At 72.7% G+C, this 57,671-nt stretch carries 46 protein-coding genes, 2 tRNA genes and 2 pseudogenes (2 of these 50 cut by a window edge); 18 read left to right on the top strand and 32 right to left on the bottom strand.

The window, feature by feature from the left end; all coding sequences use genetic code 11:
• The 3 genes in view from eccCa to FM125_RS02445 are tightly spaced (at most 3 nt apart) and all read left to right on the top strand, a layout consistent with a single transcriptional unit that may run on beyond the window.
• Positions 1–3,908, top strand: partial view of a type VII secretion protein EccCa gene (eccCa, locus tag FM125_RS02455; protein WP_087133538.1) — the 3' portion only. 145 nt of this gene lie to the left of the window's left edge; the window shows 3,908 of its 4,053 coding nt (coding positions 146–4,053); its start codon lies beyond the left edge, outside the window; its stop codon occupies positions 3,906–3,908.
• 3 nt (positions 3,909–3,911) lie between these two features.
• Positions 3,912–4,340 (top strand): hypothetical protein, encoded by a 429-nt coding sequence (locus tag FM125_RS02450; protein WP_087133537.1) that lies wholly within the window; start codon positions 3,912–3,914, stop codon positions 4,338–4,340.
• On the top strand, positions 4,337–5,368 hold the full coding sequence (locus FM125_RS02445; protein ID WP_087133536.1) for a DUF6177 family protein: 1,032 nt from the start codon (positions 4,337–4,339) through the stop codon (positions 5,366–5,368). Before FM125_RS02450 ends, FM125_RS02445 begins: the two co-directional genes overlap by 4 nt.
• Before the next feature lie 79 nt (positions 5,369–5,447).
• Here FM125_RS02445 and FM125_RS02440 read toward each other — a convergent pair whose 3' ends face one another.
• The 11 genes and pseudogenes from FM125_RS02440 to ilvD all read right to left on the bottom strand — a co-directional run bounded on the left by FM125_RS02440 (position 5,448) and on the right by ilvD (position 20,767).
• Positions 5,448–5,693: a YbdD/YjiX family protein gene (locus FM125_RS02440; protein ID WP_087133535.1), complete on the bottom strand. Its 246-nt coding sequence runs from the start codon at positions 5,691–5,693 to the stop codon at positions 5,448–5,450.
• Position 5,694: 1 nt separating this feature from the next.
• Positions 5,695–7,856, bottom strand: a pseudogene (locus tag FM125_RS02435) (carbon starvation CstA family protein); the annotation flags it as partial.
• Positions 7,857–7,983: 127 nt separating this feature from the next.
• Positions 7,984–9,075 carry a branched-chain amino acid aminotransferase gene (locus tag FM125_RS02430; RefSeq protein ID WP_087133534.1) on the bottom strand — a complete coding sequence of 364 codons (1,092 nt, stop codon included), beginning with the start codon at positions 9,073–9,075 and terminating at the stop codon, positions 7,984–7,986.
• Between the two features lie 218 nt (positions 9,076–9,293).
• Entirely contained in the window at positions 9,294–10,382 is a 1,089-nt protein-coding gene (locus FM125_RS02425; protein WP_087133533.1) for a 3-isopropylmalate dehydrogenase, read from the bottom strand.
• 67 nt (positions 10,383–10,449) lie between these two features.
• Positions 10,450–12,069 carry a methionine--tRNA ligase gene (gene metG, locus FM125_RS02420; RefSeq protein WP_425435773.1) on the bottom strand — a complete coding sequence of 540 codons (1,620 nt, stop codon included), beginning with the start codon at positions 12,067–12,069 and terminating at the stop codon, positions 10,450–10,452.
• Between the two features lie 113 nt (positions 12,070–12,182).
• Positions 12,183–13,784, bottom strand: coding sequence for a phosphoglycerate dehydrogenase (serA, locus tag FM125_RS02415; protein WP_180525303.1), 1,602 nt, complete (start codon positions 13,782–13,784; stop codon positions 12,183–12,185).
• Positions 13,785–13,951: 167 nt separating this feature from the next.
• Positions 13,952–14,983, bottom strand: a complete 1,032-nt coding sequence (gene ilvC, locus FM125_RS02410) for a ketol-acid reductoisomerase (RefSeq protein ID WP_067188789.1) — start codon at positions 14,981–14,983, stop codon at positions 13,952–13,954.
• Positions 14,984–15,120: 137 nt separating this feature from the next.
• Positions 15,121–15,651, bottom strand: coding sequence for an acetolactate synthase small subunit (gene ilvN, locus FM125_RS02405; protein ID WP_067188791.1), 531 nt, complete (start codon positions 15,649–15,651; stop codon positions 15,121–15,123).
• Between the two features lie 3 nt (positions 15,652–15,654).
• A complete protein-coding gene (locus tag FM125_RS02400) occupies positions 15,655–17,523 on the bottom strand; it encodes an acetolactate synthase large subunit (RefSeq protein ID WP_087133530.1) in 1,869 nt (622 codons plus the stop codon).
• A 184-nt stretch (positions 17,524–17,707) separates the two neighbouring features.
• Entirely contained in the window at positions 17,708–18,901 is a 1,194-nt protein-coding gene (locus FM125_RS02395; RefSeq protein ID WP_087133555.1) for an N-acetylglucosamine-6-phosphate deacetylase, read from the bottom strand.
• Positions 18,902–19,033: 132 nt separating this feature from the next.
• Complete coding sequence (ilvD, locus tag FM125_RS02390) at positions 19,034–20,767, bottom strand: dihydroxy-acid dehydratase (protein ID WP_087133529.1); 1,734 nt, start codon at positions 20,765–20,767, stop codon at positions 19,034–19,036.
• 118 nt (positions 20,768–20,885) lie between these two features.
• On the opposite strand from ilvD, the gene FM125_RS02385 reads away from it, so the two are divergent.
• The 5 genes from FM125_RS02385 to FM125_RS02365 all read left to right on the top strand — a co-directional run bounded on the left by FM125_RS02385 (position 20,886) and on the right by FM125_RS02365 (position 23,278).
• On the top strand, positions 20,886–21,350 hold the full coding sequence (locus FM125_RS02385; RefSeq protein WP_067188796.1) for a hypothetical protein: 465 nt from the start codon (positions 20,886–20,888) through the stop codon (positions 21,348–21,350).
• Between the two features lie 59 nt (positions 21,351–21,409).
• Positions 21,410–21,482 (top strand) — tRNA-Lys (locus tag FM125_RS02380).
• Positions 21,483–21,614: 132 nt separating this feature from the next.
• The gene (gene bcp, locus FM125_RS02375) at positions 21,615–22,094 is read left to right on the top strand and encodes a thioredoxin-dependent thiol peroxidase (RefSeq protein WP_067188798.1); all 480 of its coding nucleotides are present in this window, start codon (positions 21,615–21,617) and stop codon (positions 22,092–22,094) included.
• Positions 22,095–22,158: 64 nt separating this feature from the next.
• Positions 22,159–22,240, top strand: a tRNA-Leu gene (locus tag FM125_RS02370).
• Positions 22,241–22,579: 339 nt separating this feature from the next.
• A complete protein-coding gene (locus tag FM125_RS02365) occupies positions 22,580–23,278 on the top strand; it encodes an SGNH/GDSL hydrolase family protein (protein ID WP_143745192.1) in 699 nt (232 codons plus the stop codon).
• A gap of 263 nt (positions 23,279–23,541) precedes the next feature.
• Here the strand turns inward: FM125_RS02365 and FM125_RS12210 are convergent.
• Together FM125_RS12210 and FM125_RS12380 are read right to left on the bottom strand one after the other, a co-directional pair.
• Positions 23,542–23,827, bottom strand: a pseudogene (locus FM125_RS12210) (IS3 family transposase); the annotation flags it as partial.
• Positions 23,800–23,928, bottom strand: a complete 129-nt coding sequence (locus FM125_RS12380; protein WP_281251961.1) for a hypothetical protein — start codon at positions 23,926–23,928, stop codon at positions 23,800–23,802. The gene FM125_RS12380 and the pseudogene FM125_RS12210, both read right to left, overlap by 28 nt.
• 342 nt (positions 23,929–24,270) lie before the next feature.
• Between FM125_RS12380 and FM125_RS02355 the strand changes: the two genes are divergently transcribed.
• The 3 genes from FM125_RS02355 (at position 24,271) to FM125_RS02345 (ending at position 30,929) form a co-directional block, all read left to right on the top strand.
• On the top strand, positions 24,271–25,956 hold the full coding sequence (locus FM125_RS02355) for an ABC transporter substrate-binding protein (RefSeq protein ID WP_087133527.1): 1,686 nt from the start codon (positions 24,271–24,273) through the stop codon (positions 25,954–25,956).
• A gap of 211 nt (positions 25,957–26,167) precedes the next feature.
• The gene (locus FM125_RS02350; RefSeq protein ID WP_087133526.1) at positions 26,168–27,649 is read left to right on the top strand and encodes a malate:quinone oxidoreductase; all 1,482 of its coding nucleotides are present in this window, start codon (positions 26,168–26,170) and stop codon (positions 27,647–27,649) included.
• A 4-nt stretch (positions 27,650–27,653) separates the two neighbouring features.
• Positions 27,654–30,929, top strand: a complete 3,276-nt coding sequence (locus FM125_RS02345) for an efflux RND transporter permease subunit (RefSeq protein WP_087133525.1) — start codon at positions 27,654–27,656, stop codon at positions 30,927–30,929.
• Positions 30,930–31,039: 110 nt separating this feature from the next.
• Here the strand turns inward: FM125_RS02345 and FM125_RS12375 are convergent, their stop codons facing one another.
• Both FM125_RS12375 and FM125_RS02335 read right to left on the bottom strand, forming a co-directional pair.
• Positions 31,040–34,123, bottom strand: coding sequence for an AAA family ATPase (locus FM125_RS12375; protein ID WP_087133524.1), 3,084 nt, complete (start codon positions 34,121–34,123; stop codon positions 31,040–31,042).
• Positions 34,120–35,334, bottom strand: a complete 1,215-nt coding sequence (locus FM125_RS02335) for an exonuclease SbcCD subunit D (RefSeq protein WP_067188859.1) — start codon at positions 35,332–35,334, stop codon at positions 34,120–34,122. Before FM125_RS02335 ends, FM125_RS12375 begins: the two co-directional genes overlap by 4 nt.
• A gap of 75 nt (positions 35,335–35,409) precedes the next feature.
• Between FM125_RS02335 and FM125_RS02330 the strand changes: the two genes are divergently transcribed.
• On the top strand, positions 35,410–36,561 hold the full coding sequence (locus FM125_RS02330; RefSeq protein ID WP_067188811.1) for an ADP-ribosylglycohydrolase family protein: 1,152 nt from the start codon (positions 35,410–35,412) through the stop codon (positions 36,559–36,561).
• A gap of 90 nt (positions 36,562–36,651) precedes the next feature.
• Here the strand turns inward: FM125_RS02330 and FM125_RS02325 are convergent, their stop codons facing one another.
• Genes FM125_RS02325 through clpS form a run of 7 tightly spaced genes read right to left on the bottom strand, consistent with a single transcriptional unit; the run spans position 36,652 to position 42,172 of the window.
• A complete protein-coding gene (locus FM125_RS02325; RefSeq protein ID WP_067188813.1) occupies positions 36,652–37,788 on the bottom strand; it encodes a 3'-5' exonuclease in 1,137 nt (378 codons plus the stop codon).
• Positions 37,785–38,492, bottom strand: a complete 708-nt coding sequence (locus FM125_RS02320; protein ID WP_067188815.1) for a non-canonical purine NTP pyrophosphatase — start codon at positions 38,490–38,492, stop codon at positions 37,785–37,787. Before FM125_RS02320 ends, FM125_RS02325 begins: the two co-directional genes overlap by 4 nt.
• Entirely contained in the window at positions 38,489–39,244 is a 756-nt protein-coding gene (gene rph, locus FM125_RS02315; RefSeq protein WP_067188817.1) for a ribonuclease PH, read from the bottom strand. Before rph ends, FM125_RS02320 begins: the two co-directional genes overlap by 4 nt.
• 22 nt (positions 39,245–39,266) lie before the next feature.
• Positions 39,267–40,082: an MBL fold metallo-hydrolase gene (locus FM125_RS02310; protein WP_067188819.1), complete on the bottom strand. Its 816-nt coding sequence runs from the start codon at positions 40,080–40,082 to the stop codon at positions 39,267–39,269.
• Entirely contained in the window at positions 40,079–41,026 is a 948-nt protein-coding gene (gene murI, locus FM125_RS02305) for a glutamate racemase (RefSeq protein WP_067188821.1), read from the bottom strand. Before murI ends, FM125_RS02310 begins: the two co-directional genes overlap by 4 nt.
• Entirely contained in the window at positions 41,023–41,850 is an 828-nt protein-coding gene (locus FM125_RS02300) for a DUF2017 family protein (protein ID WP_067188823.1), read from the bottom strand. Before FM125_RS02300 ends, murI begins: the two co-directional genes overlap by 4 nt.
• Positions 41,851–41,854: 4 nt before the next feature.
• Positions 41,855–42,172: an ATP-dependent Clp protease adapter ClpS gene (clpS, locus tag FM125_RS02295; protein ID WP_067188861.1), complete on the bottom strand. Its 318-nt coding sequence runs from the start codon at positions 42,170–42,172 to the stop codon at positions 41,855–41,857.
• A 91-nt stretch (positions 42,173–42,263) separates the two neighbouring features.
• On the opposite strand from clpS, the gene FM125_RS02290 reads away from it, so the two are divergent.
• From FM125_RS02290 to FM125_RS02275, 4 genes are all read left to right on the top strand, one after another.
• Positions 42,264–43,616, top strand: a complete 1,353-nt coding sequence (locus FM125_RS02290; RefSeq protein ID WP_255217996.1) for a nicotinate phosphoribosyltransferase — start codon at positions 42,264–42,266, stop codon at positions 43,614–43,616.
• 11 nt (positions 43,617–43,627) lie between these two features.
• A complete protein-coding gene (locus tag FM125_RS02285) occupies positions 43,628–44,305 on the top strand; it encodes an isochorismatase family protein (RefSeq protein ID WP_067188825.1) in 678 nt (225 codons plus the stop codon).
• A 23-nt stretch (positions 44,306–44,328) separates the two neighbouring features.
• Entirely contained in the window at positions 44,329–45,018 is a 690-nt protein-coding gene (locus FM125_RS02280; RefSeq protein ID WP_082739527.1) for an AAA family ATPase, read from the top strand.
• 128 nt (positions 45,019–45,146) lie between these two features.
• Positions 45,147–45,623: a GNAT family N-acetyltransferase gene (locus tag FM125_RS02275; protein WP_067188829.1), complete on the top strand. Its 477-nt coding sequence runs from the start codon at positions 45,147–45,149 to the stop codon at positions 45,621–45,623.
• Here FM125_RS02275 and FM125_RS02270 read toward each other — a convergent pair.
• From FM125_RS02270 to FM125_RS02245, 6 genes are all read right to left on the bottom strand, one after another.
• Positions 45,505–47,634, bottom strand: a complete 2,130-nt coding sequence (locus FM125_RS02270) for a heavy metal translocating P-type ATPase (protein ID WP_245232032.1) — start codon at positions 47,632–47,634, stop codon at positions 45,505–45,507. The genes FM125_RS02275 and FM125_RS02270 overlap by 119 nt on opposite strands.
• 180 nt (positions 47,635–47,814) lie before the next feature.
• Positions 47,815–49,608 carry a DEAD/DEAH box helicase gene (locus tag FM125_RS02265; RefSeq protein WP_087133523.1) on the bottom strand — a complete coding sequence of 598 codons (1,794 nt, stop codon included), beginning with the start codon at positions 49,606–49,608 and terminating at the stop codon, positions 47,815–47,817.
• A 12-nt stretch (positions 49,609–49,620) separates the two neighbouring features.
• Positions 49,621–49,962 (bottom strand): DUF3039 domain-containing protein, encoded by a 342-nt coding sequence (locus tag FM125_RS02260; RefSeq protein WP_067188833.1) that lies wholly within the window; start codon positions 49,960–49,962, stop codon positions 49,621–49,623.
• Between the two features lie 89 nt (positions 49,963–50,051).
• Positions 50,052–51,797: a Tat (twin-arginine translocation) pathway signal sequence gene (locus tag FM125_RS02255; RefSeq protein WP_245829731.1), complete on the bottom strand. Its 1,746-nt coding sequence runs from the start codon at positions 51,795–51,797 to the stop codon at positions 50,052–50,054.
• On the bottom strand, positions 51,794–52,564 hold the full coding sequence (locus FM125_RS02250; protein ID WP_087133522.1) for an ABC transporter ATP-binding protein: 771 nt from the start codon (positions 52,562–52,564) through the stop codon (positions 51,794–51,796). Before FM125_RS02250 ends, FM125_RS02255 begins: the two co-directional genes overlap by 4 nt.
• A 178-nt stretch (positions 52,565–52,742) precedes the next feature.
• A complete protein-coding gene (locus FM125_RS02245; RefSeq protein WP_087133521.1) occupies positions 52,743–53,732 on the bottom strand; it encodes a co-chaperone YbbN in 990 nt (329 codons plus the stop codon).
• Positions 53,733–53,993: 261 nt separating this feature from the next.
• On the opposite strand from FM125_RS02245, the gene FM125_RS02240 reads away from it, so the two are divergent.
• On the top strand, positions 53,994–55,334 hold the full coding sequence (locus FM125_RS02240) for an AI-2E family transporter (RefSeq protein ID WP_245829729.1): 1,341 nt from the start codon (positions 53,994–53,996) through the stop codon (positions 55,332–55,334).
• A gap of 55 nt (positions 55,335–55,389) precedes the next feature.
• Here the strand turns inward: FM125_RS02240 and FM125_RS02235 are convergent, their stop codons facing one another.
• A complete protein-coding gene (locus FM125_RS02235; protein WP_067188840.1) occupies positions 55,390–55,737 on the bottom strand; it encodes a hypothetical protein in 348 nt (115 codons plus the stop codon).
• An 81-nt stretch (positions 55,738–55,818) separates the two neighbouring features.
• Here FM125_RS02235 and nucS point away from each other — a divergent pair, with 81 nt between their 5' ends.
• Positions 55,819–56,514 carry an endonuclease NucS gene (nucS, locus tag FM125_RS02230; RefSeq protein ID WP_087133553.1) on the top strand — a complete coding sequence of 232 codons (696 nt, stop codon included), beginning with the start codon at positions 55,819–55,821 and terminating at the stop codon, positions 56,512–56,514.
• 101 nt (positions 56,515–56,615) lie between these two features.
• Here nucS and FM125_RS02225 read toward each other — a convergent pair whose 3' ends face one another.
• The 3 genes in view from FM125_RS02225 to atpD are tightly spaced (at most 27 nt apart) and all read right to left on the bottom strand, a layout consistent with a single transcriptional unit that may run on beyond the window.
• Positions 56,616–57,032 (bottom strand): DUF2550 family protein, encoded by a 417-nt coding sequence (locus FM125_RS02225; protein WP_087133520.1) that lies wholly within the window; start codon positions 57,030–57,032, stop codon positions 56,616–56,618.
• Between the two features lie 27 nt (positions 57,033–57,059).
• Positions 57,060–57,335 carry a F0F1 ATP synthase subunit epsilon gene (locus FM125_RS02220; RefSeq protein WP_087133519.1) on the bottom strand — a complete coding sequence of 92 codons (276 nt, stop codon included), beginning with the start codon at positions 57,333–57,335 and terminating at the stop codon, positions 57,060–57,062.
• 5 nt (positions 57,336–57,340) lie between these two features.
• Positions 57,341–57,671, bottom strand: the end of a protein-coding gene (gene atpD / locus FM125_RS02215) for a F0F1 ATP synthase subunit beta (RefSeq protein WP_087133518.1). It continues 1,127 nt past the right edge of the window; the window shows 331 of its 1,458 coding nt (coding positions 1,128–1,458); its start codon lies beyond the right edge, outside the window; the stop codon is at positions 57,341–57,343.

The raw sequence follows: 57,671 nt of genomic DNA, 5'->3' as shown, positions 1-57,671 counted from the left end.
CCGCCTCCATGACGGTCATGATGCTCTTCCGCGGCTCCCCGCTGGCCGCCGTCGGCGCCCTCATGATGATCGTGACCGTCCTGGCCTCCGTGGTGCTGCTCTTCTCCCAGCGCGGCAAGAACCGCCGGGAGCGCCAGCTCAAGCGCGAGGCGTACCTGGACCACCTCGACGACCTGCGGCGGCGGTTCAAGGCCGAGGACTCACGGCTCCGCGCCGAGGCCCGCCGCATCGACCCCGACGTGGACCTGCTCGGCACCCTCGTGGAGAACCCCCACCGCCTCTGGGAGCGCCGCCGCGACGACCCCGACACCCTGCTCCTGCGGCTCGGCATCGGAGATCTGCCCGTCCGGGACATCACCGTGCAGACCGAGACCAGCGCCACCGACCCGCCGGACCACTTCCTCACGCAGGAGGCAGAGGCCGTCCGCGAGCGCTACTCGGTGTGCACCCGGCTGCCCGCCGCCTTCGCCCTCGACTCCCTCGGCGAGGTGTCCGTGCTCGGGCCCGCCGAGGCCCGCGCCGAGCTGGCCCGCGGGATCCTGGCCCGTGCCGCCGTCGCCCACTCCCCCGAGGACCTCTACCTCGCGCTCGTGGTGCCCGAGGGCGACGTCGCCGCCTGGGAGTGGGCCGTGCAGCTGCCGCACCTGGCGGACCAGACCCGGCCCACCGCCGTCGGCCCGCTGCGCCGCGTGTTCCACACCCGCGCCGAGCTCACCGCGGACCTGCGCGCCGAGCTGACCCGCCGCGCCCGGCTCGTGGCCGAGGCCCGCAAGAACGCGACGGGCGCCTCGCAGGACCCACGCATGCTCCTGCCGCGGCTGCTCGTGCTGGACCTGACCGACGCCGGCCCCGTGACGGCCGTCCCCTCCCCCGACGTCACGGCCTCCGTGGCCGACCTCGGGGTCACCGTCCTGCGCTTCCTCACGGACCAGGTGGAGGAGCCGGACCGGATCGCGCTGCGGCTCACCCTCCGCCCCGCCGAGCAGACCGGCGGCTGGCGGCTGGATGCCGAGCCGCAGACCCGCCGCGGCCAGGCCTGGCGCGTGCCCGTGGACGTGGACCCCGTCTCCGCGGCGCAGGCGGCCGCCGTCGCCCGCCGTCTCGCGCCCCTGCGGCTGTCCCCCGACTCCCTGGAGCACGAGGAGTCCGTGTCCACGAACCGCTACACGGACCTGCTGGGCCTGCACGAGCTCAGCCCCGCGGAGATCCGCGAGAACTGGCGGGACCGGGCGGACCAGGAGTTCCTCCGCGTGCCGCTCGGCGTGGACGACGACGGCGCACCGGTCCTCCTGGACCTCAAGGAGTCCGCCCAGCTGGGCATGGGGCCGCACGGGCTCTGCGTGGGCGCCACCGGCTCCGGCAAGTCCGAGCTGCTGCGCACCCTGGTGCTGGCGCTGCTCGTCACGCACCCGCCGGAGCGGCTGAACATGGTGCTGGTGGACTTCAAGGGCGGCGCCACGTTTGCGCCGTTCGAGGGGGTCCCGCACGTCTCCGGCATCATCACGAACCTGTCCGACGAGACGTCCCTGATCACGCGTGTGCACGAGTCCCTGGCCGGGGAGATCCGCCGCCGGCAGGAGGTCCTCCAGCGGGCCGGCAACATCTCCAACGTCACCGACTACGAGCTGCACCGGAGAGAGGCCGCGGCCCGCGGCGAGGACTGGGAGCCGCTGCCGCACCTGCTGGTCATCATCGACGAGTTCGGCGAGCTGCTCACCGCGCAGCCGGACTTCATCGACCTGTTCCTGTCCATCGGCCGCATCGGCCGGTCGATCGGCGTGCACCTGCTGCTCTCCTCCCAGCGCATCGAGGGCGGCAAGCTGCGCGGCCTGGACACCTACCTGTCCTACCGGCTCGGCCTGCGCACGCTCTCCGAGGCCGAGTCCCGGACCGTGCTGGACACCCCGGACGCCTTCCACCTGCCCGCCGTGCCCGGCTACGGCTACCTCAAGGTGGACACGTCCGTGTACGACCGCTTCAAGGCCGGCTACGTCTCCGGCCCGCTGTCCGCGCTGTTCGAGGACGAACTCGCGGCGCCGCTGGCGGAGCAGCGGTTCGACCCCGTGGTGCGGCCGTTCTCCCAGCAGGAGCAGCGGGAGCTCGTGGCGGCCCGCGCGGACGAGCGGCGCCGGCGCTCCGAGTCGGCCCCCGTCCCGGCGGTCCGGACCACCGGCACCACGGTGATGAGCCACCTGGTGGACGTGCTGCGCACCCACGAGCGCGCCACCGAGCCGATCTGGCTGCCCCCGCTGCCGGACGCGCTCCCCCTGGACGCCGTCACCGGTCCCCCGCAGATCACCACGGAGGGCCCCGTCCTCCCCCAAGGTGGCGGCCTGCGCATCCCCCTGGGCATGGTGGACGACCCGTCCCGCCAGTGGCAGGGCCCGTGGTCCCTGGACCTGGCAGCCGGCAGCGGCAACGCCGTCTTCGTGGGCGGACCGCAGACCGGGAAGTCGACCGCCTTGCGCACCCTGGCGCTCTCCGCCGCCCTGACCCACTCGCCCCGCGAGCTCGCCCTGTACGGGATCGACCTGCTCGGCTCCGGCCTCCGGCCCCTGCTGGAGCTGCCGCACGTGGGCGGCGTCGGCATCCGCACCGAGCGCGAGCGGGTGCGACGCACCGTGGAGGAGGTCCACGCGATGCTCGCCGAGCGGGAGGACGTGTTCGAGCGCCACGGCCTGGACTCGCTGCAGGCCATGCGCACGGCCCACGCGGCCGGCGACCTGCCGGAGCTGCCGGTGGCCGACGTCGTGCTGCTCGTGGACGGCTACGGCCAGCTCGCCGACGAGTTCGAGCCCCTGGCCGCCGACGTCCAGGACATCCTGGCGCGCGGCTCCGGCTACGGCGTGCACGTGGTGGCCACCGCCACCCGGTGGAACGAGGTCCGGATCTCGCAGCAGGCGTTCTTCAGCCATCGGATCGAGTTCCGGCTGGGCGAGCCCGCCGAGTCCTCCCACGGCAAGCGCAAGGGCGAGTCCCTGCCCGTCGGACGGCCCGGCCGTGCGCTCACCCCGGACGGCCTCGTGGGCCACCTGGCGTTGCCGCGCGTGGACGGCGCCGTCGACGCCGCGTCCGCCACCGCCGCGCTGACGGAGACCGTCCGCGCCGTGGCGGCCTCCGCCGACGGCTCCATGGTGCCGCCCGTGCGCGTCCTGCCCGGGCTGCTCCACCCCGGGGAGCTGGCGCCGGTGCACGAGCCCGGCCGGTTCGCCCTGGGCCGGACGGAGAAGGACTTCACGACGCGCACGGTGGACCTCTTCGGACGGGATCGGCACCTGCTGGTCCTGGGCGATCAGGCGTCCGGCCGCTCGTCGCTGCTGCGGCACGTCTGCCGGAGCCTGGTGGCGAACTCCACGCCGGAGGACCTGGTGATCGCCCTCTACGATCCGCGCCAGGAGTTCGACGGCGTGGTCCCGGACGACTTCCTGGGCGGCCACGCCCGCTCGAGCCTTCTCGGCCAGCGGCTGTCCGCGTCGATCGCGGAGGAGCTGAAGACCCGTGTTCCTCAGGACGCCACCGCGACGCCCGGTCCTCCCCCGTCACCGCAGATCGTCGTCGTCCTGGACGACTACGACGTGCTCACCGCGGGCGGCGGCAGCCCGTTGGCCCCGCTGACGCCCTACGTGCCCATGGCGAGCGAGATCGGCCTGCATGTGGTGATGGCTCGCCGTGTCACCGGTGCCGCGCGCGGCCTGCACGAGCCGTTCACGGCGGCCGTGCGGGAGTCCGGCGCCGGCGTGCTGCTCATGGACGGCCCCCGCAGCGAGGGCGCGCTGATCGACGGACGCCGGGCCCAGCGCCAGCCGCCGGGCCGGGGGCTGTACACCGCAGGCGGGCGCGGCTGGGAGACCGTCCAGACCCCCTTCTCCCCCCCGCCGTCCGAGACCCCGACTGATCCGAGGAGCTGACCCGTGTCCCACCGCTTCACGATCATCACCCTGCAGCCGCCGGAGCCCGCCGCCTGGGCCTGGGCTGCGGCCGACCTCGACCCGGAGCTGGTCCTCACCGTGGACGACGCCGCCGAGTGCTGGCGCGTCGCCGACCCGACCGGCCGGGAGGAGCTCTTCACCGTGGACGTCCCCCTGCGGGTGCGCGTCTCCGGTGAGGTGCGCCGCGTCTTCGGCCACGAGGCCGGGTTCGACTTCTCCGGTCTCCCGGCCGATCCCGAGACGTACTGGAACGAGGTGCACGTCATCCAGCCGTCGGCCCGCGCGGAGTCCCTCGCCGCCCGCTTCTGCCGGTCGGTGGCGCATCTGGGGCAGGGGACGTGCATCGACCACGACGGCCGCTTCACCCATCTGGGCGAGACCGGCCCCGAGCAGCGCAGGGAGTGGGCATGAACCTCGCCACCACGCACACCGTAGTCGTCGGGCAGCGCCTGGCCGTGTTCTCCGAGGCCCCCGTGGTGCGCCACGGGAACTGGTTCAGCAAGGTGATGCACCAGGCCGCCCGGGACGGCCTGGGCCTGCTGGTGATCACGCCGCCCACGAGCGCGCTCTCCCGCGGCCTTCTCCACGTCCTGGACCGCCTGGGCGGGCTGTGGCTCGTCGAAACCGACGACGGCACCCACTACCTGGGCCGTTCCGGCCACAGCGTCCACCTGGGCGACGACGGGTCCGCGGAGGTCCTCGACGACCCCCACCCCGGCTGGTTGCGCGAGGGCGCGGCGCAGGACCGGGGTGGGCTCCTGGTGCAGGCGGAGTCCCTGTACCCCCGCCGACCGCGGACGCAGGTCGGCGGGCTCACCGAAGCGCTGACGGCGGCGCTCACCGGCGACGTGCCGCTCGGCTGGGGCATGCAGGAGCCCGTCACCGAGCCGTGGGACGCGAAGTCGATCACCCGGCGGTTTTCGCGCGGGGAGCCCCACGACGTCCTGCTGCACGTGGCAGGGCCGCTCACCGGGAACCAGGGCGGCGATCGTCGCCTGGCCGCCATGCTCGAGATCCAGCGGCCCCGGAACGGCGTCGTGGAGCATGTCCGGGCCTGGGTGGAGAGGGACGCGACCCTGGACGGCGAACGGCCGGAGGCCGTGTCCCTGCAGCTGCACCGCCATGGGGTGCGCTGGGCCGCAGGGCAGCAGATCGCAGGAGGGGACCCCACGGTCGTCCACCCCTTCTGGCTGGGCTCCCCCGTGCCGGCCTGGCTCCAGTTCGGCCCCGAGGCCCTGCAGGGGCGGGACGTGACGGCGCTCGCCGCCTTCGCGCAGGAGCAGGGCGCGGAGTCCACCCGTCTGCTCGGCAGCGGTCCCGGCACGGGGCTGGCCGTGTTCTTCCCCCAGACGCCTGAGGGCGCCGAACGCGCCGGCGCCCATCCCCTCGCCGCACAGCAGGGGATCCTGGCCCACGTCCTCGGCGCGCGCACCGACTGAGCCGTCACCCTCGGGACGACGCCGGCCCGTCACCCACGCGTGTGGGTGACGGGCCGGCGTGCCGTCCAGGGATCAGCCCTCAGCAGCAGCGGCTGCCCGGATTCTCCTCCTGGCGGGCGTACTCGGCCCGCCAGAACTCCCGCTCGGTCATCGGCGCGCGCTCCGGGTGGTGCGCCCGGTGGTGGGCCACGTACGCGTCGTACTTCCCCTCGCCGGAGAGCTGGCGGACCCACCAGCGCGCCCGGGCCCACACCCCGGGCCGAGACGGGCCGGCCGGGCCCTCCGCGGTGGAGGGCCCGGCCGGCGTCACGCGCGGATCGGCCACGTCAGTGACTCCGCACCGGCTGCCGGTCCGCCGGCAGGGCGTCCCACTGCCGCTGCAGCTCCTTCTCCTCGGCCGTGGCGAACAGCCCGGCCGGGGCGAAGCGCTGCGAGGGCACGTACGGGTTTTGGTGGTCGATGACCTCGGTGCCGCGGAAGGCGCGCACCGTGGCGAGCATCGACGTCGTGATGACGATCAGCGCCAGCACCAGGAAGACGACGGAGAGCGTGCCCTGGATGGCCGTATTCCGGACCACGGCCTCCATGGCCGGCACGGACTTCGCGGCGCCGAAGCTCGTCTTCCCCGCCGCCAGGGCATCCTGGAACGCGCGATGCTGCGCCCAGTAGCCCACCGCCGGGATGGAGGAGAAGATCTTCTGGAACGACGCCACGGTGGTGACCACGGTGATGAACGCCAACGGCAGGGCGACGATCCACAGGCCGCGGAAGTGCCGCCGCTTGGCCACGATCGCCAGGACCACGGCGAGCGCGATCGAGGCCAGCAGCTGATTGGCGATGCCGAACAGCGGGAACAGCGTGTTGATGCCGCCCAGCGGATCGGTGACGCCCATGATCAGCACGGCGCCCCACGCGGCCACCATGATGGCCGTGCAGACCCACGCGCCCACGCGCCACGAGGTGTCCTTGAAGCGGGGGACCACGTTGCCCAGGGAGTCCTGGAGCATGAAGCGGGCCACGCGCGTGCCGGCGTCGACGGCGGTGAGGATGAACAGCGCCTCGAACATGATCGCGAAGTGGTACCAGAAGCCCATGAGCCCGTCGCCGCCCACGAGCTGGCACATGATGTGCGCCAGGCCGACCGCGAGGGTGGGGGCGCCGCCGGTGCGGGAGACCACGGTCTCCTCGCCCACGAGGTCGGCCAGGTGGGTCAGGTCCCCGGGGGCAAGGTTCACCCCGGCCTGGCCGAGGCCCATGACGAAGTCGACGGCGGTCTCCGGGGTGCCGCCGGTGAGGGCGGCCGGGGAGTTCATGGCGAAGTAGATGCCGCGGTCGAGTGCGACGGCGGCCACGAGCGCCATGATGGCCACGAAGGCCTCCGTGAGCATGCCGCCGTAGCCGATGAAGCGGGTCTGCCGTTCCTTCTCGACCATCTTGGGCGTCGTGCCCGAGGCGATCAGCGCGTGGAAGCCGGAGCGCGCACCGCACGCGATGGTGACGAACAGGAACGGGAACAGCGAACCGGGCCACACCGGGCCGGTCTGGCCCGAGGCGAACTCGGAGAACGCGGGGGCGCCGATGCGCGGCTGCACGACGACGATGGCCAGCGCGAGACCGGCGATCACGCCGATCTTCATGAAGGTGGACAGGTAGTCGCGCGGCGCGAGCAGCAGCCACACGGGCAGCACGGCGGCGACGAATCCGTAGATGATCACGGCCCAGGCGATCGTGGTGCGGTCCAGGGTGAACAGGGCCGCGCCCCACTCGGTCCCGGCGACCCAGCCGCCGCCGATGATGGCCGCCAGGAGCAGGACGAACCCGATCACGGAGATCTCGGTGATGCGGCCCGGGCGGATCCAGCGCAGGTAGGCGCCCATGAAGAGCGCGATCGGGATAGTCATGGCCACGGAGAACACGCCCCACGGGGACTCGCCCAGGGCGTTGACCACCACGAGCGCCAGGATGGCCGTGATGATCACCATGATCAGCAGGGTCGCGATGATCGCGGCGGTGCCCCCGACGCGGCCCAGCTCGTCCCGGGCCATCTGGTCCAGCGAGCGGCCGCCGCGGCGCATCGAGAAGAACAGGACGAGGTAGTCCTGGACCGCGCCGGCCAGGATCACGCCGACGATGATCCAGATATGGTGCCGGGCATATACCCCATCTGCGCGGCGAGCACGGGGCCCACGAGCGGGCCGGCGCCGGCGATGGCCGCGAAGTGGTGGCCGTAGAGCACGCGGCGGTCGGTGGCCACGTAGTCCCGGCCGTCGGCCCGGTACTCGGCCGGGGTGGCGCGGGTGTCGTCCGGGTGGACGATCATGCGCTCGACGTACTTCGAGTAGAAGCGGTAGCCGATCGCGAACGCGGCCACGGCCGCGAACACGAACCAGATCGCGTTGATCGTCTCGCCGCGGTGCAGGGCGAGCATGGTCCAGGCGACGCCGCCGAGCAGCGCGACGGCCACCCAGACGGCGATCTTCACGGGCGTCTAGCGGGGCCGGCCGGCGGCCTCGGTGGGCGGGAGGTCATCCGGCGCCGTGGCCGGGCGTGGGGCGCCCTCGGCGGGCGCGGAGGAGCGGTGCGAGCTCACGGGGGGCTCCGTTCGTGGGATGGGGTCAGACGAGGCGGTGCATCCAGCCGTGGGTGTCCTCAACCGTGCCGGTCTGGATGCCGAGCAGGGTCTCGCGGATCTTCAGGGTCACGTCGGTGCCCCCGGCGGACTCGATGACCTTGTCCCCGTCCAGCAGGCGGCCGATCGGGGTGACCACGGCGGCGGTGCCGCAGGCGAAGACCTCGGTGATCTCGCCTGAGGACACGCCCTGGTCCCACTCGTCCACGGTGATGCGGCGTTCCTGGACCGTCAGGCCCATATCCCGGCCGAGCTGCAGGATGGAGGAGCGGGTGACCCCCTCGAGGATGGTGCCGGTCAGCTCCGGGGTGACCAGGCGGCCGTCCTTGTAGACGAAGAACACGTTCATGCCGCCGAGCTCCTCGACGGAGTTGTCATGGGTGCGGTCCAGGAACAGCACCTGGTCGGCGCCGTGCTCCGCGGCCTCCTGCTGGGCGACCAGCGAGCCGGCGTAGTTGCCGCCGCACTTGGCCGAGCCGGTGCCGCCGGCGGCGGCGCGGGCGTAGGCGCGGGAGACCCAGATCGTCACCGGCTTGAGCTCGCCGCCGAAGTAGTTGCCGGCCGGGGAGGCGATCACCTTGTAGGACACCTCGTTGGCGGAGCGGACGCCCAGGAACGCCTCGGAGGCGTACATGAACGGGCGCAGGTAGAGCGCCTCGCCGTCGCCGCCGGGAACCCAGGCGGCGTCCGTGGAGACGAGCTGGCGGATGGACTCCAGGAACAGCTCCTCCGGCAGCTGGGGCAGGGCCAGGCGGGCGGCCGAGCGGTTCAGGCGAGCGGCGTTGGCCTGCGGGCGGAACGTCCAGATCGAGCCGTCCGCGTGCCTGTAGGCCTTCAAGCCCTCGAAAATCTCCTGGGCGTAGTGCAGCACCGCCGCGGCCGGGGACATCTGGATGGGGCCGTAGGGCTCCACGCGGGCGTCGTGCCAGGACCCGCCCTGGTCGTCGTTCGTCCAGTCGATGGAGACCATGTGGTCCGTGAAGTCCTGTCCGAAGCCGGGGGCGGCGAGGATCTGCTCGCGCTCGGCCTCGGTGCGCGGGGACGGATGCTCGATGCGGCGGAAGGTGGTCTCGGACACGGTGTGCTCACTCCTGACGTGCAGATTCTGCGGCGGCCTGCACGGCGCGCCTTCCCTACCACGGCGGAGGCGGCGGCGGGAGGCGGGCCAGGCCCTGCCCTTGATGATAGGCCCGTCGGTGGCGGTGCTCACATTCCGGACGCGCCGAGAGCGCGGGCGGACGGGCCGAGAGCACGGGCGGACGGGCCGTGTGCTCGTGCTCTGTGCGCCGGTGCGCGTCAGAGGCGGGCGGCGATGTCCCGGCCGACCGCCTCGGTCGAGACCTTCTCCCCCGCGGTGCGCTCGGCGAGGTGGGCCCAGACGGCGCGGTGGATCCGGTCGGCGGCGGCGCCGCGGCCGAGGTGCTCCAGGAGCATGGCGGCGGAGAGGGTCGCGGCGGTCGGGTCCGCGACGCCCTGGCCGGCGATGTCCGGGGCCGAGCCGTGGACCGGCTCGAACATGGACGGCGCTGTGCCGGAGACGTTGATGTTGCCGGAGGCGGCCAGGCCGATGCCCCCGCCGATCGCCGCGGCCAGGTCCGTGAGGATGTCGCCGAACAGGTTGTCCGTGACGATCACGTCGAAGCGGGCCGGGTCGGTGACCATGAGGATGGTGGCGGCGTCCACGTGCAGGTAGTCGTGCATGACCTCCGGGAAGTCGGCGGCGACCTGCTCGACGACGCGCTTCCAGAGGTGGCCGGCGTGGACGAGCACGTTGTGCTTGTGCACGAAGGTGAGCCTCTTCCGGTCCGAGGCCTGGGCGCGGGCGAAGGCGTCCCGGACCACGCGCTCCACGCCGTAGGCGGTGTTCACGGACACCTCGGTGGCGATCTCCTGGTCCGTGCCGCCGCGCAGTTGCCCGCCGTTGCCGGCGTAGGGGCCCTCGGTGCCCTCGCGGACCACGGTGAAGTCCACGTCGCCGGGGTCGGAGAGCGGGCTGACGGCGCCCGGGTAGAGCTTGGTGGGGCGCAGGTTCACGGCGTGGTCGAGCTCGAAGCGGAGCGTGAGCAGCACCTGGCGCTCGAGCAGGCCGGAGGGGACCTCGGTGTCGCCCGGGGCGACGCCCACGGCGCCGAAGAGGATCGCGTCGTGCTGCCGCAGGGCGTCCAGGGTCTCCGGGTCCAGGGCCTCCCCGGTGGCCTTCCAGTGCTCGGCACCGAGCGGGTACTCGGTGACCTTGGCCTCCGCCTCGCCCTCGGCGGCCAGCGCCGCCTGGAGGACGACGAGCGCCTGGGCGGTCACCTCGGGGCCGATGCCGTCACCGCCGATGACGGCGAGGTCGATGGAGCCCTCGGCGGGCACGTGCGGGGCGGAGGGAGTCTGGCTCATGGGCGCCACCCTAGGAGAGCCCCGGCCGGGATTCCATGATCCGAGCAGGGGCTCTCACATGTCGGACTCAGGCCTCGGCAGGCTCCTCATGTCGGGGGAAGACGCCGGTCGGCTTCGGCAGGGCGGTGCCGGGCGCGAGGTCCTCGGCGAAGGCGGCGAAGGAGCGCGGGCCCTCGTTGGAGGCGTTGGTCTTCCCGGCGTCACCGCTCGGCTCGACGCCGAGCAGGTCCAGCAGGCGGGTGGCCGAGTCCGGCATCACCGGCTGGACCAGCAGGGCGACGCGGCGCACGGCCTGCAGGGTGACGTAGAGGACGGTGCGCATGCGCTCCTCGTCGGTCTTGCGCAGCACCCACGGGGCCTGGTCCGCGAAGTACGCGTTGACCTCGCCGAGCACGCGCCAGGTCTCCTCGAGCGAACCATGGAAGTCCTGCACGGCGTAGGCGGCCCGGGCATGCTCGAGCAGGCCGTCCACCTGGGCGAGGATCGCGCGATCGGCGTCGGTGGGCTCGCCCGGAACGGGCACGGCGGCCTCACAGTTCTTGAACGCCATGGACAGCGAGCGCTGGGCGAGGTTTCCCAGGTTGTTGGCCAGGTCGGCGTTCTTGCGGCCCACCACGGCATCGTGGTTGTAGGAGCCGTCCGCGCCGAAGGAGAACTCGCGCAGCAGGAAGAAGCGCACGGCGTCCAGGCCGTAGCGGGCCGCCCACTCGGCCGGGGCGACGACGTTGCCCAGGGACTTGGACATCTTCTCGCCGTTGTTGTTGAGGAAGCCGTGGATCATCACGCGCCTGGGCAGCTCGATCCCGGCGGACATGAGGAACGCCGGCCAGAAGATGCAGTGGAAGCGGGAGATGTCCTTGCCGATCACGTGCACGTCGGCCGGCCAGAACCTGGCGAAGGACTCGGAGGACTCGTCCGGGAAGCCGACGCCGGTCAGATAGTTCGTCAGCGCGTCCACCCAGACGTACATGACGTGGTGGGCCGAGGGCGCCCCGCCTCCGGCCGGGGCGGGGACGGTGATGCCCCAGTCGAAGCTGGTCCGGGAGATGGAGAGGTCGTTCAGGCCCTGCTCCACGAAGCGGATGACCTCGTTGAAGCGGTAGCGGGGACCGGCGAAGTCCGGGTTCGCCTCATAGAAGGCGAGCAGCCTGTCCGTGTAGGCGGAGAGGCGGAAGAAGTAGGACTCCTCCTCGGTCCAGGTGACCTCGGTGCCGGTCTCCACGGCGTACCGCTGTCCGTCCTCGCGGACCTCGGTCTCGTCTTCGGTGAAGAAGCGCTCGTCGCGTACGGAGTACCAGCCGGCGTAGCGGTCCAGGTAGATGTCTCCGTTGGCCTCCATGCGGCGCCACAGCTCCTGGGACGCACGGTGGTGGTCCTCGTCGGTGGTCCGGATGAAGCGGTCGTAGGACACGTTCAGCACGTCGTCGTCCATCGCCTTGAAGGCGGCGGAGTTGCGGGTGGCCAGCTCCATGGGGGTCAGGCCCAGCTTCTCTGCGGCCTGGGCCATCTTCTGGCCGTGCTCGTCCGTGCCGGTGAGGAAGAAGACCTCGCGGCCGTCGAGGCGCATGAAGCGGGCGAGGGCGTCGGCGCCCACCATCTCGTAGGCGTGGCCGATGTGCGGCTCGCCGTTCGGGTAGTGGATGGCCGAAGTGACGTAGAAGGGATCGCGCTGGGTGCTCACCCGCACGATTCTAACGACGACGGCCCCGTCACCCTGATCGGGTGACGGGGCCGCTTCCGTCCCGGGGCCGTGGCCGTGGCGGCTGCGGTGTGCCGCGGCGGGTCTGCCCGCTGACCGGCTCAGCGCTCGGCGAGGTCCACCTCGGCGGCGCGTTCTGCCTCGATGGCCTGCTCGAGCTTGTCCAGGGTGCCCGGCTGCAGCGCCGAGTCGATCTGGAGCACGGCCAGGGCGGTGCCACCCTCGGCCTCGCGGGAGACGTCCATGCCGGCGATGTTCACGCCCTGCTCTCCCAGCGCCTGGCCGAGGATGCCGATGACGCCCGGCCGGTCCGTGTAGCGGAAGGCGAGAAGGTGGTCGGACAGCGGCACCTCGATCTCCGCGCGGTCCACGCCCACCAGCTTCTGCCGCTGGCGCGGGCCCACGAGGGTGCCGGAGACGGAGACCTGGTCTCCCTGTGCGGTGGCGCCGCGGACGGTGACCACGTTGCGGTAGGAGCTGGACTCGGCGGTGGTGGTCAGGCGGGTCTCCACACCACGCTGCTCGGCGAGCACCGGCGCGTTGACGTAGGAGACCTGGTCCGAGACGACGTCCGTGAAGACGCCCTTGAGGGCGGCCAGCTGCAGGGAGGAGACGTCCTGCGCGGCGATCTCTCCGGCGACCTCCACCTCCACGGCGGTGAGCGAGCGCTCGCCCAGCAGAGCCGTGAGCACGCGCCCGAGGTTCTCGGCCAGCGGCAGGCCCGGTCGCACGTCCTCGTGGATGACGCCGCCGGCGACGTTCACGGCGTCCGGCACCAGCTCTCCGGCCAGGGCCAGGCGCACGGAGCGGGCGACGGCGACGCCGGCCTTCTCCTGCGCCTCTGCGGTGGAGGCGCCCAGGTGCGGCGTGACGGTGGAGCGGTCGTGGGCGAAGAACGGCAGGTCCGTGGCAGGCTCGGAGGCGAACACATCGATGCCGGCGCCGGCGATCTTCCCGGCGGCCAGGGCGCGGTCGAGGGCCTCCTCGTCCACCAGTCCGCCGCGGGCGACGTTCACCACGAACGCGGAGTCCTTCATGCGCTCGAACTGGTCGTCCGAGAGCATGCCGACGGTCTCCGGGGTCTTGGGCATGTGGATGGTGACGAAGTCCGCGCGCTCGAGGAGCTCGTCGAGCTCGACCAGCTCGGCGCCGAGCTGCTGCGCCCGGGCCGCGGTGATGTAGGGGTCGTAGGCGAGGATGTCCATGCCGAAGGCCTTCATGCGCTCGGCCACGAGGGCGCCGATGCGGCCCAGGCCGATGATGCCGAGGGACTTGCCGAACAGCTCGACTCCGGAGTACTTGGAGCGCTTCCACTCCCCCTGCTTGAGGGCGGCGTTGGCCGGCGCGATGTTGCGGGCCGAGGCCAGGATGTGGCCGCAGGTCAGCTCGGCGGCGGAGAGGATGTTGGAGGTCGGGGCGTTGACCACCATGACGCCGGCGGCGGTGGCGGCGGGCACGTCCACGTTGTCCAAGCCGACGCCGGCGCGGGCGATGACCTTGAGGTTCGTGGCGGCGGCCATGGCCTCGGCGTCCATCTGGGTGGCCGAGCGGATGAGGACGGCGTCGGCACCGGGCAGGTCCGCCAGCAGGCGGGCACGGTCGGCACCGTCGGTGTGACGGATCTCGAAGTCGGGGCCGAGGGCCTCGACCGTGGCCGGGGACAGCTCCTCGGCGATCAGGACGACGGGCTGGGCAGCGCTCACGGTTCTTCCTTCACGGGGTGCGGATCGGATGCGGCGGGTCGTGGCCGAGCCTAGCCGCATTTCTATGCAAGGAATGGAATATGACGACGGCGCCGGCACCTCACGAGGTGACGGCGCCGTCGTCGGGGATCAGCCGGGGCGATCAGAGGGCGGGCGCACCGTCCGGGTCAGCGGGCGGCGGTGCCCTCGGTGTAGTCGTCGTCGGTGTCCTTGAGCCAGGCGAACATCTGGCGCAGCTCGCGGCCGGTCTCCTCGATCGGGTGCTGCTCGGCCTTGGCACGCAGCTGCCTGAACTCGGGGGCGCCGGCCTTCTGGTCGTCCATGAAACGCTGGGCGAAGGCGCCGGACTGGATGTCCGCGAGGACGGCCTTCATGTTCTCCTTGACGCGCTCGTCGATGACGCGCGGGCCGGAGACGTAGTCGCCGAACTCGGCGGTGTCGGAGATGGACCAGCGCTGCTTGGCCAGGCCGCCTTCGACCATGAGGTCCACGATCAGCTTGAGCTCGTGCAGCACCTCGAAGTAGGCGATCTCCGGCTGGTAGCCGGCCTCGGTGAGGGTCTCGAAGCCGTACTGGATCAGCTGGGAGGCGCCGCCGCAGAGCACGGCCTGCTCGCCGAACAGGTCGGACTCGGTCTCCTCGGTGAAGGTGGTCTCGATGACGCCGGCGCGGGTGCCGCCGATGCCCTTCGCGTAGGACAGGGCGAGGGCGTGGGCCTCGCCGGAGGCGTCCTGCTCCACGGCGATCAGGGCGGGGACGCCGCGGCCGGCCTCGAACTCGCGGCGCACCACGTGGCCCGGGCCCTTCGGGGCCACGAGGGCGACGTCCACGCCGGCCGGGGCCTGGATGTAGCCGAAGCGCACGTTGAAGCCGTGGGCGAAGAAGAGGGCGTCGCCGTCCTGGAGGTTCGGCGCGATGTGCTCGTTGTAGACGTCCGCCTGGACCTGGTCCGGGGTGAGGATCATGATCAGGTCGGCCTCGGCGGCGGCGGTGGCCACGTCGACCACGCGGAGGCCCTCGGCCTCGGCCTTGGCCCGGGACGTGGATCCCTCGGCCAGGCCGACGCGGACGTCCACGCCGGAGTCACGCAGGGACAGGGAGTGGGCGTGGCCCTGGGAGCCGTAGCCGATCACGGCCACGGTGCGGCCCTGGATGATCGAGAGGTCGGCGTCGGCGTCGTAGAACTTCTTCGCAGACATGGCGGTTCTCCTTCGGTTCGCAGGTCCCGACCGGTGCGGCGGCCGGGGCTCTGACGGATGGCGGGTTCGGTGTGCCGGTCCGCTCGGAGGCGGGCCGACGGGGCGGTGGGGTCCGGGGCCGGGCGGCGCCGGGGACGTCAGCGGGCCAGGGCCCGCTCGGTCATGGACCGGCCTCCTCGGGCGACGCCGAGGGTGCCGGAGCGGACGAGCTCGCGGACCCCGAACGGGGCGAGCAGCTCGAGCAGGGCGTTGAGCTTGTCCCTGGAGCCGGTGGCCTCGAGGGTCAGCGACTCCGGGGCGACGTCCACGACCTGCGCGCGGAACAGCTCCGCGGCCTGGACGACCTGGCCGCGGGTCGTGGCGTCGGCGCGGACCTTGACGAGCAGGTGGTCGCGCTGCACCGATGCCTCCGGGGCGAGCTCGATGACCTTGATGACGTTGATCAGCTTGTTGAGCTGCTTGGTCACCTGCTCGAGCAGGCGCGGGTCCGTGTCCACCACCACCGTGATGCGGGACAGGCCCTCGACCTCGGTGACGCCCACGGCGAGCGAGTGGATGTTGAACGCGCGCCGGGCGAACAGTCCTGCCACCCGGGTCAGCACGCCCGGCACGTCCTGGACCAGGACGGACAGGGTGTGGCGCTGGGTGGGCTCCGTCTCGTTGACCATGTCTCAGTCCTCCTGCGTGAAGTCCGGCGTCATGCCGCGGGCGACCTGGATGGCGTCGTTGCTGACACCGGCCGGAACCATCGGCCACACCATCGAGTCCCTGGAGACCACGAAGTCGATGACCACGGGGCGGTCGTCCACTTCCAGGGCCTTCCGAATGGTCTCGTCCAGGTCCTCCTCGCGCTCGCAGCGCAGGCCGACCGCGCCGTAGGCGTCGGCGAGCTTCACGAAGTCCGGGACGCGAACGGTGCCGTGCCCGGTGTTCAGGTCCGTGTTGGAATAGCGCGAGTCGTAGAACAGGGTCTGCCACTGACGGACCATGCCCAGGGACGAGTTGTTGATGACGGCCACCTTGATGGGGATCCGGTTGATCACGCAGGTGGCCAGCTCCTGGTTGGTCATCTGGAAGCAGCCGTCGCCGTCGATGGCCCAGACCACGCGGTCCGGATCGCCGACCTTGGCGCCCATCGCGGCGGGCACGGCGTAGCCCATGGTTCCCAGTCCGGCCGAGTTCAGCCACTGGCGCGGGCGCTCGTACTGCACGAACTGCGCGGCCCACATCTGATGCTGGCCGACGCCGGCGACGTAGGTCGCCTCGGACCCGGAGAGCTCGGACAGGCGCTGGATGACCTTCTGCGGTGCCAGCAGGCCGTCCTCCGGCTCGGTCCAGCCGAGCGGGTAGGTCTCGCGCAAGCGGTTCAGCACGCCCCACCAGCCGGTGAGGTCGGGCATGCCCACACCGTCGGGGTCGCGGCGCAGTTCCTCGGTGAGGTCCGGGACGATCTCCTTGAGGTCGCCGACGATCGGGATGTCCGCCTGACGGTTCTTGGAGATCTCGGCGGGGTCCACGTCCGCGTGGATGACCTTGGCCCCCGGGGCGAAGCTCGCGAGCAGTCCAGTGACGCGGTCGTCGAAGCGTGCACCGAGCGTGATGAGCAGGTCCGACTGCTGCAGGGCCGCCACGGCGGAGACGGAGCCGTGCATGCCGGGCATGCCGACATGCAGCTCATGGGAGTCCGGGAAGACGCCCCGCGCCGTCAGCGTGGTCACCACGGGGATGCCGGTCACTTCGGCGAGCTCGCGCAGCTCGGCCGAGGCGTCGGCGCGCGCGATGCCGCCGCCGACGTACAGCACCGGTCGGGCGCTCTGCCGGATCAGCCGCGCGGCGGCCCGGATCTGCCGCGGGTGGCCGCGGCGCACCGGCCGGTAGCCGGGCAGCTCGGGCTTCGGCGGCCAGGAGAACTCGAACTCGCCGACCTGGGCGTCCTTGGTGATGTCCACCAGCACCGGGCCCGGCCGGCCGGTGGCGGCGATGTGGAAGGCCTCGGCCAGTGCCTGCGGGATGTCCTCCGCCCGGGTGACGAGGCGGGAGTGCTTGGCGATCGGCATGGTGACGCCGACGATGTCCGCCTCCTGGAAGGCGTCCGTGCCGATCGCCGTGGAGTTCACCTGCCCGGTGATGAACACGACGGCCTGGGAGTCCATGTGGGCGTCGGCGATGGCAGTGACGAGATTGGTGGCTCCGGGCCCGGAGGTGGCCAGGGCGACGCCGGGACGGCCGGTGGCCAGGTAGTAGCCCTGGGCGGCGTGGCCTGCGCCCTGCTCGTGGCGCACCAGGATGTGACGGATGGACGAGGAGTCCATCAGCGGGTCGTAGGTCGGGAGGATCGCGCCGCCCGGAAGGCCGAAGACATCGGTCACACCGATCTCCTCGAGGCTGCGGACGATGCCGGCGGAGCCGGTCATGCGGGTCGGCTCGACCGTGCGGCACGGGCCGGGGACGCGCGGCTCGATGTTGTCGGAGCGGTGGGGACGGGGCGGGCGGGGCGTCGGCGGTGCCGTGGCCGTGCCCGCGCGCTGCGGCGTGCTCATGAATGCTCACCTCGGTGGACGGAGGGTGGTGGAACTCTGGGTCCATCCGCGGACCCGCCGACCTGGTGGGGCCGGGGGTCCTCCGCGGCCGGCCCTGTGGTGGGGGACGGACGCGACGGGTGGTCTCCTGGGTCACACTATCCGCGCAGCGCGGCGACTCCGGCCATGTGCCCTCGGGGACGTCTCACCATGCGGGATCCATGACCGGATCGTGAACAGCGCGGCCGACGAGGTTCGTGACGAGCACCTGTGCGGGGACACCCGGGCGCAGCCTGCCGAGATCGAGGCCGAGCGCGTCGGCGGGCACCGCGGTGACGGCACGCAGCGCCTGTTCCAAGCCGATCCCGGCGGCCACGGCGTGCTCGACGGAGCCTGCCAGGGTGACGGTCGAGCCGGCGATCGCCCCGGGCTCCCGACCCTCGCCGAGTACCCGGGCGACACCGCGGGCGACCGTCACCGCGAGGGGCCCGAGCCGGTAGTCGCCGTCCGCGCAGCAGGCGGCCGCCATCGCGTCGGAGACCATCGCCCACCGACGGCCCGCCTCGGCGGCGGTGCGGCGCAGCACGGCCGGATGCAGGTGCACGCCGTCGGCGATCGTCTCGATCGTCACCAGCCCGGCCCGGGCACCCTCCAGGAGCGCGAGGACGGGTCCGGGGTCCCGGTGGGTCGGTCGGCGGCAGCCGTTGTACAGGTGCGTCGCCACGGTGGCCCCCGCCTCGATGGCCTGCAGCGTGGTCCCGTAGTCGGCGGCGGTGTGTCCGACCCCGACGACGGCCCCCGCCTCCGCCAGCCGCCGCACCGCGTCGAGGCCGCCGGGCAGCTCGGGCGCCAGTGTCACCATCAGCGGCGCCCCGTCGGCGGCGGCGAGCAGCCGGTCCACGTCGGCCGGTGTCGGAGCGCAGAGCGCCGCGGGGTCGTGTGCGCCGCGGTGGTCCGGGGCGAGCCACGGCCCCTCGAGATGGAGCCCGGCCAGCACCCCCTCGGCCACGAGCGGGGCCAGGGCACGGACCTGGCGCTCCACCACGGGCACCGGCTCGCTCACGAGCGAGGCCACGACGTGCGCCGTGCCGTGGGCCCGCAGCGTCGACGCGGCGTGGCGGGCCGCCTCCGGCCCGTCGGAGAAGGACGCACCCCCGGCGCCGTGGCAGTGGATGTCCACCGGCGCCGGTGCGAGGACCACATCGCCGAGGTCGTGGACCGGCGCCCCCGCCAGGCGTGCGGCGAGCGCCCTGCCTGCGCTCGGCTCGCCCGCGGCCGCAGAGTCCTCCCCCGGGCCGTCGACGACGGTCGACGCGGAGCGTGCCGACGGCAGACCCGGACCGGACCACACGGCCAGGACGCGGCCGACGTCCAGGGCGAGGCGGCCGTCGTCGTGCATCACGTCCCCGTCATGGACGTGCGCGGCGCGCAGGATGCAGGGGCCCGCGCCCGGCACACGCCGACCGCCCCCGGCGTCAGGCACGGGGGCGGTCGGCGGCGTCGGCGTCATATGGCCTCGAGGACGTGGGCCTCAGCCCAGGTAGGCGCCCTCGGCGGCCGAGTGGACGAGCTTGGCGTACTTGCCGAGCACGCCGGTGGTGAACTTCGGCTGCACCGGCTCCCAGGACTCGCGGCGGGCGGCCAGCTCGGCCTCGTCCACGAGCAGGTCCATGGAGCGGCCGGCGATGTCCACGCGGATGCGGTCGCCGTCCTGCACCAGGCCGATCGGACCGCCTTCGGCGGCCTCCGGGGCGATGTGGCCGATGCACAGGCCCGTGGTGCCGCCGGAGAAGCGACCGTCGGTGATGAGCAGGACGTCCTTGCCCAGGCCGGCGCCCTTGATCGCGCCGGTGATCGCGAGCATCTCGCGCATGCCCGGGCCGCCCTTCGGCCCCTCGTAGCGGATGACCACGACGTCGCCGGCGGTGATGGTGCCGTCCTCGAGGGCGTCCATGGCGGCGCGCTCGCGGTCGAAGACGCGGGCGGTGCCCTCGAAGACGTCGGCGTCGAAGCCGGCGGACTTCACGACGGCGCCCTCGGGAGCGAGCGAGCCGTGGAGGATCGCGATGCCGCCGTTGGGGTGCATCGCGTCGTCCATGGTGCGGATGACCTTGCCGTCCACCGGGTCGGGGTCGAGCGCGGCCAGGTTCTCGGCGAGGGTCTTGCCGGTGACGGTGAGGGTGTCCCCGTGCAGCAGGCCCTCGTCCAGCAGGGCCTTCATGACGACCGGGACGCCGCCGATGCGGTCCACGTCCGTCATGACGTACTGGCCGAACGGCTTGAGGTCTGCGATGTGCGGGGTGCGGTCGGCGATGCGGTTGAAGTCGGACAGCTGCAGGTCCACGCCCGCCTCCCGGGCGATGGCGAGCAGGTGCAGCACGGCGTTGGTGGAGCCGCCGAACGCCATGGTCACGGCGATCGCGTTCTCGAACGCGGGCTTGGTCATGATGTCCCGGGCCGTGATGCCCTGGCGGAGCATGGTCACCACGGCCTCTCCGGAGCGGCGCGCGAAGGCGTCGCGGCGGCGGTCCGCGGACGGGGCGGCGGCGGAACCGGGCAGGGACATGCCGAGCGCCTCGCCGATGGAGGCCATGGTGTTGGCGGTGTACATGCCGCCGCAGGCGCCCTCGCCCGGAACGATGGACTTCTCGATGCGGAGCAGGTCCTCCTCGGACATGAGGCCGCGGGCGCAGGCGCCGACCGCCTCGAAGGCGTCGATGATGGTCACCTGCTTCTCGGTGCCGTCGGTCAGGCGGGCCACGCCCGGCGTGGTCGATCCGGCGTAGACGAACACCGAGGCCAGGTCCAGGCGGGCGGCGGCCATGAGCATGCCCGGCAACGACTTGTCGCAGCCGGCGAGCAGGACGGAGCCGTCCAGGCGCTCGGCCATCATCACGGTCTCCACCGAGTCGGCGATCACCTCACGGGAGACGAGGGAGAAGTGCATGCCCTCGTGGCCCATGGAGATGCCGTCCGAGACGGACACGGTGCCGAACTCCAGCGGGAAGCCGCCGGCGGCGTGGACGCCGTCCTTGGAGGCCTGGGCGAGGCGGTCCAGGGAGAGGTTGCACGGGGTGATCTCGTTCCAGGACGAGGCGATGCCGATCTGCGGCTTGTCGAAGTCCTCGTCCCCCATGCCGACCGCGCGGAGCATGCCGCGGGCGGCGGTGCGCTCCATGCCGTCGGTGACGTCGCGGGAGCGGGGCCTGGCGTCGACCTCCGCCGACCCTGCAGTGCTGTCCTGAGCCTTCGAGGTGGTGTCCATGCGCACATCATAGGGACGGCGTGCGGCAGTGAGACGGTCGCGTCCGCCAGATGACATGCAATCGGATCGTGACCTGTCACGGCACTGCCCCGCCGACGGCCTCACGTACGTTGGAGACATGGACTCGCTCACCCTCCAACGACGGCTGCGCGGCGTGTTCGACGCTCGGGTCTTCAACCACGGCGACTACAACCTCGTCTACGGCCAGACCTCCGGCACGGCCACGCCGTACGTGATCGGCTACCGGCGCGCCCCGCAGGAGCTCGTGCTGTGCCCGGTCGATCCGTCACGCCCGGTGGTGGAGGACGATGCGGACCCGAGCGAGGTCTCCACGGTCTCCCTGGGGAACGTGGCCACCGTCGCGGACACGGGCAGCGGCTATCAGCTGGAGACGGTGACGGGCTTCCGCACCTGGTTCGAGGTCTCCCCCCGCTGCCGCGTGCACGTGGGTGACCTCTCCGAGACCGGCGTGGCCGAGCTGGACCAGTCCGACGACGCCGCGGACTTCCACGAGTTCATGTCCGGATTCATGGACGAGCTCGACGGTCTCTACGCCGATGTGGACATTCGCAAGAAGGCCTGATAGAGTCTTCTCTCGTTGCAACGGAGCGAGTCCGAAAGGAACGGTCCGGAGCATGTTCTGCGCCTCTAGCTCAATTGGCAGAGCATCAGACTCTTAATCTGCAGGTTCCGGGTTCAAGTCCCGGGGGGCGCACACACCAGAAGGGCCCGTCACCGCGAGGTGACGGGCCCTTCGTCGTACCGGGCGCCCGCACCGCGATCGGTCGTGTGAGAAACGCCTCATCCTCCCGGGGCGGGCGCGGACCGCATGTGTCAGAGTGGAGCCATGACCACCGAGAACACCCGCCTTGCCGTCGGGGACACCGCACCCGACTTCACCCTCCAGGACCAGGACGGCCGCCCCGTCTCCCTGCACGACCATGCCGGCAAGAACGTCATCGTCTACTTCTATCCGGCCGCCTCCACTCCGGGCTGCACCAAGCAGGCCTGCGACTTCCGCGACTCCCTCGCCTCCCTCAAGGCCGCCGGCTACGTGGTGCTCGGCATCTCCCCGGACCCGATCGGCAAGATCATCCGCTTCGCCCAGAAGGAGGGCCTGACCTTCCCCCTGCTGTCCGACGAGGACCATGCGGTGGCCGAGGCCTACGGCGCCTGGGGCGAGAAGAAGAACTACGGCAGGACCTACGAGGGCCTGATCCGCTCCACGATCGTGGTGGACCCGGCCGGCAAGGTCAGCCTCGCGCAGTACAACGTGAAGGCCACCGGCCACGTGGAGCGCCTGCGCAGGGCCCTCGGGGTCGACTGATCCGCCCCGGTCCGGGCCGATACACTGGGCACCCTGACCGGGCCGTCCAGCGCGGCCCGTCTGCGCGGGCGTGGCGGAACTGGCAGACGCGCTGGATTTAGGTTCCAGTGTCCTACGACGTGGGGGTTCGAGTCCCCCCGCCCGCACTCATTCAGCCGCAGAATCATGCGGTTGCACGAGGCTCCTGTCCCCATTGGGCCGTCCTCGAAGCCGCCCAGCACGACACCGACCGCGCCACTCAGGCGCTCCTGTCCGCCGTGCCGTTGCCCCAGTCCGTTGCTCTCCTGACTCGAGTTCGCCGTGGCACTGGCACCGCTGATGACCTTCGGTGTGGTCGCACCCCGTCGTGCCACGAGCAGGGCTCCTTCTGTCTTGGTCGCCAGGTCTGTGATGAGGTCACGGATGACCGCGATTTCCCGGCCCGGGAGTGGGTGCGGGCCGCTGTGCTGGTGGGGACGGGGCGTGGCCGCGCCTACGATGGGCACATGAAGCGTCCGGTCTTGCTTGTCCTGCTCGTCCTCATTACCGTGGCGGCTGTCGTGGCTGTGTGGTGGTCCGGTCGTCAGCCGGCGCCGGAGGCCGCCGTCAACGACGTGAAACCGTTTCAGTACCAGGCGGACGCCCGGCCCACGGTCGAGGTCTACGGGGACTCCATCAGCCAGGGCGACTCCAGCAACTTCTCCTCTGGCGACACAGGCCCCACCTCATGGGTCAGCCACTTGGGCGGGCCTGACGGGCTGCGCTTCGTCGGCGGATTCGCACAGGGCGGTGCGGGTGCCGAAACGATCCGGAACTACATCGCCGGCCAGCACACGTCAGATGTTGTCATCTACGAGATCGCCACCAACGACCTCCGCCGTGGGGTCTCCTGGGACGAGTGGGCGGATCACACCCTGCGCTTCCACGAGGAGGCGGCCATCGGGGATGACCTTTTCGCCGTGGTCTTGATCGGGCCGATGGATGACCGCAGCGCGGAGGCGGTAGCGGAGTGGAATGACCGCACCCGCGAGTTCGCTGAAGATCAGGGGTGGGCTGTTCTGGACCCCTGGGATGGATTGCGTGATGACGACAACACCTGGGTTGCTGGCATGTCAGCCGATGCGGTGCACCCGAACAAGAGCGGCGCGCAGGTTCTAGCGGCCAATATGGCTAAGGAGGTGCGCTCCGCCCTGGCCGAGCGGTGAATCACGGCAGGATCGGACAGTACTGCTTACTGGCGGCGCGGATCGCCGCGATGTCAATCCACCGCATGGTGCCGCCCGCGCCGCAGCGGTTGCACCAGTTTTCCAGCGTTTCAGCTCCAGCGGCCAATTGCCGCGCGACAGCACGGATCGGCTCTGACCGTAGGCCAGCTTCGAGTGCCTGGCGGTCCCAGACCATATGCGCAGCACGCTCACGCAACTCAAGGCCTGACGGGCTGATGCACGCAGAGGTGCCCGGCAGGGCCTCAGCCCGCGAGGCTCACGGCCGGGTTCATGATGGTCTCGTACTCGAGGGGCGTCAGCCGAACCAGACGGAACTGCCGGCGCCCAGGGTGGTCCTTAGGCTCGATCCACGTGACGATCGCGATCCGCAGCTCCTGGCCGGCCTTCCACCTCTTGCGATCCAGAACGTTCTTCTGACAGCAGTGCGAAGAACCATTCCATGGCCTCGTTGACACCGGCAGCACCGGCCTCGCCCATCGAACCCGTCAGCTGGTGGCGATTCAGCGCATGCACAAAGGTCCTGGACCGAAGGTCTCACCGGCGATCTGGGCCAGGGTCACGCCGTCGTCGCCGGCGCGGGCGACGCACACGACAGCGTCGCGGAACTCTTGGGGGTACGGAGCGAGCACAGGACCATCCGTCCAGGCTGCCCTGCGGGCAAGCCAGATCAGATGTCACCTCACCGTGCATCAGCTGCGCCGGCACGGCTGACCCCAGAGGACACGCGGCGTCGTTGCGGCACCTTTCGCGTAGTCTGGTGTCGTGTCCGCCGCCCTCTGGTGGCGCTCACATTCGGCTTGCTGGTGCGCCTGACAGCGGATTCGCAGGCCCCACCACGGGGCGGCGTCGGGGTTCGAGTCCCCGCCCGCACTCGTCACGACGACGGCCGCGTCCGTCCGGAGGACACCGCACCAGGGTGCCCCCGCCGCAGGGACGGCGCCAAGACCGAACGACACCGAGGGAGGCCTGCCATGGAGCTGTCGCGCCGTGCCGCCCTGGGCCTGGGCCTGTCCGGGCTCGCCCTCGCCGCGGCAGGCTGCACCGAGGACCTGCGCCGCCCGGCTTCGCCGACTCCCTCGCCGAGCGCCTCCTCGAGCGCAGTCGCGGCGACCGGACCCCGCGGCCGGACCCTGGTGGTCGGCTCCCCCGGGCGTCTCACCTCCCGCGACCCTCACCTGCAGTGGGACTCGGAGACCTTCCGCGTCTCCCGCCAGGTGTTCGAGACCCTGCTGGGCGTGGACCCGGAGACCGGCAAGGCCGTGCCCGCCCTGGCCGAGAGTCACGAGGTGACCGCCGACGGTCGCATCCACCGCTTCCGCCTGCGCGAGGGGGTGGTGTTCTCCGATGACACCCCGTGTGATGCGGCTGCCGTGGCGGCCAACGTTGAGCGCTGGGCGGCGAAGGATGAGCGCGAGGACGTCACCGCCTCCCCCTTCGTTTCCGTCTTCGGCGCCCACCTGGGCGAGGAGGACTGCCGTCTGGACTCCGTCGAGGTCGAGGACGAGCTGACCCTGCGGCTGACGCTCAGCACGCCGCTGCGACATCTGGCGATGGCCTTGACGGCACCGCATTTCGCCATCTCCTCGCCCCAGTCCTGGGAACGCACTGCCCATACCCCCGAGGGCAGCGTCTCCTCCCCCGCCGGCACGGGGCCCTATCGCTGGGCCACGGCACAGGAGTCGCACGCGGCCCTCTCTGCCGCCTCGGCCGTGCGCCGGGGCGCCGTGCTGGTCGCCAGCTCCACCTACCGCGGCGAGCGCCCGCAGGCGTCCCCGGTGATCGTGGCCTCCTGGGGCCGGGTCGGCACCCGCCTGCGCGAGTTCCGCCGCGGCCATGCGGACGTCATCGACGTGGTCTCCCCGCCGCAGCTGCGCCCGCTCGTGGAGTCCGGCGCCCAGGTCCTGCAGCGCGACCCGCTGTCCGTGCTCTACCTGGGCATGAACATGGCGCACCCGGTGATGGGCTCGCTCTACGTCCGGCAGGCCGTGGCGCACGGCGTGGACCGGCCGGCCCTCGCCCGTTCCGGGCTCTTCCTGGACGGCACCTCGATGGCCCATGACGTGGTGCCGCCGACCCTGGGCGTGGCCAACGAGGACGCCGAGCGCTACGACATCAACCCCCGTGAGGCCCGCGACCTGCTCCACCTGGCCGGCTACGAGGGCGAGCCGCTCGAGTTCCTCTACCCGACCGGCACCGGCCGGCCGTCCCTGCCCACCCCGGAACTCGTCTACGCCCGGATCGCCGAGGACCTCGGGAAGATCGGGCTGAACATCGTGCCCGTGCCCGTGCCCGCGGACGAGGACTACCAGCGCACGGTCCGTGAGCGCGAGGGCCGAGCGCTGCACCTGATGAGCCGTGACGGCCTCTTCCGCGACCCCCACGCCTTCATCGAGCCGCTCTGCCGTTCGGACGCCGCGGAGACGAACTACGCGAACCCCCACGTGCAGCGGCTGCTGCAGCGCGCGGCCCTGGCCGAGGACGACGATCGCCGTCGCGAGGTGTTCGGGCAGATCCTCGCCTCCCTCGCCCTCGACCTCCCGGTGCTGCCGCTGGTCTATCCGATCTCCGCGGCCGCCGTGGGCGCCCGGGTCCAGGCCTACCCGACCTCCCCGCTGCTGGACGAGCACTACTCCTCCGTCCGGCTCTCCGCCGACTGAAGCGGCACCTGCCCGGAGTGCGTCCGGGGCCGCCAGACCCGGCCCGTCGGAGTGAGTCCCGTCATGCCGGTGACAGGACGTGGGCGCGGCGCCCGCGGTAGTAGACTCGGGCCCGAGCGGACGGACCCCGCAAACCTCCCGTCCACGGTGGTCGGGACCGGGTCCCACCCGCACCCGCATCCGCGTCCTTGACCTCGGAGAGTTGTTTTTCGTGACCACGCAGACCACCACCACCCACGACGTCGTCCTCATCGGCGGCGGCATCATGTCCGCCACGCTCGGCACCCTGCTGCAGAAGCTGGAGCCGACCTGGTCGATCGCCCTCTACGAGAACCTGGACCAGGCCGGCCTGGAGTCCTCGGATCCATGGAACAACGCCGGCACCGGCCACGCCGCCCTGTGCGAGCTGAACTACGCACCCCGCCAGGCCGACGGCACCGTGGACCCGACCAAGGCCCTCGGCATCAACGAGCAGTTCTGGGTGTCCCGGCAGTTCTGGTCCTCCCTCGTGCAGGACGGCACCCTGAAGGACCCGAAGTCCTTCATCAACCCGCTGCCGCACATGTCCTTCGTGTGGGGCGACGACCATGCCGACTACCTGCAGGCCCGCTACGAGGCGATGTCCGCGCAGCCGCTGTTCGAGACCATGGAGCACACCGAGGACCCGGAGAAGATCCGCGAGTGGACCCCGCTGCTCATCAACGGCCGCCACGACGGCAAGCGCCTGGCCGCCTCCCGCGTGGCCGGCGGCACCGACGTCGACTTCGGCGCCCTGACCCGCCAGCTCGTCACCCGCATGGCCGACTCCGGCGTGGACGTGCGCTTCGGCCACAAGGTGACCGGCCTCACCCGCGGCACCGACGGCCGCTGGGAGGTCGGCGTGAAGAACCGTGCCGCCGGCGAGTCCTTCACCGACCGCGCCCGCTTCGTGTTCATCGGCGCCGGCGGCGGCGCCCTGCACCTGCTGCAGGCCTCGGGCATCCCGGAGGCCAAGGGCTTCGGCGGCTTCCCGGTGTCCGGCCAGTTCCTGCGCTGCACCGACGAGTCGATCGTGTCCCAGCACATGGCCAAGGTCTACGGCCAGGCCCAGGTCGGCGCCCCGCCGATGTCCGTGCCGCACCTGGACACCCGCTTCGTCGACGGCAAGCGCTCCCTCCTGTTCGGCCCGTACGCCGGCTTCTCCACCAACTTCCTGAAGTCGGGCTCCTACCTGGACCTGCCGTTGTCGGTCCGTCCGCACAACCTGGTGCCGATGCTCGCCGTGGCCAAGGACAACATGGACCTGACCAAGTACCTGGTCACCGAGGTCCTGAAGTCCCAGGACAAGAAGGTCGAGACCCTCAAGGACTTCTTCCCGGAGGCCGACGGCTCGAAGTGGGAGCTGATCACCGCGGGCCAGCGCGTCCAGGTGATGAAGAAGGACAAGAAGAAGGGCGGCGTGCTGCAGTTCGGCACCGAGGTCGTCACCCACGGCGACGGTTCCCTGGGCGCCCTGCTCGGCGCCTCCCCGGGCGCCTCCACCGCCGCGCCGATCATGCTGTCCCTCCTGGAGCGCTGCTTCCCGGCCAAGATGGACGCCTGGAAGCCGCAGTTCGAGGCGCTGGTGCCGTCCTACGGCCGCAAGCTCAACGAGGACCGTGCCCTGCTGGACGAGGTGCGCTCGGCCACCGACTCCGCCCTGCAGCTGAACTGACCTCGTGAGGGCTCTCGCGCGGTTCTCCCTGGCACACCGCGCGCTGATCGCGCTGATCACGGTGTTCTGCACCGTGTTCGGCGTGATCGCGGCGGGTCAGCTCAAGCAGGAGCTGGTCCCGTCGCTGGAGCTGCCGGTGATCTCCGTCACCACGGTGTATCCGGGTGCCGGCCCCGAGGTCGTCGACGACGCCGTCGGCGAACCCCTCGAGCGTACCCTCCAGGCCGTCGAGGGGCTCGAGTCGACGCGGTCGACCTCGTCGAACGGCTTCAACGCCGTGCTCCTGCAGTTCGAGTACGGGACCGATCTGCACCGTGCCCGCGGTCAGGTCGACCGCGCCGTCTCCAACCTCGCCCCGCAGCTGCCGGACGAGGCGGAGACCACCTCCTTCGCCGGCTCGTTCTCCGACTTCCCGGTGATGTTCCTCGCGGTGTCCTCGGACTCGGACCTGAACCGCACCCGGCAGCGGGTGGAGGACGTGGCGGTGCCCCGACTGCAGCGTCTGGAGGGCGTGCGCGGCGCGGAGGTCACCGGCGGCACACAGGAGTACGTCTCGATCGTCCCGGACCAGGCGGGGCTCGCCGCCGCGGGGCTGTCCACGCAGGACATCGTCACCGCACTCGAGGAGAACGCCGGCCTGTTCCCCATCGGCCAGGTGACGGAGGGCTCGCTGACGCTCCCCGTCCAGGCCGGGTCTCCGGTCGAGGACATCGAGGATCTGAAGGACATCGTGCTGGTGCCCGCGGACGGCGAGTCCTCCTCCCCGGACCGCGCTCCCCCGGCCCTGGGCGATGTCGCGGAGGTCTCGATGGCCGAGGCCGAGCCCACATCGGTCTCCCGCACCAACGGCGTGGACACGCTGTCCCTGAGCATCACCGCCACCCCGGACGCTGATCTGGTGCGCGTCTCCGAGGCCGTGGAGGAGATCCTGCCGGAGCTGGAGGGCGTCGTCGGGGACAACGCCCGCTTCACGGTGGTCTTCGATCAGGCCCCGTTCATCCAGCAGTCCATCGACACGCTGTTCCTGGAGGGCGTCCTGGGCCTGGGCTTCGCGGTCCTGGTGATCGCCGTCTTCCTGCTCTCCCTGCGTTCCACCCTGGTCACGGCGGTCTCGATCCCGCTGTCGCTGCTGGCCACGCTGATCGGCGTCTGGCTGTCCGGCTACTCGCTGAACATGCTCACGCTGGGCGCGCTGACCATCGCGATCGGCCGTGTGGTGGACGACTCGATCGTGGTGGTGGAGAACATCCGCCGCCACCTCGGCCTCGGCGAGGATCGGCGCACGGCGATCGTGCGCGGCACCGGCGAAGTCGGTCTGGCGATCACCGCCTCCACCCTCACCTCGGTGGCCGTGTTCGTCCCGGTCGCGTTCGTCTCCGGCCTGGCCGGCGAGCTGTTCCGGCCGTTCGCCGTGACCATGTCCCTGGCCCTGCTGGTCTCTCTGCTGGTGGCGCTGACGATCGTGCCGGTGCTGTCCTTCTGGTTCCTCGGCGGCACGGCGTCGCGGCGGACAGCGGGACAGGCGGCCGCTGAAGGGCTTGTCGACGACGGCCCCTCGCCCTCCGCTCGTCCGGTCGCCCACGCCTCCTGGCTGTCCCGGGCGTACCGCCCGGTGCTCCGCGGCACCCAGGCTCATCCGAAGACCACGATCGCCGCCGCGCTAGCCGTGCTCGTCGGCACCGGGGTCCTCGTCCCTCTGCTGCCCACCAACCTGCTGGGCGATACGGGCCAGAACTCCTTCACCGTCACCGCGCGCCAGAGTCCGGGCTCCTCGCTGGAGGCCACGACCGCTGCGGCCGAGAAGGTCGACGAGGCCCTGCGCGGAACCGAGGGCGTGCAGGATGTGCAGTTCACGGTCGGCTCGGCCGGGATGATGGCGATGTTCGGCGGCGGCGCCACGGACGAGGCCAGCTTCACCGTGGTCACCGACCCGGCCGTGGACCAGCCTGCCCTGCAGGACGAGGTGCGCGACAGGTTGGCCCGTCTGCAGGACGTGGGCGAGGTGGAGGTCTCCCCCGCCGAGGGCTTCGGCGGCTCGGACATCGAGGTCACGGTCACCGCGCCGACCCCGGAGCAGCTCTCCGCCGCAGCGGAGCAGGTCGCGGACCGGATGCGCGGCCTGGAGGGTGTGCGCGAGGTGACCACGCCGGCCACAGACACCCGCCCCACCTTCCAGGTGGAGGTGGACCCGCAGGCCGCGGCCGCCGCCGGGCTCACCGAGGAGGCGGTCTCCGGCCAGGTGGCCGCCGCGATGGATGCGGTCCCCTCTGGCCAGGTGCGCTTCGGGTTCACCGACTACACCGTGCGCCTGGGCGATCCCGAGCCGGTCACCTCCCGCGCCGAGCTCGAGGCCGTCGAGGTCATGACACCGACGGGGCCGGTGGCCCTGTCCGAGCTGGCAGAGGTCCGCCAGGAGGACGTCCCGGCGAGCGTGACTTCCTCCGACGGCGAGCGGACCGCGGTGGTGTCCGTGACTCCCGGCTCCGACGACCTCGGCACGGCCGCCGCGGCTGTCCGTGAGGCCCTCGACGGCATGGAGTTCGCCGAAGGCGTCGCGGCGGAGATCGGGGGCGCCGCCTCCCAGCAGGAGAAGACGTTCCGGGATCTGGGCCTGGCCCTGCTGGCGGCGGTGGCGGCGGTGTACGTCGTCATGGTGGCGACGTTCCGCTCGCTGCTGCAGCCGTTCGTGCTGCTGGTCTCCATCCCGTTCGCAGCCACCGGCGCGTTCATCGCCCTGCTGGTGACGGGCACCTCCCTGGGGCTGCCGAGCCTGATCGGCATGCTCATGCTGGTGGGCGTGGTGGTGACGAACGCGATCGTGCTGATCGACCTGATCAACCAGTACCGCCGGGACCTGGGGCTCGGGCTGGACGAGGCGATCGAGCTGGGTGCGCTGAACCGCGTCCGCCCGGTGGTCATGACGGCCCTGGCGACCATCCTGGCGCTCATGCCGATGGCCCTGGGCGTGACCGGCCACGGCGGTTTCATCTCGCAGCCGCTGGCGGTGGCGGTGGTGGGCGGTCTGCTGTCCTCCACGGTGCTGACGCTGGTCGTGCTGCCGGTGCTCTACCGGTTCGCGGAGGCCCGTGGCGAGCGCCGCCGCCTGGCGGAGCAGTCCCGGATCGAGCAGGCACGAGCCGAGCAGGAACGACAGCTGCGCGAGGCCGAGGCGGCCGCACAGGCCGGTGCCGGGGACCCCGCCCCCACTCCGGGCTCTCGGCGCCGCGGCCTGCGCGAGCGCCTGAGGAAGCTCTCTCCGCGGCGACGCCGCACCGCCTGATCGCGACTGCCCGCGTCGGCAGCGCCTGAGCGCCGTTGCCGACGCCGCGCCACCGACTCACGCGACCAGAGCCTCCGACCGCACGCTCGAGGCCCTTCCCACACCCGGTCTCAGTCTCCGTCGTGGACGGCGAGCGAGGAGCCGCGGCGGTGCTTGGTGACGGCCAGGCGAGTGGGGATGTCGTTCTTCATGCGCTCGACGTGGCTGACGAGCCCGACGGTGCGGCCGCCGGTGCGCAGGGAGTCCACGACCCCCATCACCTCGTCCAGGGTCTCCGTGTCCAGGGACCCGAACCCCTCGTCCACGAAGAGCGTGTCCAGTTCGATGCCGCCGGAGGCCGCCTGCACGGTGTCCGCAAGTCCCAGGGCGAGGGACAGGGAGGCCATGAAGGTCTCGCCGCCGGACAGGGTGGAGGGGTGCCGGACCTCGTCCACATAGTGGTCGCGCACGACGATCTCGAGGCCCTTGTTGCCGCGCCCGCCGACCGCGTCCGAGTACTCGAGGCAATAGCGGTCGTCGGTCATCTTCCGCAGGCGTTCGGAGGCCGCGGCGGCAACCTCCTCGAGGCGCCCGGCCAGCACGTAGCTGGTGAGCGGCATCTTCAGGCGGTTCTCGCCGGAGCCGCGCACCAGGGCGAGCAGGCCGGTGACGCGCTCGTACTCGGCGATCAGGTCCGCCGCCCGGCCCAGGACCTCGCGCAGGACGGCGGACTGCCGGCGTACGGCGGACACCAGGGCGGCCCGCGAGCCGACGACGGCCCCCTGCTCCCGGGAGGCGGCCTCGGCCGCCTGCAGACGCTCGACGGCGGCCGCGGTCTGCGCCTCGTCCGGCGCCTGCGTCCCCTCCGCCCGGAGCCGGCGCCCCTCGGCCACCAGGGCGGTGGCGGCGAGTTCTGCCAGCGCGGACTCCTCGCGTGCGTAGGCCTGCACGGCGGCCTCCTTCACGGCGGCGTCCTCGGGCGAGAGGCGGGCGGCACGGGCCGCAGCCACATCCGCGAAGTCCTTCTCCGCCAGCGCCGAACGCAGTGCGTCCTCGGCCTGGGCGGCCAGAGCGCCGGCGGAGGCACGGCGGCCGAGGGCCTCGTCGAGGCTCTCCAGCAGCGACCGGGCGGCGACGACGGCGTCCCGGCGCGCCTCAAGGTCCCCGCCCTCGCCGGCGGCCGTAGCGACGGACTCCTCGAGATCGGCGATGCGCTCGGCACGCTGGGCGGACTGCTCCTCGAGCTTGCCGTCCTCGGTGGCCAGTTCGGCCAGGAGCGCGGCGACGGACTCCTGCTTCGTCTGAGCCGTGGTCAGACGGCGGCGTGTCGCCGCCAGTGCACGCTTGGCGGCGGCCAGCTCCTCCTTGGCGGCCTCAGCGGCCGAGACCGCCTCCGAGGCCTCGTCCACGCCCAGTCCGCCGGCGGCGGTCCGCGCCTCGTGGAGGCGGGCCTGGGCGGCGGTCACGTCGGCCGCGGCCGCGCCGGTGGCGGCGGACGCCTTCTCCAGGGCCTTCTCGGCCCGCTGGACGGCGGCCTCGGTGACGTCCTCGTCCACGGGGTCGGCCGGCCGGGGGTGCTCCACGGAGCCGCAGACCAGGCAGGGATGACCGTCCTCGAGCTGTGCGGCCAGCTCGGAGGCGGCCTGCTCGTAGCGGGACCGGAGCAGGTCGAGGCGCCGCTGGGCGGCCTTCTCCTCGGCCTGACGAGCCTGGGTGTGGGCGGCCTCGGCGGTCTCGAACTCGGCGGCGCGGGCAGCGGCCGTCTCGGCCGCCTTGAGACGGGCCCGCGCGGCGGCCAGCTCCGCGTCCACGGCGTCCTGGGCACCGAGCTTCGCGGCGCCGGCCTCGACCTCCTCCCGCAGCGCGGCGACCTCCTCAGCCCGGGCGTCGCGCTCGGTCTCCGCGGTCCGGCGCTCCCCCACGATGGCCTCACGACGCTGCGCGGCGGCGGCCTGCTGTTCCTGCAGCCGTCCGATGCGGATGCGGTCCTTCAGGGCCGCGGCGACCGCCTCGGCGGCGGAGGCGCCGGCCTGGACGGCGGAGCGCACGGCCTTCCGGGCACGTTCCTCCTGCACCGTCTCCCGGGCCTCTGCCTGCTCGCCCTGCTGCACCTCCCCCTGCTCCGCGCGGGCCGCGGCCAGCCATCCGGCGGCGGTGGCGTCGGCTTCGGCCCGCTCGCGGGCAGCCTCCTCCTGGGCGGCGGCGGACTCCGCGGCGCCCGCCGCCTTCTCGGCGCGGGCGGCGGCGGTGACCACGGCCTCGGCGCGGCGGTGGGCCTCGACGGCCGTCCGGTCCGCGGCGGTGGCCTCGGCCTTCGAGCGATGGTCCTCGTCCCGGACCGCCCAACCCGCGGCGGCCTCGAGCGCCTGGCCGGTGCGGCGCAGCTGCTCGAGCGCGGTGCGTGCGGCCTTCTCGGCGGCCTCGGCCTCGTCCTGGCGGGTCTTCGCCGCGGCGTGGGCGGCGTCGGCCCGCTCGGCAACCAGCGTCAGGAGGTCGTCGTCGTCCTCCGGATAGGGGGCGGGGTCGTGCCAGTCCTGGCCGAGCTCCTCGCGGGCGGCCTCACGCAGCTGCTCGCGCGCACTCTGCGCGATCTGCCTGTCCGCGGCCGCACGGCTGTCCAGGCGGTCGGCCTCGGCCTTGAGGTGCTCTTCCACGCCGTCGAACCGCTGGGTGCCGAACAGCCGGCGGAGCAGGTCCCGACGCTCGTCCGATGTGGCGGTGAGGAAGCGCGCGAACTGGCCCTGCGGGAGCATGACGACCTGCATGAACTGCTCGGCGTCCAGGTGCATCACGGAGGCGATCTGCTGGCCGACCTCGTCCGCGCGGGTCAGCGGCGCCGTCCAGGCGCCGTCCTTCAGCTCGCGCAGGGACACGGAGGCCGGAGTCATGGTGGTGCCCTTGCCCCGCTTCTTGGGACGCGCATGGCGGGGCGAGCGGAGCACCTCGAAGCGCCGTGTCTGGACGGTGAACTCGACGAGCACTTCCGGGGCCACAGTGCCGGCGGGGCGGAGCGTGGTGACCAGGGAATCGGGCGAGCGGCCGCCCGGCACGGAGCCGTAGAGGGCGTAGCAGAGCGCGGTGAGGATGGTGGACTTGCCCGCGCCGGTGGGACCGTCCAGCAGGAACAGCCCGGCGCTGTTGAGCGCCTCGAAGTCCACGTCCTGGGTCTCGGCGTACGGGCCGATCCCGGTGAGGCGGATGCTGTGGATCCTCATGCCTGGACCTCCTGCACACGGGCGGCGGAGAGGGCGGCGTCCAGCAGGGCCGTCTCCTCCTCGGTGGCAGCGCGCTCGCGCACGTGGTGCACGAAGCCGGTGGTCAGGGCCAGGTCGGACGGGGCGTCCCGCAGCGCCTGGGCGTAGGTCTTCTCCCGCTCCTTGCGCCCGCCGGCGGGCTCGTGGCGGAAGACGAGCACGTGCGGGTAGCGCGCGCGCAGGCGCTCCAGCGCCTTCTCCGGGCGTTCGTCGTCTGTGACCGTGACCTGCACCCAGCGGTCCTCGGCCCAGTCGAACTCGGCGGACTCGAGCAGTTCGGCGGTCGGTCCGGAGAGCACGGCGAGCTGCCGCCCTCCGGGCCAGTCCACCTTCTCCACCGCGGTCACGTCGCCGCCGCTGACGTGGACGAGCCAGCCGCCCTTGTCCTGCTGCCACTCGCCGAAGGAGTACGGCAGCGGGGAGCCCGAGTAGCGCACGTGCTCGGCCATGGTCTGACGGCCGTGCAGGTGGCCGAGGGCCACATAGTCGAGACCGTCGAACACGCTGACGGGCACCTGGCCGAGCGTGCCGACGAGCGCCTCGGGGTCCTCGGCGCCGCAGTCCAGGTGCTCGCCCTCGCCGATGTCCCGCTCCCCCTCGGACCCCTGGCCGCCGGCGGCGAAGAGGTGGGCGAGCACGATCGAGGCGAGCGGGCCGCCGTCGGGGTCCTGCCGACGCGCGGCGAGGTCCGCGCGGATGCGGCGCACGGCCTCCTGCATCACCGGCGTGTGGTGCGGGTCCACACCCCACTCCTGCCCGAGATGGCGGGGTTCCAGGTAGGGGATGCCGTACACGGCGGCCCGCTCCCCGTCCCGGCCCTCCAGGAGGATCGGCTCGGCCAGGCGCTCCGGGTCGGTGCGCAGGTGCACGCCGGAGGCCTCCATGAGGGCGCCGCCGAAGCCGAGGCGGACGGCGGAGTCGTGGTTGCCGCTGGTCATGACCACGGCGGCGCCGGCGGCGCGGATCGCGGCGAGGGTCTCGTCCAGCAGGCGCACGGCGTCCGCCGGAGGCAGGGCACGGTCGTAGACGTCCCCGGCCAGGAGCACGGCGTCCACGCCGCGCTCGCGCACGGTGGCCACCAGCTGGTCCAGCACGGCGCGCTGCGACTCGAGCAGTCCGGTGCCGTGGAAGGAGCGTCCGATGTGCCAGTCGGAGGTGTGGAGCAGGATCATGGTCGTCACTCTAGTGAGGCCTGCGGACAGGATAAGGGCGGGCTGTGCACAGCCGGCGCTCACTAGCATGGAGGCATGACCGCCGAGCCCCTCGCCGACCCGCGCCTGCCCGACTATCCCGCCCGCGTCCTGGCCACCCTCGCCGCCGGGGCGGCCGGAGACGCCTACGGCTACACCGTGGAGTTCGACCGCGCCGACGCGATCGTGTCCGCCTGGGGCCCGACGGGCCTCGGGACCCCGGCCGAGCTGCTCGAGCGCCTGGGCGTGGCGCACCTGCCGATCTCCGACGACACGCAGATGACCCTCTTCGTGTCCGACGGCCTGCGCGAGTGGATCGAATGGCAGAACCGCGGACAGATGGCCGACGCCGCCGCCTGCGTCTGGCTGGCCTGCCTGCGCTGGCACCGCACCCAGACCGGCGCCCTGCCACAGGGTGCTCCCCCGGCACAGGACACCTGGCTGGATGCCCGCCGCGAGCTCCACGAGCGCCGCACCCCCGGCAACGCCTGCCTGTCCGGCCTCGCCGAGCCCGGCATGGGCGTGCCCACGGACCCGAAGAACCCGGCCTCCAAGGGGTGCGGCACCATCATGCGCTCGGCGCCCTACGGCATGGTCCCCGGCCTGCCGGACACCCATGTGGCGTCCTTCGCCCGCCAGGGTGCCGTGCTCACCCATGGGCATCCGACCGCCTGGACCTCCGCGGCCGCCTTCGCCCTGATCGTGGACGCGCTCTTCGCCGGCCGCACCCTGGCCGAGGCCGTGGAGACCGGCCGTGCCTGGCTCGCCGCCCAGGGCGAGGACGCAGCCGAGTCCCTCACCGCCCTCGAGCTCGCCCGGCAGCTGGCCGTCACGGCGGAGGGGGACGACGACGGCACGCGCCTGGGTGCCCCGGGGCACCTCCCCGTGGGGCTGGGCGAGGGCTGGGTGGCCGAGGAGGCGCTGGCGATCGCCGTCTACGCCGCACTCGTGGCCGAGCGGACGACGGACACCCCGGCCGCCGCGCTGGCCCTGGCCCTGCGGATCGGCGCGAACCACGACGGCGACTCGGACTCCACCGCCTCCCTGGCCGGGCAGCTGCTCGGCGCCGCCCACGGCATGGCGGTGTTCGGCGTGGAGTCGGCCGACGGGGTCCCGGTGGCGGCGCTGGCCGACGCGGTGCCGGAGTGGATCGCCGAGCGTGACGTGGTGGTCGAGGCCGCCGAACGCTGGGTGGCCGCCACCAGCTGACGACGTCGGCTGTCTTCCGTCAGGAGGCTGCCCGCCTGGCGCCGGCCACCGGTGCCGATGGTCGTCGAGCCCGTGGCGGGCCCGCCGGCATCACCGGGCGGCCGGGGGCCAGTTCCCGCCGAGCATCTGGAGGAATTCGGGCTCGGAGACCAGGGCGATCTGCTGTCCGGCCGCGCGACGGCGCAACGCGTCGCGGGTCTTGCGGTGGGCCAGGGCCGTGGTGGTGACGCGGTCCGCGCCGCGGGCCGGGGCGCCGGAGCCGTCCGCCTCCCTGGCGGTGAGGACGAGATCCTCGGCGCAGAAGCCGTCCCCGATGACGAGCATGGTGGTGCGCGCGCTGACGCGGGAGGAGGGCTGCGCGCCGAGCGCAGCCGCCCGGTCCTTGGCCTCCTGCCGGGACATGCCGATGCCGCCGGTGAACACCACGACGTGCCCGAACAGGGGGTTCTGCGGGGACGCGTCCGGGTTGGCCGGCGTGTTCACGCCCTCCTCCGGCCAGCGCATGAAGTCCGGCATGGAGCGGTCGGAGCGCAGCGGCACCCGGGCGTCGAAGACGTCCTTCATGTCCCGCGCCTGACGGGTGGGGCGGGACTCGTGCCCCCGGCCGTGGGGGTGGCCGGCGAGACGGCCGACCTCGAGGCCGTGGGCGCCCAGGACGTGGGCGACCGGCACCGGGCCGGCGGCGTCCTGATGGGCACGGCGCCCGACGTCGATCAGGATCGCGGCGCAGGCCTCGGCATCCGCGAGCGCCTCATGGTGGCGGCCGGGCACGAAGCCGGCGGCGCGGCTGGCCGAGGGCAACGCGTAGCTGGGCAGGTCGTAGGCCTTGCGGGCCAGCATGAGCGTGCACGCGTACTCCAGCGGGGGCACGTCCGCATCCGACACCTCAAGGGCGGACTCGATGACGCCGACGTCGAAGCCCGCGTTGTGGGCCACGAGGACGTCCTGGCCGCAGAAGGCCCGCAGGTCCTCGAACACCTCGGCGAAGCGCGGCTGACGGGCGACCTGCTCCGCGGTGATGCCATGGATCCTCACGTTGCGGGGGTCGAAGCGGTCGAAGCCCAGCGGCGGCCGCATCATCCAGGAGGCGCGGTCCACCATCGCCCCGTCCCGCACGCGGACGACTCCCACGGAGCAGGGCGAGCCGCGGAAGCCGTTGGCGGTCTCGAAGTCGATCGCCGTGAAGTCCAGCCCGGGCACGGGCGCGGAGGACGACGGGGCGCTCATGTGGTGTGCTCCTCCTGGGCACGCAGGGCCTCGACGAGGGCCGGCAGCAGCGCGGTGAACGCCTCGCCGCGGTGGCTGATGGCGTTCTTCTCCTCCGCGGACAGCTGTGCGGTGGACACCTGCCGACCCTCGGGCTGGAGGATCGGGTCATAGCCGAAGCCGCCGTCGCCCACCGGCGCGGTGAGCAGGGTGCCGCGCAGGTGCCCCTCGGCGACGGTCTCGAAGACGATCTCACGGGCCCCGTCGGCGCCGGCCGGGCCCGGCACGGCGAGCGCGGCGCAGCAGACGAACCCCGCGCCGCGGTGCTCGGCCGGCACGTCCGCGAGCTGGTCCAGCAGCAGGCGGAGGTTCGCGGCGTCGTCCCCGTGGCGGCCTGCCCACCGGGCCGAGAAGATCCCCGGGGCGCCCCCGAGGACGTCGACGGACAGTCCGGAGTCGTCCGCCACGGCGATGAGGCCGGAGGCCGAGGCCACCGCGCGGGCCTTCTTCAGGGCGTTCGCGGAGAACGTCACGCCGTCCTCGACCACGTCCGGGGCGTCGACGGCCGCGGCGTCCACCACGGCGGCCTCCACATCCAGCTCCGGCATGGCGGCGGCGAGCATCTGGCGCAGCTCGCGGACCTTGCCGGCGTTGCGGGTGGCCAGGACCAGGCGGGCTCCCGAGGGGACGCCGTGCTCCGTCCCGGCGGGGGCGGTTCGGCTCATGCCCGCTCCCCGCGGAGGGTCTCGGCCTGGATCTGCGCCAGCTCAGCGGTGCCGGACAGGGCCAGGTCCAGGAGGGTGTCCAGCTCCTCACGGCGGAACGGGGCGCCTTCGGCGGTGCCCTGGACCTCCACGAAGTCGCCGGAGCCGGTGACCACCACGTTCATGTCCGTCTCCGCCTTGACGTCCTCGACGTAGGGCAGGTCCAGCACGGGCACGCCGTCCACGATGCCCACGGAGATCGCGGAGACCGAGTCCTTGAGGACCTTCGCCTCGCGCTTGACGTGGCCCTCGCGGCGGGCCCACTCGACGGCTTCGACGAGCGCGACGTAGGCGCCGGTGATGCTGGCGGTGCGGGTGCCGCCGTCTGCGTCCAGCACGTCACAGTCCAGGACGATCGTGTTCTCGCCGAGGGCGTCCATGTCGATCACGGCGCGCAGGGAGCGGCCGATGAGCCGCGAGATCTCGTGCGTGCGGCCGCCGATCTTGCCCTTGATGGACTCGCGGGTGCTGCGGGAGTCCGTGGCGCGCGGGAGCATCGCGTACTCCGCGGTGACCCAGCCGGTCCCCTCGCCCTTGAGCCAGCGGGGCACACCCTCGGTGAAGGAGGCGGTGCAGAGGACACGGGTGTTCCCGAACTCGATCAGGGCCGACCCCTCGGCCTGCCGGGACCAGCCCCGGGTGATGGTGATGGGGCGCAGCTCGTCGACGGCGCGTCCGTCCGGGCGGGTGTGGTTCTGGTCAGCAGCGGTCATGCCCACCAGTCTAGGACTCGCCTCAGACGCGGTAGCTCATGCCGGAGACGGCCACGGTGAGGGGTCCGTCATAGGCCTGCGCGGCCTCGGACACGGCCCGCTGGGGGTCGTTCCACACCGGAAGGTGCGTCAGCAGCAGACGCCTGGCGCGGGCACGGGCGGCCATACGCCCGGCGCGCAGGCCGGTGAGGTGCACGCCCTCGATCGCGTCGTCGCGGCCCTCGTGGAACGCGGCCTCGCAGAGGAACAGGTCGGCGTCGCGGGCGGCCTCGACGAGGCCGTCGCACTCGTCGGTGTCCCCCGAGTAGGTGAGCACGCGGGTGGTGGCGGAGCCGTCCGCGTCCGTCTCGTCCACCTCGATGCGCAGGGCGTAGGCCTCGTCGATGGGGTGGCGCACCGGGTGGGGCGTGATGCGGAACGGGCCAAGCCGGGCCGGCGTCAGCGGCTCCCACGTGGTGAAGTCGAAGTCCGGGTGCATGCCGGGCTCCGGGTCCATGCCGTAGGCCACGGCGATGCGCTCGGCGGTGCCGGTCGGGCCCAGCACCGGGACACGCCCGCGGTGCCAGCCGTCCGGGTTCCAGCGCACCGCCACGTGCAGGCCGCACAGGTCCATGAAGTGGTCCGGGTGCAGGTGGGACAGGCAGACACCGTCCAGGTCCTCCAGCATGATGTAGCGCTGCAGGGTGCCCAGGGAGCCGTTGCCCATGTCCAGCAGGATGCGCCACGTCTTCGGGGTGACGCCGTCCTCGGCCACGCCGTCCGCAGTGACGAGGTAGCAGGAGGCGGGCGACCCCGGGCCGGGGAACGACCCGCTGGCTCCGATGATGGTCAGCTTCATGCGGTGGGCTCCTCCCTCGTGACCGGCGGCCGGCGTCGGCTGCGCTCGATCATCTCGGGCGTGATCTGGGCGAGGACCCCGGTGGGGTACCGCTCACGGACGGTGTCGATGTGCTGGACGGCCCCGACCTCGGGGCCGAGGAAGCGGCGGGCCAGCGTCTGGAACTGCTCGGGGTCGCCGGTCGCCATGAAGCGGTGGTCCACGGCCTGGGCGGCGCCGGCCGCGGAGTGCGGGTGCCCGAGCCCGTGCTGGACGAGGGCACGGTACAGGTCCTTGGCCGTCTCCTCGGCCGAGGAGACCAGGGTGACGTCCTCCCCCATCACGAGGGACAGCACGCCGGTCAGCAGCGGGTAGTGGGTGCAGCCGAGCACCATCGTGTCCACGCCGGCGGCCTTGAGCGGGGCGACGTACTCCTCAGCGGTCTCGATGAGCTCGGGGCCGGCGGTGATGCCGGCCTCCACGAACTCCACGAAGCGCGGGCACGCCGAGGAGACGACCTCCAGGTGCGGCGCGGCGGAGAAGGAGTCCTCGTAGGCGCGGGAGCCCACGGTGGCCTGGGTCCCGATCACGCCGATGCGCCCGTTGCGGGTGGCCGCCACGGCGCGGCGCACGGCGGGCTGGATGACCTCCACCACGGGGATCCCGTAGCGGCCGGTGTAGCGTTCGCGGGCATCCCGGAGCACGGCCGCCGAGGCCGAGTTGCAGGCGATCACCAGCGCCTTCACCCCCGCCTCCACGAGCTCGTCCATGATGCCGAGCGCCAGCGCCCGGACCTGGGCGATCGGACGGGGACCGTACGGGGCGTGCTCGGTGTCGCCGACGTAGATCAGCGGCTCGTGGGGCAGCTGGTCCATGATCGCGCGGGCCACGGTCAGCCCGCCCACGCCGGAGTCGAAGATGCCGATCGGCGCGGCGGCGGTGGGCCCGGCGGAGGCGGCGTTCATCGGATGTCCTCTCCGGCGTCCGGATCCTCGGCGCCGGGCACGTCCTCGCGGCCGTCCTCGGGCAGGCCGCGCAGCATCTGGTCCATGAGGCTCTCGAGCAGCCACGAGGTGAAGTTGTACAGCAGCGCCATGGCGGACTGCTCGTCCGCGGCGTGCTTCCAGTCGTCCACGGAGTGCACGCGGGCGGCGGACTGCGCGTCCGTGATCCCGAGCCGGGCGGAGAGCACGAGCCTGACATCGTTGAGGGCGCGGCTGAAGGCCAGGGCCTCGGCGTCGTCCAGGCGCAGCTCGGTGGAGCGCAGCAGCTCGCGGGCACGCTCGGCGTCGGCGAGCTTCGCGTCGATCAGCAGGTCCTCGGCGTCCGCGCGGTGCTCGGCGTCCCGCTGGGCGTCTGCGGCGGCCTTCCCGGGGTCGTCCGCGCCGGTCCCGGACGGCGAGCCGAAGCTCGGCGGCAGCAGGCGCAGCAGCGCCGGATCGGCAGGGGCCTGGCGGGTGGCGGCGCCGAGACTGAGGCCGGAGACCAGCGACCAGAAGGCGCCGTCCGCACCGGAGCCGTCCGTCGGCTCGTCCCCGGTCTGCTCCGACGAGGAGGCGTCCTCCGAGGCGGAGTCGGCGGCCGTCGTCGTGCCCTCGTCCGGGCGGCCCGGCACAGGCGCCGTGGACGCGGCGTCCCGGGCGGGGGCGGCGGAGTCCTCGGCCGCGTCGTCGCGACGGCCGCTCAGCAGCGTCGCCACATCCTTGAACAGGCCGCGCAGCAGGCGCGCCTCGGCAGGCTCCAGACGCGCCCGATAGCCGCGCCGTGTCCAGCGGAATCCCTCGGCCACGGTCTCAGCCCTCCGCCTCTTCGAGGGTGGCCCACAGCCCGAAGCCATGCATGGCGCTGACGTGACGCTCGGCCGTCTCGCGGCCAGCGCGCGCCACCACGGCGCGGCCGTTCTCATGGACCTGCATCATCAGGGAGTGCGCCTTCGCTGCCGAGTAGCCGAAGTGGCTGCGGAAGACGAAGGCCACATAGCTCATCAGGTTCACGGGGTCGTCCCAGACGACCACGTTCCACGGACGGTCCGCGAGCGCGGCCGGATCCGGGCGCTCCAGCAGGGCGGTGTCGGCGGCGCCACGGGGGCCGGGGACACCGGATTCCGTCATCGACATGGGCTCCATCCTACTCGCCGTGTTCCCGGGGACGGGGGCGGAACGGACCGTGGAGCCTGCCACACCGTGGCATAGGGTGGCTCACGTGAACCACACCGACCTCCACCAGGACACCGCGCAGCGCGAGCCGTGGCACACCACCACGGCCCTGATGACGGACCACTACGAGCTGACCATGCTGCAGGCCGCCCTGAAGGCCGGCACCGCCCAGCGCAGGAGCCGGTTCGAGCTGTTCACCCGCCGCCTCGCCGACGGCCGCCGCTACGGCGTGGTGGCCGGCACCGGCCGCATCCTCGAGGGCCTGTCCCGCTTCCGCTTCGGCACCGCCGAACTGGACCATCTGGCGGACACGAAGGTGGTGGACGATGCGACCCTCCAATGGCTGGCCGACTTCCGGTTCTCCGGCACGATCATCGGCTACGCCGAGGGCGAGGCCTACTTCCCGCACTCGCCGATCCTGCAGGTCGAGTCCACGTTCGCTGAGGCCTGCATCCTCGAGACGTTCCTGCTCTCGGTGATGAACTACGACTCCGCCGTGGCCTCCGCCGCCTCCCGCATGACCGCGGTGGCCGGTGGCCGCCCGTGCATCGAGATGGGCTCGCGCCGCACCCACGAGGAGTCCGCCGTGGCCGCCGCCCGCGCCGCGGTGATCGCGGGCTTCGCCTCGACCTCCAACCTGGAGGCGGCCCGCCGCTACGGGCTCAGCACCGGCGGCACCGCCGCCCACTCCTTCACCCTGCTGCACGACTCCGAGCGCGCGGCCTTCGAGGCGCAGGTGGCCGCCCTCGGCGCGGACACCACCCTGCTCGTGGACACCTATGACGTGGAGCAGGGCGTCCGCACCGCCGTGGACGTGGCGGGCAGGGCTCTGAAGAACGTCCGGCTCGACTCCGGCGACCTCGTCTCCCAGACCCACTCCGTCCGCGAGCTGCTGGACGGGCTGGGCAACACGGAGACCGGCATCATGGTCACCTCGGACCTGGACGAGTATGCGATCGCCCACCTGCGCTCCGCCCCGGTGGACTCGTACGGCGTGGGCACCCGCCTGGTCACCGGCTCCGGGGCGCCGACCGCCGCGATGGTCTACAAGCTCGTGGCCCGCCAGAACGACGACGGCGCATGGGTGGACGTGGCCAAGGCTTCCAAGGGCAAGGCCTCCCTTGGCGGCCGCAAGGACGCCGCCCGCCGCCGGGACACCCGCGGCCGCGCCGTCGCCGAGCTGGTGGGCGTCAACCGCTCGCCGGAGGCCGACGCGGACGACCGCCCGCTGCTGCACGAGTTCGTGGTGGACGGCGAGCTGCAGGCGGGCTGGACCGGCACCGAGGCCGTCACCCGTGCCGCCGAACGCCACCGGGCCTCCCTCGCCGAGCTGCCCGCCTCGGTGGGACGCCTGCAGGCGGGCGAGCCCGCCATCCCCACCCTGTTCCAGGAATTCTGAGGAGGACCGCCATGACCGAGCTGACCCGCGCCCTGGTGATCGTGGACGTCCAGAACGACTTCTGTGAGGGCGGATCCCTTGCGACCGCCGACGGCGCCGACGTGGCCGCCGCGATCACCGAGCACCTGGCCGACCGCCGCGACGAGTACGACGTGGTGGTGGCCACCCGCGACTGGCACGTGGACCCGGCAGAGCACTTCGCCGCCGCCGGCGAAGAGCCGGACTTCTCCGTGTCCTGGCCCGTGCACTGCGTGGCCGGCACGGCCGGCGCCGAGCTGCACGCAGACCTGGACATGGAGGAGGTCCGCCCGGACGCCCAGTTCCTCAAGGGCCTGCACTCGGCCTCCTACTCCGGCTTCGACGGCCAGCTCGGCGAGCCGGACGAGGTCCGCTCCGGTGAGGGCGCCGCAGCCGGCGTGGGCCCCTACGGCGCCACCCGCGCCGCGGCGGACGCCGTGGAGCCGGGCGCCGAGACGCTCGACGAGTGGCTCCGCTCCCAGGACGTGGAGGCCCTCACCGTGGTGGGCATCGCCACGGACCACTGTGTGAAGGCGACGGTGCTGGACGGCATCGAGAACGGCTACGAGGTCACCGTGCTGACCGACCTGGTGGCCGGCGTGGCCGAGGACACCGCCGAGGCCGCGCTCGAGGAGATGAAGGACGCCGGGGCGATCCTGACGACCTCGTGACCCCGTTCGGCCCCGCCCTGCCCGTGCGGAGGGTGTCCGAGCACGCCCTCGGAGGGCGTCTGTACCGCTCGGCGTGGCCGGCGACCGTCCCCGCCGTCGCCCAGGTGCTGGACGAGGGACTGGACCTGTCCCCGGCGACCGTGCTGGTCGGCCCGAACGGTGCCGGCAAGTCCACACTGGTCGAGGCGATCGCCGCGGCCGCAGGGCTGAACCCGGAGGGCGGCACCCACCACGTCCGCCACTCCACCCGTGTCACCGAGTCCCCGCTGGCCGAGCACCTGCAGCTCACCCGCGGCGCCGGGGCCCCGCGCGGCGGCGTGTTCCTGCGTGCCGAGGCCATGCACGGGCTGTTCACGCACCTGGAGGGCGTCTCGCTCGGCTCCCGCCTGCACGAGATGAGCCACGGCGAGTCCTTCCTCGCCTTCTGCCGCGAGCGGGCCGGGGTGCGCGGGCTCTGGGTCCTGGACGAGCCCGAGTCCGCGCTGTCCTTCGAGAACTGCCTCGCGCTCACCGCCTTCCTCCTGGAGCGGGTGGAGCGGGGCTGCCAGGTGCTGCTGTCCACGCACTCCCCCGTGCTCGCCGCCCTGCCCGGCGCCCGGATCCTCGAGGCCGGGGAGCACGGCCTGCGCGAGACCCGCTGGGAGGAGTGGGAGACCGTGGACCACTGGCGGCGCTTCCTCGCCGGCCCCGAGCGGTACCTGCGCCACCTCTGACGGGCTCGGCCGCCGAGGCCACGATCCGGCGCACCGGTGACGGACGTCATACCGTGCGGCATGATGGAGCCACCGCACCCCGGCGAGGATGCCGGGGGCGGCGCCCGACGCAGACGAGAAGAGAAGCCATGACCGACTCCCCCAGCACCCAGTCCTCCGCCGCCGCGGACCAGGACGGCGTCCGCTACGTCTCCGGCGCCGTCCCGGCCGCCGACGACGTCCGCGCCCTCTACGACAGCGTGCAGTGGTCCGCCTACACGCAGGACATGGACACGCTCATGGGCGGTCTGCAGGGCTCGGCCGCCGTGGTCACCGCCTTCGACGGCGGTCGCCTGGTGGGTCTGGCCCGGGTGGTCTCGGACGGCCACACCATCGCCTATCTGCAGGACATCCTCGTCGCCCCGGGGCACCAGCGCCGCGGCATCGCCTCCGAGCTGCTGCGCCGTGTCTTCGCCCCGTTCGGCCAGGTCCGCCAGCATGTGCTGATCACGGACACCGAACAGCGGCAGCGCGCCTTCTACGAGTCCCACGGCTTCCGCGAGTCCCGGGACGTGGAGGGCGGCGAGCTGCGTGCCTTCGTGCGCGTGACGCCCCAGGGCGGCTGAGCCGCCGGCTGCTCCACGCCGCTGCACGACGACGGCCACGCACCCCAAGGTGCGTGGCCGTCGGTCTGTGTAGGGCAGGGGCCCGGCGGTCGGCCCAGGCCTCAACCGGATGCCGCCGACCCTGCGCGCCGGTCGCGGGGAGGTCACCGAGCCGTTCGGCCTCGTGCGGGCCGGGCTTCATGGCACGCAGGGCGTTGACGATGGCCACGACGTCCACCAGCTCCTGGAACAGTGCACCCACGAGGGCCGGGATGGCGCCCGTGGCGGCGATCAGCATCAGCCCCAGGGAGAGCACGATGCCCACCCAGATCGACTGCTTCGCCACCTGGAGGGTGCGCTGGCCGGTGGACACGGCGACGGCGACCTTGGAGACGTCGTCGGCGAGCAGCACCACGTCGGCGGACTCGGAGGCGGCGGTCGACCCGCGGGCGCCCATGGCGACGCCCACGTCCGCGGCGGCGAGCACGGGGACGTCGTTGACGCCGTCGCCGACCATCATCACCGGGCGCTCCGGGCGCTCGGAGAGCAGGCGGACCTTGTCCGCAGGCAGCAGGTCCGCGTGGACCTCGTCGATGCCGGCCTCGCCGGCGATGTGCCGTCCGGTGGCCTCGGCGTCACCGGTGAGCATGAGGACCTTGCCGGTGCCGAGGCGGTGCAGCGCCTGCACGGTGGCGGCGGACTCGGGGCGGATGCGGTCGGCCAGCAGCAGCACGCCCGCGAAGGCCCCGTCCACGGCCACGTAGACGGCGGACTGGCCGGCGGCGAGGTCCGCGGCGACGGTGTCCGGCGCGGCCTCGGTGACGTAGGCGCGCTTGCCGACGACGACCCGGCGTCCCTCGAGCACCGCCACGACGCCGTTCGTCGCCTCCTCCGTGGCGTCCTGCGACGACGTCAGGGACAGCCCGCGCTCCTCGGCCGCGGCCCGGATGGCGTCGGCGAGCACGTGGACCGAGTACTGCTCGGCCGAGGCGGCCAGGCGCAGCAGCTCGTCCTCGGCGAAGCCGGCGGCCGGGCGCACACCGACCAGCTCGGGGCGGCCGGCAGTGAGCGTGCCGGTCTTGTCGAACCCCACGGTCTGCACGGAGCCGAGGGCCTCGATGGTCCCGCCCGACTTCACGATCACACCGGACTTGGCGGCACGGGACATGCCACCGAGGAAGGCCACTGGGGCCGCGATCAGGAGCGGGCACGGGGTGGCCACCACGAGCACCTCGGCGAAGCGCACCGGGTCCTGGGACAGCCACCAGGCCAGGCCTGCGATGAGGTAGGCGACGGCGGTGAACGGCACGGCGTAGCGATCGGCCAGGCGCACCATCGGGGCGCGTGACTCGGCCGCCTGCTTCACGAGGGAGACGATGGCCGCGTACTGCGAGTCCGCGGCGGAGGCGGTCGCCTCGAGCACGAAGGCACGGGTGCCGTTGAGCGCGCCGGACATCACGGACGAGCCGGGGCGGTGTGTCACCGGCAGGGACTCGCCGGTCAGCGAGGACTCGTCCAGGTCCACGGCGATCTCGCCGCCGTCCTCGGCGGAGGCCACGGTGCCGTCCACGGGCAGGACCTCCGCGGGGCGGACCAACAGGCGGTCCCCGGGGCGCACCTGCTCCACGGGGACGTCCTCCACGGAGCCGTCCGGGCGGAGGCGGTGGGCGTGCTGCGGGGCGCGGTCCAGCAGGGCGGACAGGTCGCGCCGGGCCCGGCCGGCCGCGTAGTCCTCGAGGGCCTCTCCGCCGGTGAGCATCAGGCAGACCAGCACGGCGGCGAGGTACTCCCCCACCAGCACGGTGGCGACGATCGCGGTGACGGCGAGGATGTCCACGCCCCAGTGCCCGCGCATGAGGTCCTTGACCATGCCGACCGAGGTCCAGGCCGCCACCACGAGCGCATACGCCGAGGCGATCCAGCGGGCGGGGTCCTCCGCCCCGGCCAGGTGCAGGCCGAGGGTGAGGACGAAGACGATGACGGTGGCCACCACCCAGGGGTAGTGGCGGACGATGCCGGTGATGCGCTGCATGGCTGCGGGGCCTCCTTGCTCCTGTGGCCCCCATCGTCGCCCAGCAGGCGCCCCGGTGCCACGCAGGTGAGGCATGCCTGTCCCGCCTCCGTTCAGCGCCGACACGGGCCGGCCCCGACCGGAGGCGACGACGGCCGCCCGTGGTGGGCGGCCGTCGTCGTCAAGCCAGCAGGGGGCGGCTCAGGTGCGGCCGACGAACCAGCCGCGCAGGGTCTCCAGACGCTTCTCCAGCTGCGCCTGGGTCGCCTGGGCGACCGCCGGGCCGCCGCTGATCTCACGCAGGCGGTTGTGGATCACCCCGTGCGGGGTGGCGGTGCGGGCCGCCCAGGCCGAGACCGTCTTGGACAGCTCGGAGCGCAGCTCCTTCAGCCGCCGGTGGTCCACCACCTCCTGCGGAGGGGCCGCCGTGGCCTTCGGCTTGCGCTTGAGCTGCTCGGCCTGGCGGGCGCGCAGCAGCTCGGACACCTGGTCCGCGTCCAACAGGCCCGGGATGCCGAGGAAGTCGAGCTCCTCCTCCGAGCCCACGGCGCCGCCGAGGCCGAACTCGCCGCCGTCGAAGAGGACCTTGTCGAAGCTGGCCTGGGACTCCATCGCCTGGAACTGTTGGCGGTTCAGGGTGTCCGAGGCGGACTCGGCGCGGTTGGCCTCGGCGAGCAGGTCCTCCTCCGGAGCCTCGGCGAGATCCTCGATCTCCACCTCCTGGCCGGTCTTGCGGTCCAGGGCGTGGTCCCGCTCCACCTCCATCTCGTTGGCCAGCAGCATCAGATGCGGCACGGACGGCAGGAACACGGAGGCCACCTCGCCGCGCCTGCGGGAGCGCACGAAGCGGCCCACGGCCTGGGCGAAGAACAGCGGGGTGGAGGTGTTGGTGGCGTAGACGCCCACGCACAGGCGGGGCACGTCCACGCCCTCGGACACCATGCGCACGGCCACCATCCAGCGCTCGTCCGACGCGGAGAAGAACTCGATGCGGTCCGAGGCGCCCTTGTCGTCCGAGAGGATCACCGCGGGCCTCTGACCGGTCAGCGCCTCCAGCTGGGCGGCGTAGGCACGCGCGTCCTCGTGGTCCGAGGCGATCACCAGGCCGCCGGCGTCCGGGACGTTGCGCCGCACCTCGGTGAGACGGCGGTCCGCGGCGCGCAGCACGGCCGGGATCCACTCGCCCTCCGGGTTCAGCGCGGTGCGCCAGGCCGAGTTGGTGATGTCCTTCGTGGCGGCCTCGCCGAGCTGGGCCTCCATCACGTCCCCGGTGGAGGTCTTCCAGCGCATCTGGCCCGAGTAGGCCATGAAGATCACCGGGCGCACCACGTGGTCCCGCAGCGCGGGGCCGTAACCGTAGGTGTAGTCCGCCTTGGAGCGGGCGATGCCGTCCGCACCCTCGGTGTACTCCACGAACGGGATGGTCGCGGTGTCCGAACGGAACGGGGTGCCGGTCAGGGCGAGGCGCCGGGTGGCGGGCTCGAAGGCCTCCCGGATGCCGTCGCCCCAGCTCAGGGCATCGCCACCGTGGTGGATCTCGTCCAGGATCACCAGGGTCTTGGCGGCCTCGGTGCGGTTGCGGTGCAGGATCGGCTTGTTCGCCACCTGGGCGTAGGTGAGCGCGACGCCGCGGTACTCCGCACCGTGGCGGCCGTCCGCGTTCTTGAAGTTCGGGTCGATCGCCAGGCCCACGCGGGCGGCGTTGTCCGCCCACTGCCGCTTCAGGTGGTCCGTGGGCGCGACGACGGTCAGGCGCTGCACGGCGCCGGAGTCCATGAGGATCTTCGCCACGCGCAGGGCGAAGGTGGTCTTGCCGGCGCCGGGGGTGGCGACGGCGAGGAAGTCACGGGGTGAGGCGGCGAGGTACTTCTCCAGGGCCTCCTGCTGCCACTGGCGCAGCTTCGGCGCCGTGCCCCAGGCCGCCCTCTCGGGCATGGCCGGGGGCAGGTCCTCGCCGACGTGGAACAGTGCCGCGGGATCCTGACGATCAGACATGCGCGCCGCTGATCAGCCCTTGTTCCTGCCGAACCAGCCGCGCTTGCCGCCGCCCGAGCCGCCGTCGCCGCCGTCCTGCGGGTCACGCAGGCCGTCGTAGACCTCCTTGCACTGCGGGCAGACCGGGAACTTGTTCGGGTCGCGACCCGGCACCCACACCTTGCCGCAGAGCGCGATCACGGGCTCGCCGGTCATGGCGGACTCCATGATCTTCTCCTTGCGGACGTAGTGCGCGAAGCGCTCGTGGTCGCCCGGCTCGATCAGCTGCTCCTGCTCCTGACGTTCGAGCACGGAGGTGCCGCCGCCGGAGGTGGACAGCGGGTCGTTCTGGTTCGGTTCGCCGGGGAGAGTCATGCCGGACATTCTACGACCCCGCCGGAGGTGGACACCGCCCGTGTGGAACGTGGGTCCCCCGCGCCGCCCGGGCTGCGTGCAGTGCGCGCTCAGAACCGCGCCACCGTCTGATAGGTCTCCGCAGCGGTGCGATCCAGCCAACGCCCGCCCAGGCGCACGCCAAGCAGGAGCACTCCCCCACCCCAGAGCAGGCCCACGGCGAGGGTGACCGCGCCCCACAGCGCCGTCATGCCCAGGAGCAGGTAGGCGACCACGCACGCGGTGATCGGCAGGGTGATCAGCAGGGACAGCAGCAGCGAGGCCATCTGCACCACCACGGTCCGCATGCCGGCACCCTGCGGCGTGGCGAACGGTGAGTCGCCGGGCTTGGGCACGGCGTAGACCAGGCGCGCCGAGAGCAGGCTGGCCATGCCGGTGACGCAGGCCAGCGTGCCGACCGAGGCGCCGAGCACCACGGCCAGGTGGTCCCACATCCCGTAGAGCGCCACGGAGCCCACCGCGCCCAACAGCGTGGCCGGGACGCCGAGGACGCCCATGCCCAGCACGCGGCCCCAGCGGTCGTCCGCGCCGCGCACACCGGCGGTGACGTGGTGGTGGAAGGCGGTGTGGTCGTAGGCGATGTCCGCCGAGACCGCCACGCCCATGGTCCAGGCGATCATCGGGCCGAGCAGCAGCATCGTGGGGATCAGCGGTCCGCCCCCGACGTCGCCCCGGCTGCCGAGGAACCACAGGATCACGGCGAACAGGGGCACCACCACCAGCGTGGCGGAGTAGCGCGGGTCCGTGAACCAGTAGCGCTGGCACCGGGCGGCGATCGCCGTGACGGGGCCGGTGGCCGGACGGCCGATCCAGCGCAGCGGCCGCTCCCGGGCCGTCGCGTCACCGGAGGAGGCACGACGACGGCCGCCCACCTCCGCCACGGGCTCCACCGTGCGCTGCAGGCCCCAGGCCCACAGGGCGACGGCGGCGGCCAGCCAGGCCAGGCCGACCGCCAGGTGGACGGCGGCCGTCAGGTGGGCGCCCGACGCCGCGGCGCCGGCGGCGGCGCCGGCGGCCCCGAACGGGGTCCAGGCGAGCACCGCGGCGACCGGCTCGGCCAGCGCCACGAGCTGGTCGAAGGAGTCGGCGATCCGGTTCAGGACCACGCCGCCGAGCATCAGCGGGATGAAGACCAGGACGGAGACGATGTCCCGGATGCGCCGCTGCCCGGTGTAGGAGGACAGGACGGCGGTGACGCCGTAGGCCAGGGCGAGCGCGGTGGCCGCGGTGAGGACGCCGCCGGCCAGGCCCCAGGGCAGGGCGGCCGGGTGGTCCCGCCAGGAGACGCCCACGGCGAGCGCGAAGACGAGGGTCAGCACACCCTGCGGCGTGGTGAGCGTGCCCACGAGCAGACCGGTGACCAGCGGCAGGCGGCGGATCGGGTAGGGCTGGAAGCTGCGCGGGTCCAGGGTGGCGTCCACGCCCGTGATGAACGGGGCGACCAGCGACCAGCCGAGCACCAGGCCCGCGCAGAACAGGGTGGTCACGGCGGCGCGGAGGGCCGTCGACTCCGGCGCGGGGGCGAAGACCACGGCCGTGGAGGCCAGCAGGGTGAGGCCTCCGAAGTAGAGCACTCCGATGATGCTGAACACGAACGTGGCGGTGGAGCGGCGCCAGCCGGACACCATCAGGGCCCAGCGCAGGCGCACGAGGATGCCGACCGCCCGGCCGAGGCCGATCTCGGGGGCGCGGCGGCCGTCCGGGCCGAGGGGGCGTGCTGCCGTGTCCGAGCCGGTCCGGCCGGCCGCTGCGTCCGGTGCTGCGGGCGCGCCGTCGGTACGGTCGGTGCCGGTCACAGCCAGGCCAGCCCCTCGCCGGCGTGGCGGCCGCCGACGAGCTCGACGAACCGCTCCTCCAGGTCCTGGCCGCCGCGGACCTCGTCCACGGTGCCGGAGGCGACGAGCTTGCCCTCGGCGATGACGGCCACATGCGAGCACATGCGCTGCACCAGGTCCATGACGTGGCTGGAGACGATCACCGTGCCGCCGCGCTCCACGTAGCTGTGCAGGATGTCCCGGATGTTCGCGGCGGAGACCGGGTCCACGGCCTCGAACGGCTCGTCCAGCACCAGCACGTCCGGGGCATGGACCATGGCCGCGGCCAGCAGGACCTTCTTTGTCATGCCGGCCGAGTAGTCCACCACGGGCTTGCGGCCGGCGTCGGCCAGATCCATGACCCGCAGCAGGTCTGCCGTGCGTGCGGCCACCACGTCCGCGTCCAGACCGTGGAGCAGCCCGGCGTAGGTGACCAGCTGGGCGCCGGAGAGGCGATCGAAGGTGCGCACACCGTCCGCGAGCACACCGACGCGGGACTTGGCCTCGCGCGGCCGCTGCCAGACGTCCACCCCGTGGATCCAGGCCCGGCCGTGGTCCGGCCGCAGCAGGCCGGTGGCCATGGACAGGGCGGTCGTCTTGCCGGCGCCGTTCGGGCCGACGACGCCGAAGAACGAGCCGGCGGGCACGTCCAGGTCGAGACCCTGCAGGGCGAGGCGGTCGCCGAAGCGCTTGGTCAGCGCTCGGGCGACGAGGGCGAAGTCCGGGTCCGGGGCGTTTTCTGCTCGCATGGCGTCCACGCTAGCGGGCGCACAGCCTCCGCCGACTCCGTCTCAGGACGGAGATCAGGGCGTTCAGCGGAGCCTCGCCTCCCCGTCGTCTCGGCCCCGCCGGGCACGATGACGGCCGCCCGCCTCGGCAGGCCGACGGCCGTCGTCGGGACGCCGGCTCCGTGAGGAGCCGACGGGCTCAGAAGAGCGCGGAGGCGAGCTTGCGGCGAGAGGCCTGGACGCGCGGGTCGTCCGATCCGACCACGGTGTAGAGGTCCACCAGGTGCGCGCGGGCCGGCTCGCGGTCCTCGCCGGGGTGCAGGGCGATGAAGCGGACCAGGCGTTGGAAGGCGTCCTCCACATGGCCGCCGAGCAGGTCCAGGTCCGCGACGGCGGCCTGGGCGGCCACGTCGTCCGGATTCTCCGCGCCGGCCTGGCGCACGGCCGCGGCGTCCATGTCCGCGGTGCGGCGCATGAGCTTCGCGGAGGCCAGGCCCTGCTGGGCGGCGGTGTCCGCAGGGTTGTCATTGAGGGCCTTCTCCCAGGCGCCCACGGCGGCCTCCCAGTCGCCGGCGGCCAAGGCCTCCTGGGCCTGACGATGCAGCGGCGGCACCGGCGTCGCGGAGGCCTGCTGCCCGGCCCCGGCGCGTGCCGGGGCCACGGGCGGAACCTGGCCGGAGACGCCGTTCTGCCGCGCCACCTGCTGGATCTCCCCGAGGAGCTTCTCCAGCGCGTCGGCGGGCAGGACCTGGTTGGCCAACGGCACCGGCTGGCCGGCCACCAGGGCCAGGACGGCCGGGCCGGCCTGCAGGCCGAACGCCTGCAGCAGCTGGGGCTCGGCCGCGACGTCCACACGTCCCATGACGAGGCGACCGGCCTGGCCGTCCACCGCGTCCGCGAACTGCGTGTGCAGCTGCTCCGAGGTCTCGTCCCCCGGCACGTGCAGCAGCACGACGACCGGCACCTGGGCGGACAGCTGCACGAGCTGCTGCAGCACCTGCTGGTCGGCCTGCTCGATCACCCACGAGCCCTCCGATGCGGCATCTGCGGCGGCGGGCGACGACGTCCCCGGGGCGGAGGCGCCCGGCCCACCGCCGGGCGCCGTGCCCGGAGCGGCCAGGGAGGACAGGTCGACGGCGCCGCGCAGGCGGTCTGCGCCGGACGGCTGCTCGGCGTGCGGGGTGCTCATGGCGGAGCGGGTCCTTTCATCAGGGGGCGGGGTCATCTCATCAGGGGGCGGGGTCTCCGCCGTCTGTGCCGACGGACGCGGACCTCCGTCAGGCTCAGACGGCTGTGGAGTCCCACGGTAGCGCCGTGCCCCGGCGCTGCCGAGAGACGCGAGGGCGGATTCGCCGACAGCGTGCACGGCGGGTCGGGGCACCGTCCGGCATCCTGAGGACCGGGTGAGACCCGGTGTGGTCCGGGCCACCGGCTGGCGTACCCTGACCGCGTGGACGAACAGCACCAGCGCAGCGGATCCGAGGTCCCGACGGCCGCCGAAGCACAGACCCGTGCCGCGACGGAACGACAGGACGGCCGACGGGCCTCCCGAGCCGTGCGTGCGGCCCGGCGCGGAGACACCCTGCGCCGCCTCGGCCGCCGGCTCCCCCGCCCCCGCCGCATGGAGTTCACGGTCGACGACGTGCCGGAGCCGGCCACGGAGCCCGGCGGCGTCACCGCGCAGGCGGGCGCCGACGTCGTGACCGGCCGTGCGGATGCCCCGGGCGAGCGCGTGGGAGACGGGGCACCGGCCGTCGTCCTCCGTGCCCCGGTCACCTCCGGCTTCCTGCTCACGGCCGGGGTCGGCCTGGCGCTGCTGATCTTCTGGATGCTCTCGGCCAACTGGGAGCTCATCGTCTGGATCCTGGCCGCGCTGTTCATCGCGCTGGGCCTGGACCCGATCGTGCGGAAGATCGAGTCCTGGGGCGCCCCGCGCCCGGTCGGCGTGCTCGCGGCCGTCCTCGGACTGGCCGGACTGGCCGCCGCGTTCCTGTCGCTGCTGGTGCCGACGGTGGTGGAGCAGTCCGCAGAGTTCGTCAACGCCGTGCCGCAGATCGTGGAGGACGTCATGGGCTCGGCGATCTTCCACGACCTGGATCGAGAGTTCCAGATCCGCGACGCCGTGGACAGCCAGGTGGAGAAGCTCGTCCAGGACCAGAACGCCTGGAGCCAGGTCTTCGGAGGGCTCGTGGGACTGGGGCAGTTCCTGATCAACACGGCGTTCTCCACGCTCGTGGTGCTCGTGCTGACCCTGTACTTCCTGGCCTCGCTGCCGGCCATGAAGTACTGGCTCTACCGCCTGGCGCCGCGTTCGCGCCGCGTCCGCGTGGAATACCTGGCGGAGAAGATCACCTCCTCCGTGGGCCACTACGTCATGGGCCAGTCCTTCGTGGCCCTGCTCAACGGCACGGTGGCCTTCGTGGCGATGTCGATCGCCGGCACACCCTATGCCGCGCTGCTGGCGTTCTTCGCCGGCATGACGGCGTTCATCCCGCTGGTGGGCGCCATGATCGGCGGTCTCATCATCACGGGCATCTGCCTGACCGTGGACTGGCAGACCGCGGCCCTCTTCGCCGCCATCTACTTCGTCTACCTGCAGATCGAGGCCTACGTGGTCTCCCCCAGGGTCATGGCCCGTGCCGTCGCCGTGCCGGCCTCCATGGCCGTGATCGCCGTGATCGCCGGAGGCACGCTGCTCGGCGTGCTGGGAGCCCTCATGGCGATCCCGACCGCCGCCGCCGTCATGATCCTGGTGCGGGAGGTGTACATCCCGCGCCAGGACCGTCGCTGAGGCGCCGGGCGCAGCCGCTCGGCGCCGGGCGAGGAGACGCTGTAACGGCCCCGTCTCAACGCGAGTGACGCGTCCGCCAGCAGACCGGATGCCAGTGGCGGCGTTCCGCCCCGGCGTCCTCGTCCCCCATGATCCAGTCACTGCGCCAGGCCACCAGGTGTGCGGCCCCCTGCGGGATCCGACGCCCACAGCCCGGACAGGTGTAGTCCTTCACCGCACGCCAAGCCGGGACCTGCCGCACATGCCAGCCCCCGTCCGATCCCGTCTGGTGGCTGTAGCCGGTGTCCAGGCCCAGCAGCTCCTCAAGCCGATCCGCGCGGCCGGGGCCGACGGGATTCCGGCCGCCGGGCGGGCGCGCACGGGAGGAGCCGCCGCGACGGCGGCGCTGCGGGGAACGGGGCATGGCTCCATGCTCGCACACACCCGGCGTGAGGCCCGGAGCGAGGCCCGGAGCGAGGCCGTGCTCTCCCACTACACTGGCCGGGTGCGTCTCGTCATTGCCCGCTGCTCCGTGACCTACGAGGGCCGTCTCAACGCCCACCTGCCCACCGCGACCCGCCTGCTCATGGTAAAAGCCGACGGCTCGGTGCTGGTGCACTCCGACGGCGGCTCCTACAAGCCCCTGAACTGGATGAGCCCTCCGGCCACCCTCCATGTGGAGGAGCCGACCGCGGACCAGGCCGCTCAGGGCATCGAGCAGGTCTGGCGGGTACAGGCGCAGAAGAGCGACGACCGCCTGGTCGTCCTGCTCGAACAGATCCACTCGGACACCCATCACGACCTGGGCGTGGACCCCGGGCTCGTGAAGGACGGCGTCGAGGCGGACCTGCAGCGCCTGCTCGCCGAACAGATCACCACGCTCGGCGACGGCTGGACCCTGGTCCGCCGCGAGTACATGACGGCGATCGGCCCCGTGGACATCCTGGCCCGTGACGGCGAGGGCGCGACCGTGGCCGTGGAGCTGAAGCGCCGCGGGGACATCGACGGGGTGGAGCAGCTCACCCGCTACCTCGAGCTGATGAACCGCGATCCTCTGCTCGCCCCGGTGACGGGCGTGTTCGCCGCCCAGCAGATCAAGCCGCAGGCACGGACACTTGCCGAGGACCGCGGCATCCGCTGCGTGACCCTGGACTACGACGCCATGCGCGGCGTGGACGACGCCGAGGCCCGCCTGTTCTGACGCCGCTGCCGCCCGGAGCCGCGGACAGGAGAGGGCCCGTCCACGACGCAGGCCCGACCACTGCGTGCCACAGGCCTGCGGCACCGGGGACAGCGCGCCGCTCAGAGGCGGCCGGAGTTCCACCAGGGCTGGACCGCCTGGGACGGGCCGGCCTCGATCCAGGCGCGCAGGCCGGGGGCATCGGCGGGGTCCAGGTCCAGCGTAAAGCTCGCCGTGGAGTCGGTGACCCGCACGCGCACGGCGGTCTCCGGAAGGTCGTCGGCCTGCACCCGTTCCAGGTCCATGCCGCAGCGCTGGGCTGACCAGACGGGCCGCACCTTGCAGGAGTAGCTGCGGAACAGCCGCAGGGTGTCGTCGTCGTACTGCCCGACGACGCGGTGACGCCGGCCCCGGCGGTCGGTGCCGACCGCGGGGAAGGTCCCCGCAGACGCCATGAGGGCCCGGTGCCGGATCAGCCACACGGCCAGCAGGATCGCTCCTGCCGCCACTGCGGCGATCACCAGCACCGGGCCCTTCATGCGTTTGGATCCCAGCGGGTGAGCGCGTCAGTCCTGCTTCCCAGAGCCCATGCGGGCGCTGGTGGCAGCGATGACGACCTGGTCGTTGTCCACGGAGAAGAATCCACCGGCGGCGTGAGCCGTCACCGTGGAGCCGTCCGTGGTGCGGAGCACGACCTCGCCGTCGCCGAGCACGGCGAGCAGCGGGGTGTGGCCGGGCAGGATGCCGATCTCACCGTCGATCGTCCGTGCGGACACCGCCGAGGCGGTGCCGTTCCACACGGAGCGCTCCTCGGAGACGATCTCCACCTTCAGCTCTGCCATGACGATCAGCCCTCAGCCTGGATCTTGGCCCACTCGCGCTCGACGTCGTCCATGCCGCCGACGTTGTAGAAGGCCTGCTCGGCGATGTGGTCGACGTCGCCGTCGCAGATGGCCTTGAAGCCCTCGACGGTGTCCTTGATCGGCACGGTCGAGCCCTCGACACCGGTGAACTGCTTCGCGGTGTAGGTGTTCTGCGAGAGGAACTGCTCGATCTTGCGGGCGCGCGCCACGGTGATCTTGTCCTCCTCGCCGAGCTCGTCGACGCCGAGGATCGCGATGATGTCCTGCAGCTCCTTGTTCTTCTGCAGGATCTGCTTCACGCGGATCGCGGTGTCG

Origin of the sequence: Micrococcus lylae (assembly GCF_900163825.1) — a bacterium.
Taxonomy (GTDB): Bacteria; Actinomycetota; Actinomycetes; order Actinomycetales; family Micrococcaceae; genus Micrococcus; species Micrococcus lylae.
This window is presented reverse-complemented; position numbering and strand designations above follow the sequence as displayed.

Excerpts from the sequence above, each read along its gene's own strand:
- FM125_RS02445 (WP_087133536.1), top strand. The coding sequence starts at position 4,337 with ATGAACCTCGCCACCACGCACACCGTAGTCGTCGGGCAGCGCCTGGCC.
- FM125_RS02425 (WP_087133533.1), bottom strand. The coding sequence starts at position 10,382 with ATGAGCCAGACTCCCTCCGCCCCGCACGTGCCCGCCGAGGGCTCCATC.
- ilvC (WP_067188789.1), bottom strand. The coding sequence starts at position 14,983 with ATGTCTGCGAAGAAGTTCTACGACGCCGACGCCGACCTCTCGATCATC.
- ilvN (WP_067188791.1), bottom strand. The coding sequence starts at position 15,651 with ATGGTCAACGAGACGGAGCCCACCCAGCGCCACACCCTGTCCGTCCTG.
- FM125_RS02400 (WP_087133530.1), bottom strand. The coding sequence starts at position 17,523 with ATGAGCACGCCGCAGCGCGCGGGCACGGCCACGGCACCGCCGACGCCC.
- FM125_RS02395 (WP_087133555.1), bottom strand. The coding sequence starts at position 18,901 with ATGCACGACGACGGCCGCCTCGCCCTGGACGTCGGCCGCGTCCTGGCC.
- ilvD (WP_087133529.1), bottom strand. The coding sequence starts at position 20,767 with ATGGACACCACCTCGAAGGCTCAGGACAGCACTGCAGGGTCGGCGGAG.
- FM125_RS02385 (WP_067188796.1), top strand. The coding sequence starts at position 20,886 with ATGGACTCGCTCACCCTCCAACGACGGCTGCGCGGCGTGTTCGACGCT.
- bcp (WP_067188798.1), top strand. The coding sequence starts at position 21,615 with ATGACCACCGAGAACACCCGCCTTGCCGTCGGGGACACCGCACCCGAC.
- FM125_RS02365 (WP_143745192.1), top strand. The coding sequence starts at position 22,580 with ATGAAGCGTCCGGTCTTGCTTGTCCTGCTCGTCCTCATTACCGTGGCG.
- FM125_RS02355 (WP_087133527.1), top strand. The coding sequence starts at position 24,271 with ATGGAGCTGTCGCGCCGTGCCGCCCTGGGCCTGGGCCTGTCCGGGCTC.
- FM125_RS12375 (WP_087133524.1), bottom strand. The coding sequence starts at position 34,123 with ATGAGGATCCACAGCATCCGCCTCACCGGGATCGGCCCGTACGCCGAG.
- FM125_RS02335 (WP_067188859.1), bottom strand. The coding sequence starts at position 35,334 with ATGATCCTGCTCCACACCTCCGACTGGCACATCGGACGCTCCTTCCAC.
- FM125_RS02330 (WP_067188811.1), top strand. The coding sequence starts at position 35,410 with ATGACCGCCGAGCCCCTCGCCGACCCGCGCCTGCCCGACTATCCCGCC.
- FM125_RS02325 (WP_067188813.1), bottom strand. The coding sequence starts at position 37,788 with ATGAGCGCCCCGTCGTCCTCCGCGCCCGTGCCCGGGCTGGACTTCACG.
- FM125_RS02320 (WP_067188815.1), bottom strand. The coding sequence starts at position 38,492 with ATGAGCCGAACCGCCCCCGCCGGGACGGAGCACGGCGTCCCCTCGGGA.
- rph (WP_067188817.1), bottom strand. The coding sequence starts at position 39,244 with ATGACCGCTGCTGACCAGAACCACACCCGCCCGGACGGACGCGCCGTC.
- FM125_RS02310 (WP_067188819.1), bottom strand. The coding sequence starts at position 40,082 with ATGAAGCTGACCATCATCGGAGCCAGCGGGTCGTTCCCCGGCCCGGGG.
- murI (WP_067188821.1), bottom strand. The coding sequence starts at position 41,026 with ATGAACGCCGCCTCCGCCGGGCCCACCGCCGCCGCGCCGATCGGCATC.
- clpS (WP_067188861.1), bottom strand. The coding sequence starts at position 42,172 with ATGACGGAATCCGGTGTCCCCGGCCCCCGTGGCGCCGCCGACACCGCC.
- FM125_RS02285 (WP_067188825.1), top strand. The coding sequence starts at position 43,628 with ATGACCGAGCTGACCCGCGCCCTGGTGATCGTGGACGTCCAGAACGAC.
- FM125_RS02275 (WP_067188829.1), top strand. The coding sequence starts at position 45,147 with ATGACCGACTCCCCCAGCACCCAGTCCTCCGCCGCCGCGGACCAGGAC.
- FM125_RS02270 (WP_245232032.1), bottom strand. The coding sequence starts at position 47,634 with ATGCAGCGCATCACCGGCATCGTCCGCCACTACCCCTGGGTGGTGGCC.
- FM125_RS02265 (WP_087133523.1), bottom strand. The coding sequence starts at position 49,608 with ATGTCTGATCGTCAGGATCCCGCGGCACTGTTCCACGTCGGCGAGGAC.
- FM125_RS02260 (WP_067188833.1), bottom strand. The coding sequence starts at position 49,962 with ATGACTCTCCCCGGCGAACCGAACCAGAACGACCCGCTGTCCACCTCC.
- FM125_RS02250 (WP_087133522.1), bottom strand. The coding sequence starts at position 52,564 with ATGCGAGCAGAAAACGCCCCGGACCCGGACTTCGCCCTCGTCGCCCGA.
- FM125_RS02245 (WP_087133521.1), bottom strand. The coding sequence starts at position 53,732 with ATGAGCACCCCGCACGCCGAGCAGCCGTCCGGCGCAGACCGCCTGCGC.
- FM125_RS02235 (WP_067188840.1), bottom strand. The coding sequence starts at position 55,737 with ATGCCCCGTTCCCCGCAGCGCCGCCGTCGCGGCGGCTCCTCCCGTGCG.
- FM125_RS02225 (WP_087133520.1), bottom strand. The coding sequence starts at position 57,032 with ATGAAGGGCCCGGTGCTGGTGATCGCCGCAGTGGCGGCAGGAGCGATC.
- FM125_RS02220 (WP_087133519.1), bottom strand. The coding sequence starts at position 57,335 with ATGGCAGAGCTGAAGGTGGAGATCGTCTCCGAGGAGCGCTCCGTGTGG.